The sequence below is a fragment of the Streptomyces cellostaticus genome (genome assembly GCF_001513965.1).
GTDB classification, from domain to species: domain Bacteria; phylum Actinomycetota; class Actinomycetes; order Streptomycetales; family Streptomycetaceae; genus Streptomyces; species Streptomyces cellostaticus.
In genome coordinates this window covers 298,640-352,938 of sequence record NZ_KQ948017.1, presented here as the reverse complement: position 1 = coordinate 352,938, position 54,299 = coordinate 298,640, and the positions used below count along the sequence as shown (strand labels likewise).

45 protein-coding genes and 4 pseudogenes are annotated in these 54,299 nt (G+C 72.2%); 23 read left to right on the top strand and 26 right to left on the bottom strand.

Annotated features, from left to right (window positions below):
- A partial coding sequence (locus AQI88_RS08710) for an ATP-binding protein (protein ID WP_244184092.1) occupies nt 1-1,574 on the bottom strand: 1,574 nt, incomplete at its 3' end.
- A 481-nt stretch (nt 1,575-2,055) separates the two neighbouring features.
- On the opposite strand from AQI88_RS08710, the gene AQI88_RS08705 reads away from it, so the two are divergent.
- Complete coding sequence (locus AQI88_RS08705) at nt 2,056-2,964, top strand: hypothetical protein (protein ID WP_066994520.1); 909 nt, start codon at nt 2,056-2,058, stop codon at nt 2,962-2,964.
- A gap of 76 nt (nt 2,965-3,040) precedes the next feature.
- A complete protein-coding gene (locus AQI88_RS08700; RefSeq protein ID WP_066994517.1) occupies nt 3,041-6,415 on the top strand; it encodes a pyruvate carboxylase in 3,375 nt (1,124 codons plus the stop codon).
- Nucleotides 6,416-6,508: 93 nt separating this feature from the next.
- Here AQI88_RS08700 and AQI88_RS08695 read toward each other — a convergent pair whose 3' ends face one another.
- From AQI88_RS08695 to AQI88_RS08670, 6 genes and pseudogenes are all read right to left on the bottom strand, one after another.
- A complete protein-coding gene (locus AQI88_RS08695) occupies nt 6,509-7,504 on the bottom strand; it encodes an SMP-30/gluconolactonase/LRE family protein (RefSeq protein WP_066994515.1) in 996 nt (331 codons plus the stop codon).
- A gap of 172 nt (nt 7,505-7,676) precedes the next feature.
- Nucleotides 7,677-8,132, bottom strand: coding sequence for a hypothetical protein (locus AQI88_RS08690; protein ID WP_066994512.1), 456 nt, complete (start codon nt 8,130-8,132; stop codon nt 7,677-7,679).
- 95 nt (nt 8,133-8,227) lie between these two features.
- Nucleotides 8,228-9,004 carry a polysaccharide lyase family 7 protein gene (locus AQI88_RS08685; protein WP_066994508.1) on the bottom strand — a complete coding sequence of 259 codons (777 nt, stop codon included), beginning with the start codon at nt 9,002-9,004 and terminating at the stop codon, nt 8,228-8,230.
- A 111-nt stretch (nt 9,005-9,115) separates the two neighbouring features.
- Complete coding sequence (locus AQI88_RS08680; RefSeq protein ID WP_066994505.1) at nt 9,116-10,324, bottom strand: chitinase; 1,209 nt, start codon at nt 10,322-10,324, stop codon at nt 9,116-9,118.
- 137 nt (nt 10,325-10,461) lie between these two features.
- Nucleotides 10,462-12,618: pseudogene (locus AQI88_RS08675) on the bottom strand (glycoside hydrolase family 31 protein); the annotation flags it as partial.
- A gap of 682 nt (nt 12,619-13,300) precedes the next feature.
- Nucleotides 13,301-13,678, bottom strand: a complete 378-nt coding sequence (locus tag AQI88_RS08670; RefSeq protein WP_066995047.1) for a PaaI family thioesterase — start codon at nt 13,676-13,678, stop codon at nt 13,301-13,303.
- Nucleotides 13,679-14,486: 808 nt separating this feature from the next.
- On the opposite strand from AQI88_RS08670, the gene AQI88_RS08665 reads away from it, so the two are divergent.
- Together AQI88_RS08665 and AQI88_RS08660 are read left to right on the top strand one after the other, a co-directional pair.
- The gene (locus AQI88_RS08665; RefSeq protein ID WP_066994499.1) at nt 14,487-15,611 is read left to right on the top strand and encodes a GNAT family N-acetyltransferase; all 1,125 of its coding nucleotides are present in this window, start codon (nt 14,487-14,489) and stop codon (nt 15,609-15,611) included.
- Between the two features lie 136 nt (nt 15,612-15,747).
- Nucleotides 15,748-18,390 (top strand): beta propeller repeat protein, encoded by a 2,643-nt coding sequence (locus AQI88_RS08660; protein WP_107118514.1) that lies wholly within the window; start codon nt 15,748-15,750, stop codon nt 18,388-18,390.
- A 45-nt stretch (nt 18,391-18,435) separates the two neighbouring features.
- Here the strand turns inward: AQI88_RS08660 and AQI88_RS47550 are convergent, their stop codons facing one another.
- The 6 genes from AQI88_RS47550 to AQI88_RS08630 are packed head-to-tail and all read right to left on the bottom strand — an operon-like array spanning nt 18,436 to nt 24,026.
- Nucleotides 18,436-18,936 (bottom strand): hypothetical protein, encoded by a 501-nt coding sequence (locus AQI88_RS47550; protein ID WP_244184091.1) that lies wholly within the window; start codon nt 18,934-18,936, stop codon nt 18,436-18,438.
- Nucleotides 18,937-18,983: 47 nt separating this feature from the next.
- Nucleotides 18,984-19,736 (bottom strand): ABC transporter ATP-binding protein, encoded by a 753-nt coding sequence (locus AQI88_RS08650; protein WP_066994487.1) that lies wholly within the window; start codon nt 19,734-19,736, stop codon nt 18,984-18,986.
- A 3-nt stretch (nt 19,737-19,739) separates the two neighbouring features.
- Nucleotides 19,740-21,344, bottom strand: a complete 1,605-nt coding sequence (gene mdlC, locus AQI88_RS08645) for a benzoylformate decarboxylase (RefSeq protein WP_079057466.1) — start codon at nt 21,342-21,344, stop codon at nt 19,740-19,742.
- Nucleotides 21,341-22,264 carry an ABC transporter permease gene (locus AQI88_RS08640; RefSeq protein ID WP_079057486.1) on the bottom strand — a complete coding sequence of 308 codons (924 nt, stop codon included), beginning with the start codon at nt 22,262-22,264 and terminating at the stop codon, nt 21,341-21,343. The genes mdlC and AQI88_RS08640 overlap by 4 nt, the downstream gene beginning before the upstream one ends.
- Before the next feature lie 50 nt (nt 22,265-22,314).
- A complete protein-coding gene (locus AQI88_RS08635; RefSeq protein ID WP_066994484.1) occupies nt 22,315-23,127 on the bottom strand; it encodes an ABC transporter permease in 813 nt (270 codons plus the stop codon).
- Nucleotides 23,124-24,026, bottom strand: coding sequence for an ABC transporter substrate-binding protein (locus AQI88_RS08630; RefSeq protein ID WP_079057465.1), 903 nt, complete (start codon nt 24,024-24,026; stop codon nt 23,124-23,126). Before AQI88_RS08630 ends, AQI88_RS08635 begins: the two co-directional genes overlap by 4 nt.
- Nucleotides 24,027-24,165: 139 nt before the next feature.
- On the opposite strand from AQI88_RS08630, the pseudogene AQI88_RS44890 reads away from it, so the two are divergent.
- The 5 genes and pseudogenes from AQI88_RS44890 to AQI88_RS08605 all read left to right on the top strand — a co-directional run.
- A pseudogene (locus AQI88_RS44890) lies at nt 24,166-24,240 on the top strand (short-chain dehydrogenase); the annotation flags it as partial.
- A gap of 319 nt (nt 24,241-24,559) precedes the next feature.
- Nucleotides 24,560-25,741, top strand: a complete 1,182-nt coding sequence (locus AQI88_RS08620; RefSeq protein WP_066994474.1) for an FAD-dependent oxidoreductase — start codon at nt 24,560-24,562, stop codon at nt 25,739-25,741.
- Nucleotides 25,742-25,856: 115 nt separating this feature from the next.
- Nucleotides 25,857-27,668 carry an RICIN domain-containing protein gene (locus AQI88_RS08615; RefSeq protein ID WP_317932714.1) on the top strand — a complete coding sequence of 604 codons (1,812 nt, stop codon included), beginning with the start codon at nt 25,857-25,859 and terminating at the stop codon, nt 27,666-27,668.
- A 47-nt stretch (nt 27,669-27,715) separates the two neighbouring features.
- A complete protein-coding gene (locus AQI88_RS08610) occupies nt 27,716-28,531 on the top strand; it encodes an inositol monophosphatase family protein (protein ID WP_066994471.1) in 816 nt (271 codons plus the stop codon).
- 97 nt (nt 28,532-28,628) lie between these two features.
- Nucleotides 28,629-29,291 (top strand): hypothetical protein, encoded by a 663-nt coding sequence (locus AQI88_RS08605; RefSeq protein WP_066994469.1) that lies wholly within the window; start codon nt 28,629-28,631, stop codon nt 29,289-29,291.
- Nucleotides 29,292-29,303: 12 nt separating this feature from the next.
- On the opposite strand, the gene AQI88_RS08600 is transcribed toward AQI88_RS08605, so the two are convergent.
- Nucleotides 29,304-30,497, bottom strand: a complete 1,194-nt coding sequence (locus AQI88_RS08600) for an acyltransferase family protein (protein WP_066994466.1) — start codon at nt 30,495-30,497, stop codon at nt 29,304-29,306.
- Nucleotides 30,498-30,774: 277 nt separating this feature from the next.
- Nucleotides 30,775-31,470: a TetR/AcrR family transcriptional regulator C-terminal domain-containing protein gene (locus AQI88_RS08595; RefSeq protein WP_066994463.1), complete on the bottom strand. Its 696-nt coding sequence runs from the start codon at nt 31,468-31,470 to the stop codon at nt 30,775-30,777.
- A 107-nt stretch (nt 31,471-31,577) separates the two neighbouring features.
- Between AQI88_RS08595 and AQI88_RS08590 the strand changes: the two genes are divergently transcribed.
- The 5 genes from AQI88_RS08590 (at nt 31,578) to katG (ending at nt 37,672) form a co-directional block, all read left to right on the top strand.
- Nucleotides 31,578-32,954, top strand: a complete 1,377-nt coding sequence (locus tag AQI88_RS08590; protein WP_066994460.1) for a serine hydrolase domain-containing protein — start codon at nt 31,578-31,580, stop codon at nt 32,952-32,954.
- Between the two features lie 52 nt (nt 32,955-33,006).
- Nucleotides 33,007-33,486, top strand: a complete 480-nt coding sequence (locus AQI88_RS08585) for a GNAT family N-acetyltransferase (RefSeq protein WP_066995033.1) — start codon at nt 33,007-33,009, stop codon at nt 33,484-33,486.
- Between the two features lie 125 nt (nt 33,487-33,611).
- Entirely contained in the window at nt 33,612-34,778 is a 1,167-nt protein-coding gene (locus AQI88_RS08580) for an abortive phage infection protein (protein WP_066994457.1), read from the top strand.
- 234 nt (nt 34,779-35,012) lie between these two features.
- Entirely contained in the window at nt 35,013-35,456 is a 444-nt protein-coding gene (locus tag AQI88_RS08575) for a Fur family transcriptional regulator (RefSeq protein WP_066994454.1), read from the top strand.
- A 26-nt stretch (nt 35,457-35,482) separates the two neighbouring features.
- Nucleotides 35,483-37,672 (top strand): catalase/peroxidase HPI, encoded by a 2,190-nt coding sequence (gene katG, locus AQI88_RS08570; RefSeq protein WP_066994451.1) that lies wholly within the window; start codon nt 35,483-35,485, stop codon nt 37,670-37,672.
- A 103-nt stretch (nt 37,673-37,775) separates the two neighbouring features.
- On the opposite strand, the gene AQI88_RS08565 is transcribed toward katG, so the two are convergent.
- The 4 genes from AQI88_RS08565 to AQI88_RS08550 all read right to left on the bottom strand — a co-directional run bounded on the left by AQI88_RS08565 (nt 37,776) and on the right by AQI88_RS08550 (nt 40,280).
- Nucleotides 37,776-37,991 (bottom strand): hypothetical protein, encoded by a 216-nt coding sequence (locus tag AQI88_RS08565; protein ID WP_066994448.1) that lies wholly within the window; start codon nt 37,989-37,991, stop codon nt 37,776-37,778.
- Nucleotides 37,992-38,204: 213 nt separating this feature from the next.
- The gene (locus AQI88_RS08560) at nt 38,205-38,906 is read right to left on the bottom strand and encodes a response regulator (RefSeq protein WP_066994446.1); all 702 of its coding nucleotides are present in this window, start codon (nt 38,904-38,906) and stop codon (nt 38,205-38,207) included.
- 122 nt (nt 38,907-39,028) lie between these two features.
- Nucleotides 39,029-39,709 carry a CBS domain-containing protein gene (locus tag AQI88_RS08555; RefSeq protein ID WP_066994443.1) on the bottom strand — a complete coding sequence of 227 codons (681 nt, stop codon included), beginning with the start codon at nt 39,707-39,709 and terminating at the stop codon, nt 39,029-39,031.
- A 169-nt stretch (nt 39,710-39,878) separates the two neighbouring features.
- Nucleotides 39,879-40,280 (bottom strand): STAS domain-containing protein, encoded by a 402-nt coding sequence (locus tag AQI88_RS08550; protein ID WP_079057463.1) that lies wholly within the window; start codon nt 40,278-40,280, stop codon nt 39,879-39,881.
- A gap of 246 nt (nt 40,281-40,526) precedes the next feature.
- Here AQI88_RS08550 and AQI88_RS08545 point away from each other — a divergent pair, with 246 nt between their 5' ends.
- A complete protein-coding gene (locus AQI88_RS08545) occupies nt 40,527-41,594 on the top strand; it encodes a zinc-dependent alcohol dehydrogenase family protein (RefSeq protein ID WP_066994441.1) in 1,068 nt (355 codons plus the stop codon).
- A gap of 98 nt (nt 41,595-41,692) precedes the next feature.
- Here the strand turns inward: AQI88_RS08545 and AQI88_RS08540 are convergent, their stop codons facing one another.
- On the bottom strand, nt 41,693-42,154 hold the full coding sequence (locus AQI88_RS08540; RefSeq protein WP_066994438.1) for a pyridoxamine 5'-phosphate oxidase family protein: 462 nt from the start codon (nt 42,152-42,154) through the stop codon (nt 41,693-41,695).
- A gap of 275 nt (nt 42,155-42,429) precedes the next feature.
- Between AQI88_RS08540 and AQI88_RS08535 the strand changes: the two genes are divergently transcribed.
- The 3 genes from AQI88_RS08535 to AQI88_RS08525 all read left to right on the top strand — a co-directional run bounded on the left by AQI88_RS08535 (nt 42,430) and on the right by AQI88_RS08525 (nt 45,638).
- Nucleotides 42,430-44,148 carry a sensor histidine kinase gene (locus AQI88_RS08535; protein ID WP_244184089.1) on the top strand — a complete coding sequence of 573 codons (1,719 nt, stop codon included), beginning with the start codon at nt 42,430-42,432 and terminating at the stop codon, nt 44,146-44,148.
- 150 nt (nt 44,149-44,298) lie between these two features.
- Complete coding sequence (locus AQI88_RS08530; protein WP_066995027.1) at nt 44,299-45,000, top strand: CBS domain-containing protein; 702 nt, start codon at nt 44,299-44,301, stop codon at nt 44,998-45,000.
- Nucleotides 45,001-45,035: 35 nt separating this feature from the next.
- Nucleotides 45,036-45,638 carry an Rv1733c family protein gene (locus AQI88_RS08525; protein ID WP_066994433.1) on the top strand — a complete coding sequence of 201 codons (603 nt, stop codon included), beginning with the start codon at nt 45,036-45,038 and terminating at the stop codon, nt 45,636-45,638.
- Between the two features lie 80 nt (nt 45,639-45,718).
- Here the strand turns inward: AQI88_RS08525 and AQI88_RS08520 are convergent, their stop codons facing one another.
- Nucleotides 45,719-46,417: a CBS domain-containing protein gene (locus AQI88_RS08520; RefSeq protein WP_066994430.1), complete on the bottom strand. Its 699-nt coding sequence runs from the start codon at nt 46,415-46,417 to the stop codon at nt 45,719-45,721.
- Complete coding sequence (locus AQI88_RS08515; protein ID WP_066994427.1) at nt 46,414-46,872, bottom strand: Crp/Fnr family transcriptional regulator; 459 nt, start codon at nt 46,870-46,872, stop codon at nt 46,414-46,416. Before AQI88_RS08515 ends, AQI88_RS08520 begins: the two co-directional genes overlap by 4 nt.
- A 252-nt stretch (nt 46,873-47,124) precedes the next feature.
- On the opposite strand from AQI88_RS08515, the gene AQI88_RS08510 reads away from it, so the two are divergent.
- Complete coding sequence (locus AQI88_RS08510) at nt 47,125-47,640, top strand: CBS domain-containing protein (protein ID WP_066994424.1); 516 nt, start codon at nt 47,125-47,127, stop codon at nt 47,638-47,640.
- A gap of 75 nt (nt 47,641-47,715) precedes the next feature.
- Here AQI88_RS08510 and AQI88_RS08505 read toward each other — a convergent pair whose 3' ends face one another.
- Both AQI88_RS08505 and AQI88_RS08500 read right to left on the bottom strand, forming a co-directional pair.
- Nucleotides 47,716-48,651: a serine hydrolase gene (locus AQI88_RS08505; protein ID WP_066994422.1), complete on the bottom strand. Its 936-nt coding sequence runs from the start codon at nt 48,649-48,651 to the stop codon at nt 47,716-47,718.
- Nucleotides 48,648-49,637 carry a LysR family transcriptional regulator gene (locus AQI88_RS08500; RefSeq protein ID WP_066994419.1) on the bottom strand — a complete coding sequence of 330 codons (990 nt, stop codon included), beginning with the start codon at nt 49,635-49,637 and terminating at the stop codon, nt 48,648-48,650. Before AQI88_RS08500 ends, AQI88_RS08505 begins: the two co-directional genes overlap by 4 nt.
- A 22-nt stretch (nt 49,638-49,659) precedes the next feature.
- Here AQI88_RS08500 and AQI88_RS48765 point away from each other — a divergent pair.
- The 3 genes and pseudogenes from AQI88_RS48765 to AQI88_RS08490 all read left to right on the top strand — a co-directional run.
- A pseudogene (locus AQI88_RS48765) lies at nt 49,660-50,001 on the top strand (hypothetical protein); the annotation flags it as partial.
- A 64-nt stretch (nt 50,002-50,065) separates the two neighbouring features.
- The gene (gene bla / locus AQI88_RS08495) at nt 50,066-50,689 is read left to right on the top strand and encodes a class A beta-lactamase (protein WP_317932735.1); all 624 of its coding nucleotides are present in this window, start codon (nt 50,066-50,068) and stop codon (nt 50,687-50,689) included.
- A 243-nt stretch (nt 50,690-50,932) separates the two neighbouring features.
- The gene (locus tag AQI88_RS08490) at nt 50,933-52,120 is read left to right on the top strand and encodes a right-handed parallel beta-helix repeat-containing protein (protein ID WP_066994416.1); all 1,188 of its coding nucleotides are present in this window, start codon (nt 50,933-50,935) and stop codon (nt 52,118-52,120) included.
- A gap of 23 nt (nt 52,121-52,143) precedes the next feature.
- Here the strand turns inward: AQI88_RS08490 and AQI88_RS08485 are convergent, their stop codons facing one another.
- Both AQI88_RS08485 and AQI88_RS45850 read right to left on the bottom strand, forming a co-directional pair.
- The gene (locus tag AQI88_RS08485) at nt 52,144-52,866 is read right to left on the bottom strand and encodes a hypothetical protein (RefSeq protein ID WP_244184088.1); all 723 of its coding nucleotides are present in this window, start codon (nt 52,864-52,866) and stop codon (nt 52,144-52,146) included.
- Nucleotides 52,867-52,939: 73 nt separating this feature from the next.
- Nucleotides 52,940-53,034, bottom strand: a pseudogene (locus AQI88_RS45850).
- Nucleotides 53,035-53,192: 158 nt separating this feature from the next.
- Between AQI88_RS45850 and AQI88_RS08480 the strand changes: the two are divergent.
- Nucleotides 53,193-54,062: a universal stress protein gene (locus AQI88_RS08480; protein ID WP_066994410.1), complete on the top strand. Its 870-nt coding sequence runs from the start codon at nt 53,193-53,195 to the stop codon at nt 54,060-54,062.
- The last annotated feature ends 237 nt before the right edge of the window (nt 54,063-54,299 follow it).

Here is a 54,299-nt window from a genome sequence, read left to right as displayed (position 1 = left end):
GTGGTGGCTTGTGGGCTGTCGGTCGGGTGGTGGTGTGGTGTGGTGTCGTGGGGAGTTGGGGCCGGGCGGTTGTCCGGTGTGGTGGCTTGTGGGGTGTCCGCCGGGTGGCTGTGCGGTGTTGTGGGCCGCGGAGGGTCGTCGGGGGCGGTGTGCGGCGCGTTGGCCTGGGGGGAGGCGGTTGAGTCGTGGGCGTCCGGGTTGGTGGGGCGGACGGCCTGGCGGAAGGTGCTGAAGCGGGCGGCGGGGGTCGTGGCGTCGTCGGCGGGGGGCGCGGGCCGGGGCCGTTCGGCCTCGGCGAGCGTACGGCCCCGGCGTCGCCGCGGCAGCCCGGCCGGACCCTCGCCCTGCGCAGGCGCGGGGAACTCGTGGACCGGAGCGGGGTCCGTGACCGCCGGCTCGGCGGGCTTCCCGGCATCGGGATGCGCGCCCGCTGCCGTCGGCCACGCTGCTGCGGGGCTGGTGAGGATGTCCTGCGGGATGAGCATCAGCACGCCCGTGCCACCGCGCGCCGACGGCCGGAAGGACACCTTCAGACCGTGCTTGCGGGCCAGTCGCCCCACCACGGCGAGCCCGAGCCGGGTGCCGGTCAGACCGCCCAGCTCGAAGACGTCACCGGACACCGCCCGCTCGGCGCGGCGCAGCTGCACGTCCCCCATCACCAGACCGCTGTCCTCCACGGACACGATGACACCGGCCGGTACCTCCTCCACATACACGTGGACCTCGGCCGTCGGGGGCGAGAAGTTCGCCGCGTTGTCGAGGAGTTCGGCGAGCGCGTGCATCACCCCCTCGGCCGCGTGTCCGGCGACGGCGGCCTCGCTCACGGAGTGCACCCGCACCCGCCGGTAGCCGGAGATCCGGCCCATCGCGCCGCGCAGGACGGACTCCATCCCGATGGGCCGTGCCCACCGGCGGCCCGAACGCGCCCCGGTCAGTACGGCGACGGAGTCGGCGAGCCGCCCGGCCTGGGCCGTGCGATGGTCCAGGTGAAGGAGGTCGGCGAGGACGTCCTCGTCGCCGTGCCGGTCCTCCATGTCCCGCAGATCGGCGAGGGTGGCCGTGGCGAGGGCCTGCAGACGGGCGGCGGCGTTCGACATCGCGGAGAGCGCCGCGGCCCGCTCGCGCCGGACCCGGTTCAACTCCTCGGCCAGCTGCGTGTGTTCGCTGCGCAGCCGGTCGAGTTCCCGTGCGCCCTCCTGGGCGAGCCGTGTCCGTTCGGCCGTGAACTCCTTCTGCTGCTCGGCCAGTTCGTCGATGAGCCGCTGCTGCTCCTGACGCGTCTCCTCCGCCGTGCGGGCCTGCTGCTGCAGAAGCCGGCCGATGTCCCGGGTGACGCTCTCCAGTCTGCGGCGGGTGGCGCGCGCGCAGCCCAGGGCGTGCGCCGCCGTGGCCGCGGCCGCGCAGAGCACGACCGCGGCCGTGCCCGCGCCCCAGGCGAGCGGAGCGCGCACGGAGTCCGGCGCGGCCAAGACGGCCGCGAGGACCACGAGCGCCGACAGCACACCGGTCACGGCGAGGGCGGAAACGAACGTACGGAAGGAAGGTCGGTCGCCGGGGTGCGTGGGCGCGGTCATCGGTCCGGTCTGGTCCTCGCGGCAGAAAGGGCGAGCAGGGGCGGGTGCACGGGATGACGCTTCGAGGGTGAACCGGCCGTCACTATACGAGAGTTGGTGATCGCATTTGAGAGGTTCCGGTGTTGTTCCATGGAGTGGACCGTCGTACCTGCGCGTTGGCCGTGAACCGGGCGCCTCGGGAGTGTACGGACAGACACCCCCGTTGGGGGACGGTTCCGAAGCTGCCCGGGTTGCCTTCCGTGCACCGGTTTCTTCTCACGGCGCCGCAGGTTGCGGGGATCTTGACGACCGGCCCCCGGCTCGCTGAACTGAGAGCTCTGCCCAGGACGGACCGACCCGGGCGGAATCGTACATTTGCGCGATAGTGGCTGAAAACGGGTGGAAGACCATAAAATTCCTCGCGCGGCCGGAACGCCGGTAGCGGGGCCAAGGGGGCGATGCAGGTGGCGGGGGACCCGGAGGCGATGGGCTGCCGTGTCTCATGAGGGCCGACCGGAGCAGTGACGACCGCAAGGGGTGGATCCGCTCCGTGCTCGCCCGTCTCGCCCGGTTCACCGGGCGCACGCTGCGGGCGGAGTGGTACGCCATCGTCGTCGACCCGATACGCCGGCTCGCGCGACGCGGACTGTCCGGGCTGGTGCTGGCGTTCGTCGCCGCGTTCGGCGTCATCTTCTTCCACGACCTCGCCCAGCACCCGACCGGAGCGCTGTGGGTGACGAGGCTCGGCGGCGTCAAGGCCGACGTGCCGCTGTGGCTCTCCCTGCTGCGCACCCCGGTGTCGCTGTACGTCCCGGCGCTCGACCTGCCGGTGTGGGCGGGCATCACTCAGCTGTTCCTCGCCTTCGCGCTCGCCGAACTGGCCCTCGGCCGGCGCCGGACGCTGGCGATCGCCTACATCACCACCCTGGCCGGCACCCTCACCGCACGCGTGATGATCGCGCTCGGCCCCGGCTGGTGGGGGTTAGGACTGCCGCCCGAGTGCGGCAAGGTGCTGGACACCGGACCGTCCGCGGCGGTCGTGGGTCTGTTCACCTATCTCGCCGTCGTCCGGCGCGCGCCCGTGGTGTTCACCCTGACCGGCGGCTCGATGGTGTGGGAATCGATCGCCGTCCCGAACCTCGCCGGCCGGGAGCACCTGATCGCCGTGGGCACGGCGGTCGTGCTGGGACTCCTGCACGGCCGCAGGGAGCGGCTGAGGTCCTTCGTACGGTCCCTGCGCGCGCCGCGGCACCCCGAGCCCGCACCACCGCGGCCGGAATCCGTACCCGCACCCGTACGCACCGAGAGCCCCAGCCCCTCCGGTGCCCTGCCCGGCAGCCCGGCCCCTGGCATGTCCGCACCACGTCAATGTGACGCTTTTCGCACTTCGACCCGGGCGGGCACCCCCTAATGTTGCCGCGACGTACGGCAGGGCATGGCTGACACCATGGTGTTCGTCGCCGCCAGGCAGCTGAAGGGAATCCAGGATGTTCCGCAAGGTGCTGGTCGCCAACCGTGGAGAGATCGCGATTCGCGCGTTCCGGGCGGGCTATGAACTCGGTGCGCGCACGGTCGCCGTGTTCCCGCACGAGGACCGTAACTCGCTGCACCGGCTGAAGGCCGACGAGGCGTACGAGATCGGGGAACCGGGGCATCCCGTGCGGGCCTATCTCTCCGTCGAGGAGATCGTGGGCGCCGCACGCCGGGCGGGCGCCGACGCCGTCTACCCCGGCTACGGCTTCCTGTCCGAGAACCCCGAACTCGCCCGCGCCTGCGAGGAGGCGGGCATCACCTTCGTCGGCCCGGGCGCGCAGACGCTGGAGCTGACCGGCAACAAGGCCCGCGCGGTCGCCGCGGCCCGGGCGGCGGGCGTGCCCGTGCTGGGCTCTTCCGCGCCCTCCAACGACGTCGACGAACTCGTCCGTGCCGCCGAGGAGATCGGCTTCCCGGTGTTCGTGAAGGCGGTCGCGGGCGGCGGCGGGCGCGGCATGCGCCGCGTGGAGGACCCCGCCCAGCTGCGCGAGTCCATCGAGGCGGCCTCCCGCGAGGCCGCGTCCGCGTTCGGCGACCCGACCGTCTTCCTGGAGAAGGCCGTCGTGGACCCGCGCCACATCGAGGTGCAGATCCTCGCCGACGGCGAGGGCAACGTGATCCACCTCTTCGAGCGGGACTGCTCGGTGCAGCGCCGCCACCAGAAGGTCATCGAGCTGGCGCCCGCACCCAACCTCGACCCGGAGCTCAGGGACCGTATCTGCGACGACGCGGTGCGCTTCGCCCGCGAGATCGGCTACCGCAACGCGGGCACCGTCGAGTTCCTCCTCGACCGGGACGGCAACCACGTCTTCATCGAGATGAACCCGCGCATCCAGGTCGAGCACACGGTGACCGAGGAGGTCACCGACGTCGACCTGGTCCAGGCCCAGCTGCGCATCGCCTCCGGCGAGAGCCTCGCCGACCTCGGACTGTCCCAGGAGACGGTCACCCTGCGCGGTGCCGCTCTTCAGTGCCGTATCACCACCGAGGACCCGGCCAACGGCTTCCGCCCGGACACCGGCCGGATCAGCGCCTACCGCTCGCCGGGCGGCTCCGGCATCCGGCTCGACGGCGGCACCACCCACGCGGGTACGGAGATCAGCGCGCACTTCGACTCGATGCTGGTCAAGCTCACCTGCCGGGGACGGGACTTCAAGGCCGCCATCGGGCGCGCCCGGCGTGCCGTCGCCGAGTTCCGCATCAGGGGTGTGGCCACCAACATCCCCTTCCTCCAGGCCGTCCTGGACGACCCCGACTTCCAGGCGGGGCGGGTCACCACCTCCTTCATCGAGCAGCGCCCGCACCTGCTCACCGCCCGCCACTCCGCCGACCGCGGCACCAAGCTGCTCACCTACCTCGCCGACGTCACCGTCAACAAGCCGCACGGCGAGCGCCCCGACCTGCTCGACCCGGTCACCAAGCTGCCGCTGCTCGCGGCCGGCGAGCCCCCGGCCGGCTCGCGGCAGCGGCTGGTCGACCTCGGCCCCGAGGGCTTCGCCCGGCACCTGCGCGAGTCTCCGACCATCGGCGTCACCGACACCACGTTCCGCGACGCGCACCAGTCGCTGCTCGCCACCCGGGTCCGCACCAAGGACCTGCTCGCCGTCGCCCCGGTCGTCGCCCGCACCCTGCCCGAGCTGCTGTCCCTGGAGTGCTGGGGCGGCGCGACGTACGACGTCGCCCTGCGCTTCCTCGCCGAGGACCCGTGGGAGCGGCTGGCCGCCCTGCGCGAGGCCGTACCCAACATCTGCCTCCAGATGCTGCTGCGCGGCCGCAACACCGTCGGCTACACCCCGTACCCGACCGAGGTCACCGACGCCTTCGTGCAGGAGGCCGCCGCCACCGGCATCGACATCTTCCGTGTCTTCGACGCCCTGAACGACGTCGGCCAGATGCGGCCCGCCATCGACGCCGTACGCGAGACCGGCACCGCGATCGCCGAGGTCGCCCTCTGCTACACCGCCGACCTCAACGACCCGGCCGAGCGGCTCTACACCCTCGACTACTACCTGCGCCTCGCCGAGCAGATCGTCGAGGCCGGCGCCCACGTCCTCGCCGTCAAGGACATGGCCGGACTGCTGCGCGCCCCGGCCGCCGCCAAGCTCGTCTCCGCGCTGCGCCGCGAGTTCGACCTGCCGGTGCATCTGCACACGCACGACACGGCGGGCGGCCAGCTCGCCACCTACCTCGCCGCGATCCAGGCGGGCGCCGACGCGGTGGACGGCGCGGTGGCCTCCATGGCCGGTACGACCTCGCAGCCGTCGCTGTCGGCGCTGGTCGCCGCGACCGACCACTCCGAGCGGCCCACCGGACTCGACCTCCAGGCGGTCGGCGACCTGGAGCCGTACTGGGAGGGCGTCCGCAGGATCTACGCCCCGTTCGAGGCGGGCCTCGCCTCCCCGACCGGGCGTGTCTACCACCACGAGATCCCCGGCGGTCAGCTGTCCAACCTGCGCACCCAGGCCGTCGCCCTCGGCCTCGGTGACCGTTTCGAGGACATCGAGGCGATGTACGCCGCCGCCGACCGCATCCTGGGCCGCCTGGTGAAGGTGACCCCCTCGTCCAAGGTGGTCGGTGATCTCGCCCTGCACCTGGTCGGCGCCGGAGTCTCCCCGGCGGACTTCGAGGCCACCCCCGACCGGTTCGACATCCCGGACTCGGTCATCGGCTTCCTGCGCGGCGAGCTGGGCACCCCGCCCGGCGGCTGGCCCGAGCCGTTCCGCACCAAGGCCCTTCAGGGCCGCGGCGAGGCCAAGCCCGCCCCCGAGCTGTCCACAGAGGACCGCGACGGGCTCGCGAAGGACACCCGGGCGACGCTCAACCGGCTGCTGTTCCCCGGCCCGACCCGCGAGTTCGACACGCACCGCCAGTCGTTCGGCGACACCAGCGTCCTGGACAGCAAGGCCTTCTTCTACGGCCTGCGGCCCGCCAAGGAGTACGCGGTCGACCTGGAGCCCGGTGTCCGGCTGCTGATCGAGCTGCAGGCGGTCGGCGAGGCCGACGAGCGCGGTATGCGCACCGTGATGTCCTCGCTCAACGGTCAGCTGCGGCCGATCCAGGTCCGTGACCGGGCGGCGGCCTCGGACGTGCCGGTGACGGAGAAGGCCGACCGGGCCAACCCGGGCCATGTGGCGGCGCCTTTCGCCGGTGTGGTGACGCTCGCGGTCGCCGAGGGCGACGAGGTCGCGGCCGGCGCGACCGTGGCCACCATCGAGGCGATGAAGATGGAGGCCACGATCACCGCGCCGAAGGCGGGGCGGGTGTCCCGGCTGGCCATCAACCGGATCCAGCAGGTGGAGGGCGGTGACCTGCTGGTCGAGATCGCCTGAGTCGGCCGCTCGGCCGGCGGGGGTCGAGGGGGGCAGAGCCGAGCGCGCCCCACCTCGACCGGCCGGTCCCCGGTGAGCTGCGCCGGCATCCGGCTAGAGGCGGCCGAACACGTAGCGCATGCGGGCGAGGAGCAGGTTCGGGTCCTTCCGGGTGACGAAAGCGCCGCTGGGCAGGTAGAGGGTGCGGCCGAGTACGGCCACCGAGGTCGGGTTGGACAGCCCGTTCTTCCGGGTCAGCACCACCGTGTGGGTGCCGTCCCGGTGCACCAGCACGACCTGGCTGGAGCTGTTCAGCGCGGCCAGCACGCTGCTCCCCTGCCCGGGGAAGGCGAAGTCGTCGATGCCGGCCAGTCCCGTGGCCCGTGTCTCGACGGGGCCCGCGGAGCCGTCCGGGCGGAGCGGGAAGCGCAGCAGCGTCCCGCGGTCGGAGTTGGACACCCATACCGCGTCGCGGTGCACCTTGATGCCGTTGGCGCCGTAGCCGGAGCCGGGCGGCACCTGGAGCGGCCGGAGTTCCGTGCCCTGCGCCCAGGCCGTGGCCTTGCCGCCCGGCAGCGGGACGCGCCAGATGGTGCCGAGCGCCGAGTCGGCGGCGTAGAGCATGCCGTGGTGCTCGTCGAGGGCCAGGCCGTTGGGCAGTCCGTTCGACGGCAGCTCGGCGATCCGCACCGGCGCGCCGCCGGCGCCGGGGATGCGCCAGATGCCGGTCTCGTGCGTGCCGGTCGCGTAGTTGACGTACAGCGTGCCGTCGTGGGTGCGGACGATGCCGGTGACGGCGGCGCTGTGCACGAGGGGTGTCTCCGCCTTCGCCACGGCCGGCAGGGTGGCGAGGATCCGGACCCTGCCGTCGCGGGTCTTCCCGTCGGCGGTGACATGGGCGACCTGCCGGGCGAAGGCGAAGGTGAGGTCGGCGGAGCCGTCGCGTTCCAGTGCGATGTTCTCGGGCGTCTGCCCGGCGGCCAGGCCGAAGTGGGCGACGATGCGCGATTCCGTGACGAGCGGCTCGTGGCCGGTGGCGGGCGCCGCCGCGATCAGGCCGAGCGCGAGCGCGGCCGTGGCGGCTCGGGCCAGGCGGGGGAGTCGGGGCATGTGACCTCTCTTCGTACGGCGCACGGGGCGCCGGCGTGCGGGGCCACACAAAGATGACGGTGCCCTGGTCACCGGCCCGGGGAGCAGGGCCGCGGGGTCGCCCGCGCGGCCCACGACATGGGGCCGCACGCGGCGCGCCGGAGTGACGGGCCAGGCCGCGGGGCGGGGGCGGTCAGTCCCAGAGCGGGTAGGTCACGACCTGTTGGAAGCCGTCCGGCCGGGCGCCCTGGTAGGTGAGGATCATCCGGGTGTAGTGCTGGACGTCCGGGTCCTTCTTCCACGGCTGCGGACGGTCCAGGCGTACGGTCACCCGGTACGAGTGGAAGGTGCCCGCCGCGCAGTACGGCTTGCAGTCGTTGACCGCGTTCACGCCCACGGCGGTCGCCGCGTTCGGACCCCACTGCGACCAGTGGAGTCCGAGGAGGCGGCTGTTGCCGTCGCCGCAGGCCAGGATGAAGTCGGCCGGGCGGACGTCGCGGTGCCACAGGCAGTCGACCAGCACCGGCCGCGGGAGATCGGCCTTCGGGGCCGTGGCATCCGGCGGGCTGGCCGAGGCCGTGGTCATGGCCGCGGTGAGCAGGGCTCCCGCCGCGAGGGTGACCGCCGTTCCCACCAGTGATGCGCGCATGGTCGCTCCCACCCGTTGTGCCGTGTCCCACAGCGTGCACCTCGACGCTACGACCGTCCGCCCGGTTGCACCAATCGCGCAGGTCGCGCCGCGTGTCAGCCGTGCGAGACGGTGAGCTTGTAGAAGGCGACCCGGGCGCCGTTCGTGGTGCTGTCCGAGGAGGACTGGTTGTAGGAACCCGCCTTGAAGTACTGCTTGTACGGCGAGAACGACGACGGGATGGCGTAGTGGGTGGTGGTGCCGTTGACGGTCAGGTCGATGGTGTTCCCGCCGGAGACGGCGATGGTGTAGCTCCATGTCCTGCCGACCGGCACATGGCCCACGGTGTGCGGGGTCTGGCCGCCGGACGGCGAGTTCTCGGTGCCGAGCACGATGTCGCCGTTCGCGTGCTGGTACAGCTCCAGCAGCGGTTTGGTGGACGAGCCGCCGGAGCCCAGGTGGATCTGGCCCACGCAGACGTTCTTGGTCACCGAGACCACCCGCAGGGTCGCGCTCATCCGGTGCGAGCCGCCGAGCGCCCAGTCGGCGGGGCTGCCGTTCCGGTTCATCTCCCGCAGCTCGGAGCGGGCGTAGTTCGAGTTCGGCGTGGTCACGCCCTTCTCGGGCGCCCAGAAGGTCATCGCGCCGTCACGGGTGTCGGTGTAGAAGTAGGCGTCCTGGTAGCCGTTCGCGCCCTGGAGCCGGGACGAGGGGATCGTGGTCGGGGAGCCGGGCGAGCCGACGGGCTCCTGGAGCTGCCAGATCGACAGGTCGAAGTTGCCGCCGGGCGCGACATGCGGATCGGCCGCATCGGCGCTGCCGCCGCCGAGGACGCTGAGGGTGAGGGCGAGGCCCGCGGCGGTCGCGGCCGCGAGGAGCCGGGGACGGGTCATGTGGGGGGTCCTTCCGCCAGAAGGATGCGTTCAGCATGATGAACGCTGAACGCATCCTTGGTCATCGGTGACCCGTGAAGCTAGAGGTCTGAACCAGACACGTCAAGAGGTTCAGCAGGCGCCCTCGTCCTGCCACGGACCCCACTCGGCGGCGCCGGGCACCTCGTTCTGGGTCCACCACTTGGCCTTCCAGTTGTGCTGGTGGTACGAGACCTCGTTCCCGGACGTGTACACCGCCGTCGGACTCCAGGCCGTCTTGCAGGACGTGGGGGTCGGTGTCGGACTGGGGGTGGGGGTGTTGGTCGGCGGGGTGACCCCGGCGAACTGCACCGAGTATGTGGCGAAGTCCCAGGAGTTCTGGGTCACGCTGGAGCAGGTGCCCGAGGTGCGGCCGCCGTTGTCGGCCGGTGTGCACTGGCGGTCGCGGTTCAGGGACCAGAACGTGAACCGGTCCATGTGGTGACTGGTGGCGTAGTCCAGCACGGTCCGGAAGTCGGCCTGGGTGAAGTACTCGCCGGTGTCGCTGCGGCCGTTCATGCCGGAGAAGCCCTCGTGGGCGTAGGCGGTCGCCTGGTCCCAGCCGAACGTGGACTGCAGGATCGAGTTGAAGTTGGTCAGCGCGCCGGTCTGGCTCGCCGCACCGTTGAAGCCGCCGTCGAACGGCATGATGGAGAAGTTGTTCGGGGTGAACCCCTGGGACTTGGCCTCCAGCAGCATCTGCTTGCCGAACCAGCCGGTGCCGTCCGCGGTACCGGCCGTGGTCACGGAGACGTACAGGCCCGGGTTGTTCTGCTGCAGGATCTTCGCGGCGCCGATCTCGTTCTTGATCGCTGCGCTGTTCTCGTACTCCGGCTCCTCCAGGTCGAAGTCGATGGCGTGCAGTCCGTACTTGGTGATGACCTGCTGGTACGCCGCCGCCGTGGAGGCCGCGTCCGAGCAGCTCTGCCCGAGCTTGGTGCCGCCGTACCCGCCGATGGAGACGGAGACGTCACCGCCCTTGGCGCGGATGGTGTCGATGGCCGACCGGACGGCCGTGTCGGAGGAGACCGGTGCCGTGCCGCCCCAGGTCGGGGAGCAGCCACCGCCGTCGGGCGCGAGGATGAAGGCCAGCTGGAAGGCCTTGAGGCCGGTGGCGTCCATGATGGCCGCCGGGTCCGGCGGGTCGTTGTCCAGCGGCATCAGGTAGGGGGCTGCGGCGTACCACCGGTTGTCCAGCGCGGTGGTCGCCCCCGAGGCGTTGCCCGCGACGAGCGCGGTCGTGCCCGCGGCGGCCAGTCCGACGACGGCCGCCGCACCCAGACATGCGCGAAGACGTCTCACTGCGTGCCTCCAGAGGGGTGGGGTGGGGAGGGGGCCCCAGCCTCCGGGAGCTGTTGCGGTCACGTCAATGGGTTGGTCTAGTCCAAAAAGCTCTTTGGACTAGACCATACGTGTTCTTTACTCGATGCTCCTCATGTGAGGCGAAGGGTGAAGCCGCGGCCGAGCGGCAGGCTCGGTGTGCGGATGGTGGTCACCTGGCTGTCGCTGTCGAACGACCAGGCGGAGTCCGGCAGTTGCCGCCCGTCGAGGAACACGTGGCCGGGCGCGGTGTCACCGTGCACCGTGAACCGGTACGACCGCGCATCCGCCTTGCCCGTGTAGTCGCCGTTGCTCGCGCCGACCGAGACGGTCGTCGCCCCGGCACCGGCATGCACCGACACCCGCTGGGTGGCTGCCGCGCCCTTGGCGAAGTCGCGTGTCACGCCGTCGTCCTCGTAGAGCGTGTAGCGGCTGGTGCCGTGTGCCGACGGGTACACGTCCCAGTCCAGCTCGTGCCGGTCGCGGGTCTGCCAACTCGTCGTGCCCTTGGGCCACATGGGGACGATCGCGCCCTCACGCACGAACAGCGGCAGCGTGTCCAGCGGGGCGTGGTAGCCGTTCAGGGTGGTGGGGCCCTGGTAGGTGCGGCCGGTCCAGTAGTCGGTCCAGGTGCCCTTGGGCAGGTAGATGCCGTCACGGGTGTCGGAGTCCTGGTACACCGGGGCGACGAGGAAGTCGGGGCCGGACAGGAACTCGTACTTGGCCTGCGCGCCCAGCGTGCCGGCATCCTCCGGGTACTCCAGCCAGAGCGGGCGCACCGCGCCCACGCCCGTCTTCGCCGCCTCGGCCGACAGGGTGTACATGTACGGCAGCAGTCGTTCCTTCAGCTGAAGGTACTTGCGGTTGATGGTGGTGTACGGCTCCCCGTCCCGCCACGGCTGCTGGTCGGCGGGCTTGCCGGTGGTGAGGTCACTCGCCCAGCCGTCCATGGTCATGATGGCCGGCAGGAACGCCTTCCACTGCAGGTCGCGCGCGTACATCTTGGCGTCGTGGCGGTAGATGCTGCCGACGTCACCGGTGTTGTACGCGATGCCGGACATCGTCGCCCCGGCGTACGTGGGGATCTGCCAGCGGATGTAGTCCCAGGACAGCTTCTGGTCGCCGCTCCACAGGACTCCGCAGCGCTGGGCACCCGCCCAGGACACGGGCAGCCACACGAACCCGCGCGCGTCGCTGTTGTCCTCGATCCCCGCCTTGGCCGCGTCGCACGCGTCCAGCGCGAACTTGTAGCCGTTGCCGACCCAGGCCACGTCCAGCTTGGCCACCCGCTGGCCGGCCTTGACCTGGTCGGCGAGCTTTTCGATGCCGTCCTGGGTCCACAGGCCCAGCTGAGCGTGGTGGTCCTGCAGGCCCTGGGCCGTCTGTGCCAGGTTCTCGTACCCGCAGCCGTAGCCGTCGTTGACCAGCATCCAGCCGAGCGGCATCTGGTTCTCGGTGTAGCCGTCGGCGATCTTCAGCGCGTCCAGGGTGTGCCGCTCGCCCCGGTTGGCGTTGTGCAGATAGCAGTCCGAGTCGCCGGGTTCGAGGCCGTAGACCGGCGGCATGAAGGGCCTGCCCGCCAACTTCGTGTACGCGCCGATGACGTGCTTGGCGTCACCGAGGAAGTAGTAGGCGTCCAGGCGCCGTTCCTGCTGGCCGGTGGTGACCGGCGAGCCGAAGGTGTACACGCCCGGCGCGAAGGTGTTGCGGAAGACGCCGTAGCCCGCGCTGGAGAGGTAGAACGGCTGGGAGTTGTTGTAGCCGCCCTCGTTCCAGTCGAAGCTGTTGGCCACGTACATCGTCTGCCCGCGGTGCGAGAAGCTGCCGTTCTGCTCGCCGCCGCCGAAGAACTGCTCGTCCGCACCCCGCTCAAGGCTCTGCCGCATCCCGCCGGTGGACCAGCGCAGCGGCTTGTCCTCCTGCCAGATCCGGGTCCGGTTGTCGGGTCGGTACAGCCCGAACCGCAGCGGCTTCTTGTACACACGCAGCACGGCCTCGGAGGAGCGGATGCCGTAGTAGTCGCCCGCGTCGAAGGACGAGGTGTGCCGCTGGAGGGCGGGCTGCCTGCGCACGATGGCCGTACCCGCCGGATCGCTGAGCGAGCCCGACGGGTCGGCCTGGAGGCGGAGTTGACCTCCCGTCAGGAAGTCCGCGCGGGCCGTGAGCGAGCCCGCCCCGATCGTGTAGCTGCCGTCGCCGCCCGAGAAGGACGTGAGATCGCCGGCGTCGGTGGTCGCGGGCAGGTACGCGGTGCCCGTGAAGGAGTTGTCGTGCACGTCGTAGGGCACGACCAGGACGTGGTACGTCCCCGACGCGCGCGGGATCACCGTGGCCTCGGGGTCGGCGGTGCCGGCGCTGGAGGCCACCTGCTTGCCGTGGTCGTCGTAGACGTACAGGTCGAAGTCGTCGGAGGGCTTCTCCCACTTGATCGACAGGGGTACGCCGCCCTCGGGGTTGTCGTCCCAGTAGCCGTCCGGCACCGAGACGGTCAGGTCGAAGCGGTCGCAGACCTTGTTGTCGGGGTCGGCGGCGGCGCCGGGGCAGCTCTCGGTGCCGCCGCCGGTGCCCTTGGCGTAGACCGGGCTCTGCCAGCCGACGCTGCTGTGAGCGGGGTCGAGCGCGGCGCCGGCGGCTTGCGCGGCGGCCGCGGCGGGTGCCGGGGCGGCGAGCACGGCCTGGGCCAGGATGGCCGCCAGCCCCAGCGGAACCCAGGACGGCCACGGCACACGGTGTCGGAGTCTTCGCACGGCGGAACAGCTCCCATCGCACCATCGCGGACTGATCTGTTCTTGCACTTTCTGCGCGGAAGCGCTCGAAACGAGCTCCAATCGAGCAACTTCAAGCACGAAGCCTCGGGGTTGACGCAGGTTCATGTCAATACGGCGGTGCGGATCACGGCCGGGCACGACGAAGGCCGGCCCCTGCGGATGCCGGGGCCGGCCTTCGTGTCGGTGCGGCTCAGTCGGTGTTCTTCCGGAGCACGATCTGGGTCTGCGTGGTCTGGCCGACCAGCCGGTCCCGGTCGTCGCGCAGATCGGTCTGCACCACCATGAGGGTGCCGCCGAGATGCAGGGGGCGGGCCGTGGCGTGGACGCGCCCGGCGGTGACCGCCCGCAGGAAGTTGGTCTTGGACTCCACCGTCGAGGTACCGGCGGCCCCCTCGGGCAGATTGAGGTAGGCGCACACGGCGCCCACGCTGTCCGCCAGCGCCATCAGCGCCCCGCCGTGCAGGGCACCGCCCGCCGTGCAGATGTCCGGGGACCAGCCCAGACTGCCGACGGTGCGCTCGGCCGTGGCCTCGCGCAGCTCGATGCCGAGACCGGCGGCGAAGGGCATGGTGGCCAGCAGATCACCGGGTTGCTCTGGGGAGGACAAGGCGTACCGCCTTTCGTAGGTGCCGTGGTGCTCCGGACGCTGATCCACTCTGGTGCCGCCGGGCCGTGCGCACCAGACCCTGCTCGGACGGCTGCCGGAGCATGGCGTTCGCGAACGGCTCGGGAAATCCTCTCGATCGGCGGATCGTCGGTCCAATTCCGCGACGGGCCGGCCGGTGTCGGCGGGGTGCCCGCGTGGGCGAAGTGGTCGGCGCCCGAGATGAACGCGCCGGGGACGGCGGTCGCGGTGTCGATGCCGGACCGGATCAGCTCGCGGGCGTAACCGACCCCCGGCGCGTCCCTCGCAGCCTTCGTGGCCAAGTGTGGCGCCAGGAGCGGCGGGCAGCCGCCAGGAGGCTGGAGCTGCCGATCCGCACCAGCAGGCTCTCGTCCCGTTCCCGCAGGCGGGGCGGTGCGGCCCGGATGAGGAAGCGGGCGCATCACGCAGGCCCGGCTGAGGGGAGCAGCCCGGCCGGAAGAGCGGGACAATCACGCAATCCGTCCTGACTCGTCACCGATGTCCGCAGACCCATGGCGGATCATCCGTCGCCTGAGGCACCCTTGACAGTGTGCGTACGGTTTCGCGACGTTTGGGCATCGGCGCACGGAGGGGATCCGTAGACATCGGCAGAAATGGCAGGACGCGCCCGGCGCGTCATGGGGGGAGCGGTCGCCCATGCGATCCATGAGCCATGATCCACACGCCGCACCGGCCTGTGCCGCAGGCGGCCCATCGCTCGCGGAGCCGGCGGAAGGGCGGGAGGGCTGACGTGGAGATCACCATCCACAGACCCGGCGACCTGACCTCCGCACTGCGCGGAGCCTGGCACCGGGCGATGGACGAGTCGCCCGAATACGCCAACCCGTTCCTGGCACCGGAGTTCACGATCGGGGTCGGCCGCCACCGCGGCGGCACGCGGGTGGCGGTGCTGCGCGAGGGCGGGGAACCGGTCGGCTTCCTCCCGTACGAGCGGGGGCCCTTCGGCACCGGCCGGGCCATCGGACTCGGGCTGTCCGACTGCCAGGGGCTCGTGCACCGGCCCGGAGTCACCTGGGACGCCGGGGAACTGCTGCGCGCCTGCGGGCTCAGCATCTTCGAGTTCGACCATCTCGTCCAGGAACAGCGGCCGTTCGCCCCGTACGTCACCGGCACCTTCGCCTCACCGGTGATCGATGTGAAGCCCGGCGACGGCGACTACGCGCAGTGGCTGCGCGGCGCCTACCCGGGACTGGCCAAGACGACCCTGAAGAAGGAGCGCCGCCTCGGGCGGGACATCGGCGAGGTGCGGTTCGTGTTCGACGAGCGCGATCCCCAGGCCCTGCGCACGCTCATGCGGTGGAAGTCCGCCCAGTACCGCCGGACGGGACGCATGGACCGCTTCTCGCGGCCCTGGATCGTCGACCTGGTGGACCACCTCTTCCACGTCCGTGAGGAGCACTTCACCGGCGTGCTGTCCGTGCTCTACGCCGGCGACCGTCCGGTCGCGGCCCACTTCGGTCCCCGCTCCAGCACGGTCCTGGCCGCCTGGTTCACCGCGTACGACCCCGAACTCCACTACTACTCACCGGGGTTGATGATGCACCTGAGGACGGCCGAGGCGGCCGCCCGACACGGGGTGACCCTGGTCGACCTGGGGCGCGGCGACAAGGAGTACAAGGACTGGCTCAAGACCCGTGAACTGCGGGTCTGCGAGGGCTTCGCCGCCCGCCCGCACCCCGTGGCCCTGGCCCAACGCCTGTGGCGCCGGCCGGTACGCGGCCTGCGCAACACGGTCCTGGCCCATCCCCGGCTGCGCGAGCCCGCCGACCGGCTGCTGAAGACGGTGGGCCACCTGCGCACCCAGGACCGGACGGCCGACGCCGCATCGCCCACGGGCGGCCCTCGCTCGGACTGACCCCCGGAACATCGCGGGCCGGACGGGCAGTTACTGGCAGGTACTCGTCAAATGCGCGTCAAGTGGCGGACGTTTTCCTGTGCGTGTGGTCGGGTCTCCTGCGTCGGCAGTGTCGATGCCCGTCCGGGAGGTTCTGGTGCCTGTGCCCACCCGCAGAAGACGGTGGTTCACCGTCTGTGCGCTCACCGCGTCCGCCGCGCTCGTCGCGATACCCCCGTCCGCCGCCTCCGGTCACGGCGGCGCCGTCCCCTTCGGAGTCCGTACGCTCGACCGGCTCGCCAAGGAGCGCCAGAAGTCGGTGGGCGTCATCTCCCCGCATCTGCGGGCCGATGACGACGACGGCAACGAGGCGGACGAGATCGCCGAGGGAGCCGATCAGTACGCCGAGGCCCGCACCTCACCCGGTGTCGTCGCACCGGGTGCGTACGGCGCCGCCTGGAGCAGCCTTCAGAAGCTCCCGGAGACCGGCGGCAGCTGGCGCCACATCACCGGTCTGCCGTACAACTCCGACGACCCGCGCTACCGCGACATCGACTCCAACTCCAGCGGCGGATCGGGCAACGTCACCGGCCGCATGGCCGCGCTCGCGGCCGACGACGACGGCTACGTCTACGCGGGCAGCGCCGGCGGCGGAGTGTGGCGCTCACGCACCGGAGGCGGCCACTGGCAGCCCATCAGCGACCGGCTGCCGGCCCAGTCCACCGGCGCCCTCGCCGTCGACGGAGCGGGACGGCTGTGGCTGGGCACCGGCGAGGCCACCACCAACGCGGACGCCTACCTCGGCAGCGGTGTCTACGTCCTGGCCCACCCGCACCACGGCACCTTCTCCCCGCGCCGCCGGGTCGGCAGCACCGAGCTGGAGAGCACCACCATCCACGAACTGCGCTTCGGCGGGGGCAAGGTGTGGGCGGCCACCAGCAAAGGCGTGTGGAGCCACTCCATGAAGCGGCTGAGCGGCCCCTGGACGCTGGAGTTCGCCCCCAACCCCGACTATCTGCCGGGCGGTTCCAAGGCGGGCGACCCGGCCGCCCCGTACAAGAACATCGCCAACGACATCGCCATCGACCCCAAGGACCCGTCCAAGGTGGTCCTGGCCGTCGGCTGGCGCAGCGGCGACGACTACAACGGCTTCTACACCGAGACCGGCGGTACCTGGACGCGGATCACCGGCGGCCTCGGTGACCTCCCCGCCGACGCCGACAACATCGGCAACGTCACCTTCGCCCGCTCCGCCGACGGCTCCCGCTACTACGCCATCGACCAGTCGCCCGAGCAGCTGAACACCAACCCGGACAGCGGCCTGGAGGGCATCTTCGTCTCCAAGTCCGGCTCGCCGGCCGGCCCCTGGACGAAGATCGCCGACTACAAGGGCCTGGCCGCCGACAACTCGGCGCTGACCACAGCCGGTTACATGCCGGGCGTCCAGGCCTGGTACAACCAGTTCCTCGCCGTCGACCCGAGCGACCCGCAGCACGTGTACGCCGGTCTCGAGGAGGTCTACGAGACCAAGGACGGCGGCACCACCTGGTCCACGGTCGGCCCGTACTGGAACTTCCCCTTCTCCTGCTGGCGCATCGACCCCGCCCGGCAGACCGGCGACTGTCACCAGACCACCCACTCCGACCAGCACGGCGTGGCGATCGGCCGCTACCAGGGCAGGAGCTGGGTGTACGTCGGCAACGACGGAGGCGTCTACAAGCGCCCCGCCGGCGGCTCCCAGGACGCCTCCGGCCACGCCACCGACTGGACGTCCCTCAACGACGGCACCATCGACACCCTCCAGTACTACTCCGTCGGCATCGGCAGGGACCTCGACCACGGCGGCCTGTCCGTCACCGGCGGCCTGCAGGACAACGGCCAGTCCGTGCTGCGCAGCAACGACAAGGTGATGGGCTCCGACTTCGGCGGCGACGGCGGCGACACCCTCACCGACCCCGCCAACGGCTGCGACATCGCTGAGGAGTACGTCTACCTCGCGGTTCAGATCACCCAGAACTGTGCTGTCAACGACGGCAGTTGGGCCACGGACCCGAGCAAGGTCACGTCGTACAACGTCGCGCCGGCCGACAACGCCACCAGCGAGGCCCGCTTCATCGCCCCGCTCGCCGCCGACGCGAAGGACAGCGGCACCTGGATCGCCGGCGGCCGCCACATCTGGGTGCAGAACCACGGCTACGCCATCCGCAGCGGCTCGGAGTGGACCAGCGTGCACGACTTCGGCGCCGGCCGGGTCGCGACCGCCGTCGCGGCCTCCGGCGGGAAGATCTACGCCGCCTGGTGCGGCCCGTGCAACAACCAGGGCTTCGCCCGTGGCATCGCCGTCGGCAACGCGGACGGCACCGGCTGGCACGACATCACCTTGCCGGCGGACGGGACCGTGCCCAACCGCTACCTGAGCGGCTTCGCCATCGACCCGAAGAACGCCGACCACGTCTTCCTCGCGGTCAACGGCTTCTCCCGGCACTGGACCGAGGGCCCGGGCGCGGGCGTCGGCCATGTCTTCGAGTCCACGGACGGCGGCACCACCTGGACGGACATCTCGGCGAACCTCCCCGACGTGCCGACCGACTCCGCGCTGGTGACGGCCGACGGCGGCCTCGCCGTCGCCACCGACCTCGGCGTCGTCCACCGGGCGCCGGGCCACACCAAGTGGCAGCGCGTCGGGCGCCTCCCGGCCGTCGCCGTGCTCCAGCTGAAGACGAGCCCGGACGGCGGCACGCTGTACGCGGCCACCCACGGCCGGGGCATCCACGCCATCAGGCTGCGCGACCTCGACTGACCGGCCCGCAGGGCCGAGGAACGGGTGACCCCGGCAGCCGCGGGGTCACCCGTTCTGCGGATACGGCACCACGCTCACCTCCAGCGTGAACACGCCCCGCGCGGCACCCGCCACATCCGGTGCCTTGGCTTCCAGCGTGATCTCGGCCGTACCGCCCCGGGTGCCCGCGCACCGCAGGGTCGCGTGGGCGGTGCCGTCACCGTCCAGGCGCCATCCGGACGGCAGCACGAGGGCGGGGGCGGAACTGAGCGCGCCCGCCCACCGCTTGTCGTCCACGCGCGGCCGCAGCACGAGCGTCACCACGGTCCCGGGCCGCACGCACAGCCGCCGCCGGACCGGATCACCGGGCGAGACGATGACCTCCGCATGCCCGGCGGCGCACGTGCCCGCCGACGCGGAGGCCGTGGCCGCGGTGGGGGACGCAGCCGGGTGCGACGGCTGCGGCGAGCGGCTCCCGGACGACCTGGCCCCTGAGCCTGTCGACGCCCCGCAGCCCGCCAGCACGACGACCGCGGCCACCACGCAACCACCGGCCCACCACCGCATGCCCGCACCTCCCGGCCTCCGGGTACGGCTCCCAGGATGCCCCGGCCTCACTCGCCGTGCCGCACCGCCCGTCCCACCTCCGTGCGCAGCGCCACGAAACCGGGCAGGCCCCGCGTGCCGATCTGGTCGCGCTCGCCGGGCAGGTCGACCGCCAGATCCCGGACGACACGAGAGCCGGGGCCGTGGGAGAGGACGACGACGCGGTCGCCGACGTAGACGCTCTCGTCGATGTCGTGGGTGACGAACACGATGGTCGTGCCGTCGGCGCGGTGCACTTCGAGGAGCAGGTCCTCCAGGTCCTCGCGGGTACGGGCGTCCAGGGAGCCGAACGGCTCGTCCATGAGCAGCAGGGAGGGCCGGCAGACCAGCGCGCGGGCGATGGCGACGCGCTGCTGCATTCCGCCCGAGAGCTGCCGGGGATGCCGGCGGGCCACCCCGGACAGGCCGACGCGTTCGAGGATGGCCTCGGCCTCGGCGTGCCGGGCCGCCCGTCGAAGGCCCCGGCGCCGCAGGGGCAGGGCCACGTTGTCGCGGACGGTGAGCCAGGGCAGCAGCGAGCGGCCGTACTCCTGGAAGACGACCGCGAGCCGCTCGGGTACGCCGGTCACCGGAGTGCCGTCGACCGTGATCGTGCCCTCGTGCGCGGGCAGCAGCCCGGCGATGGTGCGCAGGAGCGTGGACTTGCCACAGCCGGACGGACCGACGACGCACAGCAGCTGGCCATCGGGCACGGTCAGGCTGATGCCGTCCAGCACGGGGTGGTCGCCGTAGCGCTGGCGCACGGAGTCGAGACGCAGCATCCCTCACCCGGCCCAGGGCTCGTACAGGGCGCCCGCGCTGCCGGTCACCCGCAGCTGGAGCAGGAACGGGCCCGCGTCGTCGCCCAGGCCCAGAGCGTGGTCGAGAGCGGCCGGCAGTTCGTCGGGGCGCTCGGCGCGGGCCGCGGGGCAGCCGAAGGACTGCGCGAGGCCCGTGAAGTCGATGCCCTCGATGTCCGTACCGGGAACGTGCGCGATACCGATCCGGCGGCCCAGCGCGCGGACGGCCCCGTACCCGCCGTTGTCGAGGAGCACGTAGGTGACGGGTGCCGCGTACCGGGCCGCGCTCCACAGGGCCTGCACGGAGTAGAGCGCCGAGCCGTCGCCGACCACGCACACCACCCGGTGGCCGTCGGCGAGCGCCCGGCCGACCGCGAGGGGCAGGCCCCAGCCGAGCGCTCCGCTGCCCGTGGTGAGGAAGCCGCCGCTCAGGTCCACCGGCACGCGCGCGTGCAGGGCGTCACGATGACTGGGGGCCTCCTCGACGAGCACCCGGTCGCGCGGCAGCCGGGCGTGCAGCAGATCGAAGAACAGCTCCGGGGTGAGAGGCCCCTGCGCGCAAGCCGCCGGGGGTGCGGGGCGGGGCGGCGGCGGGTCGCGGTCCGCTTCCTTCACCAGCTCGGCGAGCCGGGCCAGCGCGGGCCCCAGCGTCGTCACGATGCTGGTGCCGGTGGGCAGCCAGGCGGCCTGCCCCGGATCGCAGTCCAGGTGGAACAGCTCGGTGCCCGGCGCAAGCGGCGGCCCGCCGTCCGCCACGTGGTACGTGAACACCGGTGCGCCGAGGGCCACCACCACGTCGTACGGCGCCAGGCGTGCGGCCAGCGGGCCGGCGACCGGTGGCAGGAAGCCCTGGAACAGCGGGTGCGACTCCGGGAACCCGGAGCGGCCGGACAGGGGGCTGATCCAGACCCCGGCCCGGAGCCGCTCGGCCAGCGCCCGGACCTCGTCCAGCGCGTCCTCGTCGTCCACGCCGGGGCCGACCACCAGGGCTGGGCGGGCTGAGGCGTCGAGCCGGGCGGCGAGGCCGGCGAGGACCTCCGGGCGGGCCGTGAACGCGGAGTGCACCATGCGGGGCGCGACCGCCTCGGCGGGCCGGTCCCAGTCGTCCTCGGGCACGGAGACGAAGACCGGGCCGCGCGGATGCGTCATCGCGATCCGGTACGCCTCGGCGAGCACGGCCGGCACGTCCTCGGCCCGCTCCGGCTGGCGGGCGTACTTCACGTACGGACGCGGGAACAGGGCCGGGTCGTCGGCGCCGAGGAACGGCCGCAGCTGGATCAGCGCGCGTGCCTGCTGGCCCGCCACGATCACCAGGGGCACCCGGTCGCGGAAAGCGTTGAAGACGGCGCCGAGCGCATGCCCCACTCCGCCGGCCGAGTGCAGACTGACGAAAGCCGCGCGCCGGGTGCCGAGGGCGTGTCCGGCCGCCATACCCACGGCGGTGGACTCCTGGAGCCCGAGCACATAGGTGAAGTCGTCCGGCCAGTCACGGACCATGCGCAGCTCCGTGGAACCCGGGTTGCCGAAGACCGTCGTCATGCCGGTGTCCCGCAGGAACCGGACGACCGCGTCGCGCACCGTTGCCGTCACGAGGACCTCCCCGGTCCGATGAGCCGCCTCTCGACCGCCAGCAGGCCGGTGTTGAGGAGAAAACCGAGGACGCCGAGCAGCATCAGCGCGGACCACACGGTGAGCAGGTCGGACCGGGTCTGGGCGTCGGTGAGCGTGAAGCCGATGCCGTCGGCGGTCCCCGGCAGCAGCTCCGAGAAGACCATCAGGATCAGGGACAGCGACAGGCTCAGCCTGAGGCCCGCGAAGATCCGGGGCAGCGCGGACGGCAGCACGAGGAACCACAGCCGCTCGGGCCCCGTCAGCCGCAGCACCGCGGCCACCTCCAGCCGCAGCGGGTCCGTGGCCCGGGCGCCCTCGGCCGAGTTGACCAGCACCGGCCATAGGGCGCTGAACGCGATCGACGCCACCTGCATGGGCGTACCGAAGTCGAGGACGACGACGAACACCGGCACCAGGGCGGGCGGCGGAACGGCCCGCGCGAACTGGAGCACCGGGTTGCACAGCGCGTACGCCCGCCGGGAGCGGCCCACCGCGATTCCGAGGGCGATCCCGGCGACGGCGGCGAGCACGAATCCCGCCGCCATCCGCCCGAGGCTGGGCAGGATGGTGTCGACGGCCGCCCGGGTGAGGAACAGGTGGCCGAGAGGCCCGGAGAACCACAGGCCGTGGGCGTGGCGGGCGATACGCAGCGGGGGCGGGAAGTACACGCTGCCGTGCGCACGGGCGGCCGCCTCCCAGCCGACGACGGCGGCCAGAAGCACCGACCAGCGCAGCAGCAGGGGGACGGCGGCACGGGCCGGGCGGGAACGGGAGCGGGAGTTCTGCACAGCAGGGGCAGGGCACGTGCGGGAGCCGTCAGAGGCGAGGGCCTTGCCGGGGCGGGAGCCATCAGGGGTGCGGGCCTGCCCGGTGCGGGACTCGTCAGGGGTCCGGGACATGTGTGTGCGGGAGCCCTCCGGAGTACGGTGCGCCCGGCGCCGGTCCGCCGTCATGTGCGGGCCTCCTGCCGCTCCGGCCCCGGCTGCCGCCGCGCGGGCGGGGTTTCGTGGGCCCAGCGGAACAGCCGCCGTTCGGCCCCGACCAGTACGCCGTTGATCACCAGCCCCAGGGTGCCCGCCCACACGACGCCCGCGAGGACGTCCCGGGTGCCGTCCGTGGCCGTCTCGGCCTGGGCGATGAAGATGCCGAGCCCCTGGCCGAACCCGGACAGGATCTCCGAGGCGACGGCCAGGATCAGCGCGACCGCGGCGGAGATCCGCACCCCGGCGGCGATGAACGGTGCGGTGCCGGGCAGTTCCACCCGCAGCAGCACCGCGAGGCGCCCGAAGCCGAAGGTACGCAGCGTGTCCTTGGCGAGGGGATCGGTCTCGGCGAGGCCGTAGACGGTGTTGAACAGCACCGGCCACAGGGACGCGTACGCGATCAGCGTCACCTCCGCCGTGGTTCCCGATCCGAGCAGCAGCGACACCAGCGGGATCAACGCGACGGACGGCAACGGCCGCAGGAACTCGACGATCGCGCGCAGGGCGGCGTCGAGGAGCGGCACCGCGCCCAGCAGCAGCCCCAGCGGTACGGCGATCGCGCAGGCGAGGCCGAGGCCCAGCGCCCAGGCCCGCAGCGTGGCCCCGACGCCGTCGAGGAAGGCCCGGTCGCCCGCCAGTTGCGCGGCCCGGGCGAGGACGTCGGAGGCGGGCGGCAGATAGCTGCGCCGCACGAGCCCGGCCCGGGAGACCGCCTCGCAGGCGCCGAAGGCCAGCACCGCGCCGAGGACGCCGAGCAGCAGCTCCTGACGTCGCGTCATGGGGCCAGCAACGGCGCCGGGTCGAGGTTCTTCTTCAGCAGGCCCTGTTCGCGCATGAGGCGGACGAGACGGCGCAGTTGCGCGGCGTCGGCGGTCACCGGATACGTGGGCAGGTGGATCGACCTGGCCTGGTCCGCGGTGACCTTGGTGTACTTCGGCAGCTCCGTGCGTACGGCCCGCGGATCCTCAGCGGCGATCTTCGAGGCCGCCTCGACGGCACGCCGGAAGCCCGCCGCCGCCTTCGGGTACTTCTGCGTGAAGGCCCGCGTGGTCACGTATCCGCTGGCGGACAGGCCCAGGGCCGGCCCCGAGCCGGCGTCCAGCAGCACCCGGGCGCCCAGCTCGCCCTGGATCGCAGTGTCGAAGGGCTCGACCGCGTGGACGGCGTCCACCTGGTCCCGCTCCAGGGCGGGACCCATCTGCGGGAAGAGGATCTGCCGGTAGACGGGCCGGCCGGCGCCCTGGGCGTCGAGGATCGCGTTCAGGGTCAGCGACTGGATGTTGTTGAGGACGGCGACGGCGACCTTCTTGCCCGCGAGGTCGGCCGGCGTCCTGATCGCCGAGTCCTTGGACACGAGGACGTCCATCATGTGCGGGGCGATCCGGACGCCCTCGGCGAGGATGCGCAGGTCCAGGGTGCCCTTCTCGTACGCCTGGAGGTAGGTGACGTAGTTGGCGCTCGCGATCACGTTCACCTGGCCTTTGATCAGCGCGGGCAGCGCCTGGATGCTCTGTTGTACGGGCCGGATGTCGACGTCCAGGCCCTCCTTGGCGAACAGCCCGCGGTCCCGGGCGAGATAGAGGGCGGCCGAGTCGGTGAGCGGCAGTGCCGCCACGGTCAGCTTCTGCCGCCCGCCGTCGGTGGCGGAGCCCCCGCCGTCCTGGCAGCCCGCGACCATGAGTGCGACGACGGCGGTGAACGCCGCGAACCTGGTCCGTCCCGATCGTGATCGACATAACGCCATAGGGGCATACCTACCCCGGAATTGTCATGATCGCTACATGCTAGCAACCGGTTTCGTCACCCGGAGTCCGGGCGCCCGCGGCGCCGCCAAGGTCTACGCCACCGCCCGTGACCCGCACACCATCACCCACCCCGACGCCGTACCGCTGACCTGCGTGCGCCTGGAGCTGCGGCCCCGCGGCACCGACGTCACCGGGCTGCACCTCAGGGCTGCGCTGACAAGGGCGCCCTGTCCGGGGACGTAGCCGCCATGCACGAGCGGCTCGCCGCGTGGCAGGCCGGCCAAGGATCCTGCCGGGCCGAGGGGACAGCACCGGCCCGGCAGGATCCGGTGGGGAACCGGACACGCGCCGCCCCGCCGCACCCCCGGGCCTGTCCGGTTCTCGGCCCCCGGCACTCTCCGCGAACCCGGCGCTGCCCTTAGATGGATGCAGCCCACATGGTCGGCGGGAGCGGAGTGTGACACGGATGGCTGCGACGAGCGTCATGGTGGTCGGCGGCGGAATCGCGGGCACGGCGGCAGCGCTGGGCCTGGACAAGGCGGGTTTCGGCGTCACGGTCTTCGAGTCGCATCCCGACGCGGCCGAAGATCTCGGCGCCTTCCTGACCCTGGCGAGCAACGGCATGCGCGCCCTCGCCCAGCTCGACGCCACGGACGCCGTCACGGCCATCGGTTTTCCGCTGACTTCGCTGCGCCTGCTCGACAGCCGGGGCGCCGAGCTGACACAGGCACCGCTGGGCGAGGCGGACGACCCGGCCCTGCGCTTCCGCTGTCTGCGCCGCGGCGAGCTGAACTCGGCCCTGCAGGCGGAGGCCGCCCGGCGCGGCATTTGCGTGCACCATGGCACCCGGCTGGTGTCCGTGGCGGGCGGCCCCGACGGCGTCACCGCGCACTTCTCCGACGGAGGCACCGCCACCGCGGACCTCCTCGTCGGCGCGGACGGCCTGAACTCGACCGTGCGCCGGCTCGTCCTCGGGTCCGCGGTGCAGCCCCGGTATGCGGGCCAGCGCGTCTTCTACGGCTACACGGACGGCGCCCCCGTGACCGACGGCACCGGCGTCATCACCATGGTGCGCGGCAGCGAAGCCGCCTTCGGCTACGCGCCCTCGCCCACGGGGCAGACGTACTGGTTCGCCCGCATCGCAGGCGACCCGCTGCCCGCCGACGGGCCAGCCTACCGCACGGCCACCGACCGGCGCGACGAGCTGCTCCGCCTCCTGCGCAAGGACCCCACCCCCGCCGGCGACATCGTCGCGGCCTGCGCCGACCGCATCATGGTCACCAACGTCACCGAGATGCCGCTCGGCACCGCCTGGCACGCGGGCCGCATCCTCCTCGTCGGCGACGCGGCCCATGTGGCCTCCCCGGCCACCGGGCAGGGAGCCTCGATGGCGCTGGAGGACGCCGTCGTCCTCGCCAAGTCCCTGCGGGACGCCCCCGATCCGCACACCGCGTTCGCCATGTACGAGCAGTACCGCCGCCCGCGCGTGGAGCACAACATCACCGTCAGCGGCGGCATCTCCCGCGGCACCCACACCCCTTCGCGCACCGCCGCCACAAATCCCGGCGCCCGGTCCGAAGACGACGCGCTGATCAGCCAACTGGCCTGGGACGTCCCCCTGTCCGCCGTCGCCGAGGCCACGGGCTGAGCCGCGCGCGCCGCCGCGAAAGTGCAAGAGCCGGAGCAGGGGAGTCCATTGCCGGGGGAAACCGCCGGGCCGGATCGTTCGGGTGCAACCGGCCCTTCGGCAACAAGGAGCACCCGTGCGACTCTTGAGCAGAGCAGGCGGCGTCATGGCCGCGGCCGTCGCCCTGGCCCTGGGCGGCGGCACCGCGGCCCCGGCCACCGCCCTCTTTCCGGCCACCGAGGCGACGTACCGCGTGACCGTGGGCACTCCCGTACCGTTCACCCACCCCACGGACACCCCCGCCACCCCGTACCTCGACCGGGACGGCACCTTCCACTACCAGCAGTCCGCCGCCCTCTACGGCGCCAAGGACCCGCGGACCTGGGACTTCTACACCGGCAAGGATTTCGACAGCGCCACCTTCGACAAGGCGCTGAGCAAGGCCGTCAACCCCGCCAACGCCGACGACCGCAACGACGACACCACCTGGCGGTGCAACCACAGCCCGACCGGACGCGAGGCGACGTACCCACCCGCCGGCTCGGGCTACGCCCAGAAGAACTACTGCGACCTGTCGGGCGTGTGGGTCGACCCCGACACCGGTGACTGGTACGGCCTGGTGCACAACGAGTTCACCCCGCAGCCCTTCGGTGACGGACTGCACTACGACGCCATCGACTACGCCCTCTCCACCGACCGGGGCCACACCTGGACCATCAAGGACCACGTCCTCACCTCCCCGTACAGCACCGAGCGCGGGGACACGACGGCCTTCCCGCACCAGACGTACTCCTACGGCGACGGCGACCAGCGCCTCTTCGTCGACACCGCCTCCGGCTACTTCTACGTCTACTACGGCTCCCGGATCGTGGAGAAGAACGGCGGCTGGAAGGCGTTCCACGAACACGTGGCCCGCGCGCCGATCTCCGCGAAGATGGCGCCCGGTTCCTGGCGCAAGTGGTATGACGGCTCCTGGTCCCAGCCCGGCACCGGCGGCCGGGAGAGCAACATCGTGCCCGTCGACGCGGACCACCCCACCGGCTACACCCCCGTCTCCGGCGAGTACGACCCGGCCAACACCGGCACCGCCGCCGAGCAGATCGCGGCCGGCAAGATGCCCCCGACCTCGCCGCTGTTCGTCATGAACATCGCCTACGACGCCTACCTCGGCCTGTACATCGGCGAACCGCAGGCCGTCGACCAGAGCGGCGGCTCACCGCAGTACTTCTACGCCACCGACGACCTGGCCGCCCAGAAGTGGCACCTCATCGGCGACACCGGCGGCTACACGAACGCCTCCTGGTACCGCTGGTTCCTCGACCGCGCCAACCGGACCGGCTCCACCGTCGTCGGCAAGACCTTCCGTTCGTACTGCTCCTTCGGCTGCTCCCACGACGCCTCCGGCGAATACGTCGACGTCACCATCGACTCCGCCCGGCCCGCAGCGCCGCCGGTGGACACCGGCCGCCGCTACCGCATCGCCGCCGGCACGGGCCGCGTCCTCGCCCAGGCCTCCGGCGGCTCCACCACGACCTCCGTCGCCGCCCCCACCGGCTCGGCCCGGGAGTCCTGGATCTTCGCCCCCACGGGCGACGGCGCCTTCACCCTCGCCAACGCCGCCGACGGACGCCTGCTGGGTGTCGACTCCGCTTCCCGCGCCGGCCGGGCGTGGGGCGCCCGGCCCACCGTCACCGCGGCCCCGGCCGTCGGGCCCGCGGTCGGCCAGCAATGGTTCCTGGTCCGCAGCGCCTCGGGCGACGGCACCTACCGTCTCGTCAACCGCTACAGCGGCCTCGTACTCGCCCTGTCCGGGTCCCAGGCCCGCCGCGCAGAGACCACTCCGGCGCGCAACTGGACCGACATGAGCGGCAGTTCGGTCGGCGGCGGCCGCACCGCGGCCGAGCAGACCCTGTCCCTCACCCCGACCGGGCAGGCCCGCAGGCCGTAGCAGACCCGCGCCCGCCGTCCGTGCGGGCCCGGACCTATCCTGGCTGCATGCTGATCAACAACGGGGAGTCCGACGCCCAACTGGCCCTGAGGGCGGCCCAGGCAGGCGCGGACGTGGTACGCGCCATGTACGGGGGATCCCTCGCCCGCTTCGAGAAGTCCGCCGGTGACTTCGCGACGGCGGCCGACCTCGCGGCGGAGAAGGCCATTCTCGAGGTGCTGCGCAGCGCGCGGCCCGACGACGCCGTGACGGGGGAGGAGAGCGGCAGCACCGGCGCCGAAGCGGCACCGCGCCGCTGGCTGGTCGACCCGCTGTGCGGCACCCTCAACTACGCGGTGCGGAACATGCTGGTGGGGGTGAACGTGGCCCTGCGGGTGGGCGACGAGATCACGGCGGCCGCGACGGCCGACCCGTTCAGCGGCGAGGGGTTCTGGACCGACGGGCACCGGGCCCGGGTCCGACACGACGGCACGGACGAGGAGTTGGCGCCTTCGCCGGACTCGCGGCTGGTGGACGTCAACCTCGACCCGCCCTTCCCCAACGCCCCCGGATTCCAGGCGGTCAAGCTCATGGCCGACCCCGGCTTCGGGCAGCGGTTCCGGCCCCGGGTGGTCTCCACGACTCTCGCGGTCGCCTGGGTGGCCGCCGGCCGCCGCGCCGCGTACGTCACCGACGGCGACCTGCGCGACAGCGTGCACTTCTCGGCCGGGATCGCCCTGTGCCGGGCCGCCGGCTGCACGGTGACCGGCATCGACGGCCGGCCCGTGCACACCGGTGCGGGCGGGCTGATCGCGGCTGCCGACGCGGAGACGCACGCGGCGTTGCTGGCGATGGCCGAGGACCAGATGCGGCAGCAGGCCTAGCCCCTCGAGCAGGGGTCGGCGTGCGGCTGCTCGGCACCCCTGGCCAGGGTGAGCGCCGACCCGGGACCCGGGTCTTTTCCACGGGGGAACGATCTTCGTGAACGCCCTTGTGTTCCATGTGACGACGGCTGCACTGATGGTGCTGATGTTCAAGAGCGGCGTGCTCCTGATCGGCGAGGACACGCTGCGCCGTCGGCCGGTGCCCTGGGCGGCGGTCGCCCTCACGGCCGTGGCGATCGGCGCAGTGCTGCTGCAGGTGAGCCGGCCGGGTGCGATGGACGCCCTGGAGGGCGATCCCCGCAGAACGGGTTGGTGGCGCGTGGTCACCTCGGTCTTCATGCAGAACGGCGGGTTCCTCGGCGGTGCCTGGAACATCGTGACGCCGGCCGCCGTCGCCGCGCCGGCCCAGTGGTTCTGGGGCGGTCCGCTCATGCCGGCCCTGTTCGCCGGCGGCATCCTGCTGCCGGAGCGGATCGACGCCCTGTTCGGCGAGACGTCCCACAGCACCGATCCGCGCAATTTCGCGGGCAGTTCGGGCGCGACCTACTTCCTCGCCGCCACCCTCACCGCAGCCCTGCTCCTCACCGTCACGGACACCAGGATCCGCCTGCCGGCGGCGGTCACGCCCGTGGCCGGGCTCGCGATGTGGCTGGCCCAGGACAACGGGCACGGCCTGGTCAGCTGCTACGGCTTCCTCCTCGGCTGTGCCGCCCTGCCGCTGGCCCGCTGCCTGCCCCGCCCGGTGTCCTCGGCCCCGTAGAAACCGACCGGCTCAGTCGCGCGCCGGGGCCGGCGCCTCCCGGTTGGAGGGCACCGGCTCCGGCTGCTGTTCGGAACCGCCGCCGGTCCGGCGGCGGCGCAGCAGCAGGCGTCTCGCCGGGCGTTCCACCGCCTCGTACAGCACCCAGGACAGACCCAGGGACAAGCTGAAGGCGACGGCGGTGACCGCCGCGCCCGTCAGTACGCCGAACTGCGGCTTGGTGCCCAGCAGGTTCGTGCCCGCGCGCAGGACCAGCAGGTGGACCATGTAGAAGGCGAACGACAGTTCCCCCAGGCGCACGAGCCGCCGATGCCGCCACAGGGACGGCAGTCCGTGCAGGTCCGCGACGGCTGCCGCCGGGATGAGCACAGTGAACCCGGCGAGGGTGCAGACCGTGGCGGAGTATCCGGGCGTGACCTGCGGGACCAGGAAGTAGCCGATGATCGCCAGGGCCAGCGACGCCTCCAGTCCGGGCCCGCGCCACCGGCCGAGCACCACCAGCCGGGCCGTGACGGCGCCGAGGACGAACTCGGGCAGGCGGGCGGCGGGGAAGGAGTAGACCGACTGGGTCATCCAGTGATGGGCGTCCGCCCACGCCAGCACCAGTACCGCCGCGACCGACACGCCGCCCAGCGCGGTGGAACCCCGGGCGCCGAGCCGGCGCAGCAGCAGGATCAGCAGCGGGAAGGAGGCGTAGAAGAACGCCTCGCACGCCAGCGACCAGCTGACCGGGTTCAGCGTCTGCCACCACGGGCGCCACCAGGAGTGCAGCAGCAGGACGTTGGCCACGGTCTGCTTGGGTGTCGGGTTCCCCTGGTGGGCCAGCGTGTACGTCATGAGGAGCGCGACGACCAGGGTGACCAGGTGCACCGGGTAGACCCGCGCGATGCGCCGGCGCCAGAAGGCGAGCGCGCGGTCCCGTGGCCGCGCGGACCAGGTCAGCACGAAGCCGGACAGCACGAAGAAGAACGACACTCCCGTGGCACCGGCCCCGAATCCCCAGAACACGATCCGCCCGGCGCCACCTCCGAAGTAGCCGAAGTTGTTGACGTGCAGTCCGAACACCAGCAGGGCCGCCATCCATCGCAGTCCGGTGAGGGACGGCAGGGAGGGCAGCGCCGCTGACGGGGAGGATCTCCCCGAGGCAGCGGTTGTGCCGGTTTGTGCGGGCGGCGTCCGGTTCGTCCGGGTCGTCGCCGTTGTCATCCAATCACCTGCCGCAGGAAGTTCGCGTGGGGCATGAAGGGGAACGATGCCCGTTCGGCCCCTGTCCATCACTTCGCATTGCAAACATCACACTGCTGCCGAACGACGCCGCCCCCGGTATGCCACGGACGGTCCGACTGTATGCACCCGTACGAGTGAGAGAGCCGGTTGACTCACCGGGCCGGCCGTGGATCCTGGCGAACGAGGCCCTGACGGCGTGCCGGTCGCGGGTGGCGACGAACTCCTCCGGCCGCAGCGCGTACAGCTCACCCGGCCCTCACGCGTCGCGGCCACGGCCCTCGGCGGCGAGCAGGGTCTCGAAGCCGTCGAGGATGCTGCCGAGGCCGAAGGTGAACGTGCTCTCCGGTGCCGCGGCGTAGTCCGTGGCGGCGGTCGTGCCGAGGCGGGCGCGCAGGTGCGGGAAGCGCATCGCGATCTCGCCGGCCTGTGCCATGGCGGCGGCCAGCTGCTGTTCCGCGTCGCCGCCGCCTCTGCTCAGGCGGCGGGTCAGGGAGACCTGCGCGGCGGAGCCCAGGGCGCTGCCGAGGACGAAGACGAACACCGTGGCGGCTGCCCGGTCGGCGTCGGCGGGAGCGAAGCCGGCCCGCTCGTAGAGGGCGAGGGTGTGGTCGTCGTAGCGGGATTTGCCGGGGCCGTACAGGAGATGGCTGCCGAACGCCTGGCCGAACCAGGGGTGCCGCAGCAGCATCGTGTGCATGCCGGTGGCCGCGGCGACGGCGGCCGTCCGCCAGTCGGTGGCATCGGGATCGGGCAGCTCGACCTCGACCCAGATCGCGTCCCCGGCGAGCCTGACCAGTTCGTCCTTGGTCTTGATGTGCCAGTAGATCGCCGTGGCGGCGGCGCCGAGCCGTTTGCCCAGGCTGCGCATGTTGAGGCCGTCCAGTCCGGCCTCGTCCAGCAGCTCGATGGCGGCACGGACGATCTGGTCTGGGGTCAGCGTGTTTCGCGGCATGGCCGGAAGTCTAGGTGAACTTAGTTCAAGTGGTCTCTTGCACTTAGTTCAGGAAGTCGTTTAACGTCTCCTGTACTTAGTTCAAGAGAGGCGAGGGGGAGACCAGGATGTCGCAGGAGACGCTGTCGGACTTCGTGGCGGCCACGGCCAAGGAGTTCGGCATACCCGGTGTGTCCGTGGGGGTGCTGCTGGACGGCAGGGAGGAGTACGTCTCCCATGGCGTGACCAGCCTCGATCACCCGATGCCGGTCAGCGAGCGGACGCTGTTCCCGGTGGCCTCCGTCACCAAGACCGTCACCGCGACCGCCCTCATGCGCCTGGCGGCCGAGGGCAGGGTGGATCTGAGCGCGCCGGTGCGCCGGTACGTCCCCGAGCTGAGGCTGGCCGACGAGGAGGCCGCCGCCCGGATCACCGTGCTGAACCTGCTCAACCACACCGCCGGGCTGGACTGGAACCTGATTGACCCCGATGAGGACGATCCCTCCCTGGCCGCCTTCGTGGCGAAGATGGCCACGCTGGAGATGATCGCCCCGCCCGGCACCCGCGCCTCGTACAGCCAGGCCGGGTACAACCTCGCCGGCCGCGTGATCGAGAAGGTCACGGGCCTGGCGTTCGAGCAGGCCGTGGCCTCGCTGGTGCTGGAGCCGCTCGGCCTGTCCGACACCGTCTTCGACCTGGACGACGTCATGGTCCGGCCGTTCGCCGTGGGGTACAACCGCGACGAGGACGGGGCCTGGCGGACCGCGCGGCCGTGGAAGGCGTCCAAGGCGGGCGCGCGCGGCAACAACCCGGGCGGTGGCATGGTGTCCTCGGCCGGGGACCTGCTGCGCTGGGCCCGGTTCCACCTCGGCACCGGAGGCAGCGTGCTGCCGGCCGAGGCGCTGCGGCGCATGCGGACGCAGACGGTCGAACTGCACGGCAGCACGCTCGGGGACGGCTTCGGCATCTGCTGGTTCCTGCGCGAGGTGGACGGCGTCCGCACGATCGGGCACGGCGGCTCGGGCAACGGCCAGTTCGCCGAACTGCTCCTCGTGCCGGAGCGCGACTTCGCCGTCGTCTCGCTGGCCAACGCGGGCCCGGACGGCTACCGGTTCAACCAGGCCGTCGCCCGCTGGGCCCTCGAGTACCACCTCGGCGTGGTGGAGCGGGACCCGGAGCCGGTCCCGTACGACGCGGCGCGGGCCCGGACGGTCGCCGGCCGGTACGAGAACGACGCGATGAACCTGGACATCGCCACCGACGGGTCCCGGATCACGCTCGCGGTCGGGATCAAGCCGGAGATCCGTCAGGCATCGGCCACCGAGATGCCCCCGGACTACCCGGCGGCCGCCATGGGCTTCCTGCCCGGTGACGGACAGGAGTACATCATCACCGAGGGCGGCCTCGCGGGGCAGCGCGGCTTCTTCAGCTTCGACCACGACGGCACCGTCATCGGCGTCGACCTGGCCGGACGGCTCTTCGGCCGCGTGCGGGACGGGTCCTGAGGGGGGACCGGGCGGTGGACAGGCGGCGGGTCCGCCGCGAGCATCCATGATCATGAGTGAGCTTGTGCGCGTGCGGCCTGCCGAACCCGGTGACTACGATCGCATCATCCCTGTGGTGGACGAATGGTGGGAGCGGCCGATCCGTTCCGTGCTGCCCCGGCTGTTCCTCGACCACTTCCATCGCACGAGCCTGATCGCCGAGGACGGCGTCGGGCTCGCCGGGTTCCTGATAGGAGTGTTGTCTCCGTCGGCGCCCGACACCGCGTACATCCACTTCGTCGCAGTGGCGCCGCGGGCCCGCCAGGAAGGGCTGGCCCGCCGCCTCTACCAGCGGTTCTTCGAACTGGCCGCGGCCGAACACCGCACCCAGGTGAAGGCGATCACCTCGCCGCAGAACCAGCGCTCCATCGCCTTCCACACCGCGCTGGGGTTCACGGTCACGGGTCCCGTCCGCGACTACGACGGCCCGGGCGTCGACCGCATGGTCTTCCGGCTCCCGCTTCCGCACCAGCCGGGTCCGGCGCCGTCCTGACGCCCGGCGTCGGGCCGGCCCCGCGGCCGGCCGCGACTTTCGCCGCCCGATCCGCTCCCTTCGGCTGCGCGTCGTAGACCATCGGGGGACGGCGCGGGCCAGGCCGGTGCCGCCAGGGTGACCGTATGCAGAAGACCCACGACCGTACGCAGAAGACCAACGGGATCAACCGCGAGAGCGGAGGGATCGACCGCGCACAGTTCCTGGCCGGGATGGCGTCCGCCGGGCTCGCCGCGGCGCTGCTGCCCGCGGGCACGGCCTGGGCGGCCGGGCCCCGGCACGGACTGCACCACCGAGGTGTGGTCTACACCGTCGGCGAGGGCGAGACACCGGCCACCGGCTTCCGTACGGCCCGGATGCGCGGGGACATCCGGGCGATCCGCGACGAACTGCACGCCGACACCGTGGACGTCACCGGCGACGGTGTGGAGCGGCTGACGGCCACCGCCGCCGAGGCCGCGGAGCGCGGCCTGCACATCTGGCTCCAGCCGACCCTCGGTGACGTCCCCGAACGGGACATCCTGGAACACCTCGCCGAGACCGGCCGCTTCGCGGAACGGCTGCGCCGGCAGGGCGCGAGCGTCGACTTCAGTGTGGGCTGCGAGTTCTGGCTGTTCGTGCCGGGCATCGTCCCGGGCGACACGGTCCTCGAACGCGTCCAGAACCTGCTGGACGGCAAGGTCGACCCCGTCAGGATGCAGCGCCGCCTGGACCGCTTCACGGCCAGGGCGGCGGCGGTCGGCCGCTCCGTCTTCCGCGGCCGGCTCAGCTACGCGGCCGCCCAGGACGACCGGGTCGACTGGCGGCTCTTCGACATCGTCGGCATCGACTACTACGCGTACTTCCCCCGCCGCGGCGACTACGTACGGGAGCTGCGCCGCCACCTGCGCTGGGGCAAGCCGCTGGCGATCACCGAGTTCGGCACCTGTGCCTACGTCGGTGCCCCCGAGACCCGCGGCATGGGCTGGAACGTCGTCGACCACGACAAGCACCCCGAGGAGATCAAGGGCGACCTGGTCCGCAGCGAACGCACCCAGGCCGCCTACCTCATGCAGCTCCTCGACGTGTTCTCCTCGATGAACCTGTACGCGGCCATGGCGTTCGAGTTCGTCACCCCCGACGCTCCGCACCGCCCCGGGGATCCCCGCCACGACCTCGACTTGGCGAGCTACGCCATCACCAGGACCGTCGAGGACCGCCCGTACGACCCCGCCTCCGGCTGGCACCGGGAACCCAAGGAGGCCTTCCGCGCCCTGGCCCGGCGGTACGCGAGGGACGCGTGCCGCCGCTGACCCACCGGCCCCGGAGCCCCCCCGCTCACCCCTTCGGAGGATCCCCCGGCCCGGCGCGCGGCAGGGCGGCACGGACGGCTCCATGATGCGTCCGTGCCCGCGCGCGCCCCGGCCCGTTCACCTGCCCTGCCGGGCCGAGCGACGCACGGGCGAACACCGGCCGACGACACGAGGCCAGAATTGCATCATTCGTTTTCTTGAATCTCTCGTGTTTGTGAGGGTAGATTCGCTCTCATGACCGCATCCCGGACTCCGACCACCGCCGAAGAGCTGCGCGGTGTGGGCCTGCGGGTGACGGCCGCCCGCGTCGCGCTGCTCGAAACCGTCCGGCACGGCGATCACCTCGATGTCGAGACGATCGCGTCCGGCGTACGTGACCGCGTGGGCCACATCTCCGTCCAGGCCGTCTACGAGGCGCTCCACGCGCTCACCGCGGCCGGACTCGTACGCCGTATCGAACCGCCCGGCAGCCCGGCCCGGTTCGAGGGACGCGTCGGGGACAACCACCACCATCTCGTGTGCCGGTCCTGTGGCGTCGTCGTCGACGTCGACTGCGCGGTCGGCCACGCCCCCTGTCTGACCGCGGCCGACGACCGCGGCTTCTCGATCGACGAGGCCGAGGTCATCTACTGGGGCCTGTGCCCCGACTGTTCCAGCGCCGCTACCGCAGCATCCTGAACCCCTCAGTTCGGAAGGATTCCCCCATGTCCGAGAACACCCCTGCCGAGGCGAAGTGCCCGGTCGCACACGACCGTGCCGCGCACCCGACCCAGGGCGGCGGGAACCGCCAGTGGTGGCCGGAGCGGCTCAACCTGAAGATCCTTGCCAAGAACCCGGCCGTGGCGAACCCGCTCGGTGAGGAGTTCGACTACGCCGAGGCGTTCAAGGCCCTCGACCTGGCCGCCGTCAAACAGGACATCGCCGAGGTGCTGACCACCTCGCAGGACTGGTGGCCGGCCGACTTCGGCAACTACGGCCCGCTGATGATCCGGATGGCCTGGCACAGCGCCGGCACCTACCGCATCAGCGACGGCCGCGGCGGCGCCGGCGCCGGTCAGCAGCGCTTCGCCCCGCTCAACAGCTGGCCGGACAACGGCAACCTCGACAAGGCCCGCCGTCTGCTGTGGCCCGTGAAGAAGAAGTACGGCCAGAGCATCTCCTGGGCCGACCTGATGATCCTCACCGGCAACGTGGCGCTGGAGCAGATGGGCTTCGAGACCTTCGGCTTCGGCGGCGGCCGCGCCGACGTCTGGGAGGCCGAGGAGGACGTCTACTGGGGTCCCGAGAGCGTCTGGCTCGACGACAAGCGCTACACCGGCGAGCGCGACCTGGAGAACCCGCTCGGCGCCGTCCAGATGGGTCTCATCTACGTCAACCCCGAGGGCCCCAACGGCAACCCGGACCCGATCGCCGCGGCCCGCGACATCCGTGAGACGTTCCGCCGCATGGCGATGAACGACGAGGAGACCGTCGCCCTCATCGCCGGTGGCCACACCTTCGGCAAGACCCACGGCGCGGGCCCGGCGGAGAACGTCGGCGCCGAGCCCGAGGCCGCCTCGATGGAGGAGCAGGGCCTGGGCTGGAAGAGCACCTACGGCACGGGCGTGGGCAAGGACGCCATCACCAGCGGCCTCGAGGTCACCTGGACCACCACCCCGACCCAGTGGAGCAACGGGTTCTTCAAGAACCTCTTCGAGTACGAGTACGAGCTCACCCAGAGCCCGGCCGGTGCCCACCAGTGGGTGGCGAAGGACGCCCCGGAGATCGTCCCGGACGCCTTCGACTCGTCGAAGAAGCACCGCCCGATGATGCTCACCACCGACCTGTCGCTGCGCTTCGACCCGGTCTACGAGCAGATCTCGCGCCGCTTCTACGAGAACCCCGACCAGTTCGCGGACGCCTTCGCCCGCGCCTGGTTCAAGCTGACCCACCGTGACATGGGCCCGAAGTCGCTGTACCTCGGCCCGGAGGTCCCCGAGGAGACCCTGCTGTGGCAGGACCCGCTGCCGCAGGCCGAGGGTGAGGCCGTCGACGCGGCCGACATCGCGGCCCTCAAGGCCAAGCTCCTCGACTCGGGCCTGACCGTCTCGCAGCTGGTGTCCACCGCGTGGGCGTCCGCCTCCACCTTCCGCGGCAGCGACAAGCGCGGCGGCGCCAACGGCGCCCGCATCCGCCTGGAGCCGCAGCGCAGCTGGGAGGCCAACGACCCCGACCAGCTGCGGCACGTCCTGAACGTCCTCGAGGGCGTCCAGTCGGAGTTCAACTCCGGTGCCAGGAAGGTCTCCCTGGCCGACCTCATCGTCCTCGGCGGTGCCGCCGCGATCGAGAAGGCCGCGGCGGACGCCGGCTTCGACGTGGAGGTCCCCTTCACGCCGGGCCGCGTGGACGCGACCGAGGAGCACACGGACGCCGAGTCGTTCGCCGCGCTGGAGCCGACCTGGGACGGCTTCCGCAACTACGTCGGCAAGGGCACCCGCCTCCCGGCCGAGTACCTGCTGCTCGACAAGGCGAACCTGCTCACCCTGAGCGCCCCCGAGACGACGGCCCTCGTCGGCGGCCTGCGCGTCCTGGGCGCCAACACCGGCCAGTCCGCGCACGGCGTCTTCACCGACACCCCGGGCACGCTGACCAACGACTTCTTCGTCAACCTGCTCGACCTGGGTACGACCTGGAAGTCCACCTCCGAGGACCAGCACACCTTCGAGGGCCGCGACGCCGCCACGGGCGAGCTGAAGTGGACCGGCACCCGTGCCGACCTCGTCTTCGGCTCCAACTCCGAGCTGCGCGCTCTCGCCGAGGTCTACGCGAGCGACGACGCGAAGGAGAAGTTCGTGAACGACTTCGTCGCGGCGTGGGTCAAGGTGTCGAACCTGGACCGTTTCGACCTGGTCTGATCAACCCCCTGAAGGCGTCCGGGCCGCCCCTCACGGGGCGGGCCGGACGCCTTCCGCGTGCACCGGTCAGGGCGGCCACGCAACCGCATCCTTGCCCCCGGCCTCAGCCGAACAGGCTCCGCACCCGGATCGTCTCGACGCGCCGCCAGGTGCCGCCGGGCAGCAGGACCCAGTCGCCGGCCGTACCGCGGCCGCTCCACTGCGGCGGACCGCCGGCCGTCGCCCGCGGTGCGGGGACCCGCGTCGCGCCGTGCGCCGGCAGCCGGTCGCCGCCGCGGGCGCGCCCGCCCCGCCGCCGGGCCCGGGCACGCCTGCTCACGGCCCCACCCGTCCGCGGCCTTCCCGCGTGGTCGCACTCCGGCCGGTGAACCGCCGTGCGTCGCCCGTGCGCCCCTGCATGATCACTCACTCCTCGACCGTCCTGGCCTTCCTCAAGCATGAACCCCGAACGCGCTGCGCGCGGTGGCAGCCCCCCCGGCCGCGGTCGTGCGCGCCGAGCAGACGTTTGAGCCGTCGTCCGACCTCCCCGTCCTCACGGCGACGGGCGTGGCCCGGTGTCCCACTGGTCCAGATGGGACGCGAGGACGGCCGCCTGGACGCGGCGCTGGACGCCCAGCTTGGCCAGGAGGCGTGAGATGTGGTTCTTGACGGTCTTCTCCGACAGATACAGCTCCTTGCCGATCTCGCGGTTGGTCAGGCCCTCGCCGATGAGCGCCAGGATGTCCCGTTCCCGGGGCGACAGGCTCGACAGCTCCGGCGGCAGCGCAGAAGCCCCACCCGGGTCGGCCCGCAGGGAGTGCATGAGGCGGGCCGTCGTCGCGGGGTCCAGCATCGACTGCCCCGAGGCGACCGTGCGCACCGCCGACACCAGGTCGGAGCCCTTGATCTGCTTCAGGACATAGCCGGCGGCACCGGCCATGATCGCGTCCAGCAGGGCTTCCTCGTCGTCGAACGAGGTCAGCATCAGACACGCCAGCCCGGGCATCCGGCTGCGCAGTTCCCGGCAGACCGAGATGCCGTCGCCGTCCGGCAACCGTACGTCGAGCACGGCGACATGCGGCCGTAGGGCGGGCCCGCGGGCGAGTGCGTGCTGGGCGGTGTCGGCGTCACCCACCACCGCGATGTCCGGTTCCGCGCCGAGCAGGTCGGCCAGGCCGCGCCGTACGACCTCGTGGTCGTCCAGCAGGAACACCCGGATCGGATCCTGCTCCGTGAAGGTGCGTGTCTCGGCCATGACGACCTCTCGTTACCCGGTCCCGGACAGCCCGTCGGGCCGCCCACGAGGCCGATCATCACGTGCCGCCGCCGGATGCACCAGGGCCGACCGGCCCCACTCACCGTGCGGACTTACCGCCCTCACGGGCCGAGCCGCTCGGCCGCCTGCCGTGCCTCGCCGGCGTGCGACAGATCGACATGGACGTCCACCACCCCTTCGACGGCCCGCACCAGGCGCGCGGCCACCGGGACCAGGGAGGTGTCGCGGACCCGGCCGACCAGCGTCACGACCCCGTCGTGCACCTCCACCTGGATGGCCGAGGCCGGCAGCGGGAAGAGGTGCGCCACGACCTCGCGCCGGACCTGCTCGGCGATCTCCTCGTCCCCGCGCAGGAACACCTTGAGCAGGTCGCAGCGGCTGACGACGCCCTGCAGCAGGCCGAGCTCGTCCACCACCGGCAGCCGCTTGACCCCGGCGCGCGCCATGAGGCGCGCGGCCTCGCCGAGCGTCGCGCGCGGCGAGACCGTGAGCGCGGGCGAGGACATCAGGTCCTCGGCGGTGCGCGCTTCGGCCTTCGCCGGATCGGCGCGGCGGCGCAGCCGGACGCATTCCTCGTCGGGGGCGTCCCGGCCCTCCTCCTTGGACAGCAGGTCGGCCTCGGAGACCACACCGACCACCCGGCCCTCGCCTTCCAGCACGGGGAGGGCGCCGACCCGCCAGTCCTGCATCAGCTGCACGATCTCCTTGAGGCCGGCTCGCGGGCCGACGGCGACGACCGTGTGGGTCATGACGTCGCTGACGATGTGCGGGCTGCCGTACATGATGACTCCGTGGGCTCTTCGCGGCTGGTCCCGTCCCCTTCCAGCGTCTGCCGGTGCGGAGCGCCGGGACAGGGGCCGCCCGGCCCTTCGCGCGGGCCGTTCGGCTTCCTGGAGTGCGCTTTGCGCCCACGCACGGCGCCGGAAGCCCTCGGCGCCGCGACACCCCGGGCTAGCCGGTGCCGTCGGTACCGGGCCCGGAGGCCCGCGGGAGCTGTGGAAGCACCTCGAAGACGCCCGACAGGCCCGTGGCGCGCAATATCAGCAGCAAGCCCGCGCTGTCGGCGACCAGCCGCAGCCGGCCCCGCCGGGACAGCACCCGCTTGCGGGTCCGGCACAGCACGCCGAGCCCCGTGCAGTCGATGAAGGAGACCGGCCGCAGATCGAGCACCAGGTCGGGGCGCGGGTGCGCGGTCAGCTCGTCGAGCCGCTGCGCCAGTGCGGTCGCGGTCAGCAGGTCGATCTCGCCGTGCAGGGGCACGACGGTCGCCTCACCCGGTGCGCAGTCCGTCGTGGACCCTGCCGGCCACGCGGGGTCTTCGTCCACGGGCCCCGTCAGGTGGTTCTCGTACATGGCAGGAGCCAACCCGGATCCGGGAACGCGCAGTAGGGCCGTTCGGCCCCTGTCCCGGGACCGTTCGGGGCACGCCGGCCCCTGTCGCCGGAGCCGGCCGGGCACCGTCCGGCCGGGCGGCAGGGGCCGGACGGCCCAAGCGGAACCGCTCTCCCACCGGAGAAGCTGAACCTGCGGGGCGACTGCGGCACCGTGCCGGGAACCACGGGTCTCGCGACGGACCGACCGAAGAGGGTGAGGAGCGCGATGAAAGGCTTCGTCTTCCACGGCCCCGGAGAGTCCTCCTGGCAGGACGTCCCGGACCCGGCCGTCAAGGAGCCCACCGACGCGATCGTGCAGGTCGGGGTCGTCACGATCTGCGGGACGGACCTGCACATCCTCAAGGGCGACGTGCCCGAGGTGCGCCCGGGAACGGTCCTGGGCCACGAGGCCGTCGGCGAGATCGTCGAGGTGGGCAGCGACGTGCGCACCGTGCGGCCCGGGGACCGGGTCCTGGTCTCCTGCATCACCTCCTGCGGAAGGTGCCGCTTCTGCCGGGAGCGCAGCTACGGCCAGTGCCGGGGCGGCGGAGGCTGGATCCTCGGCCACCTGATCGACGGCACCCAGGCCGAGTACGTCCGCGTGCCCTGTACCGACCTGTCCGTCCATCCGCTGCCCGGTACGGTCCGCAGCGAGGACGCCGTGCTGCTCGCGGACATCTTCCCGACCGCCTACGAGGTGGGTGTCCTCAACGGGCACGTACGCCCCGGCGACACCGTCGCCGTCGTCGGTGCCGGCCCCATCGGGCTCGCCGCGATCGCCACGGCCCGCCTGTTCTCGCCCGAGCGGATCATCGCGGTGGACCTGGCACCGGCCCGGCTGGAGGCGGCCCGGCGGCTCGGCGCCGACGCGGTGGCCGACGTCCATGAGGCGCCCCGGCAGCTGGTGGACGACCTGACCGACGGGCTCGGCGCGGACGTGGTGATCGAGGCGGTCGGCGTCCCGGAAAGCTTCGAGCTGTGCACCCGCATGGTCCGCCCGGGCGGACACGTGGCCAACATCGGTGTCCACGGCAAGCCTGCCACGCTGCACCTCGAAGACCTGTGGATCAAGGACGTGACCATCACGACCGGGCTGGTGGACACGTACTCCACGCCGACCCTGCTGCGGATGGCCGCCGCCGGGCGGCTGCCGACCGGTCAACTGGTCACCCACATCTTTCCGCTGAACCACATGGCGGAGGCCTACGACGTCTTCTCCGGGGCCGCCGAGACCGGCGCGCTCAAGGTGGTCCTCGGCGGCGAGCAGCACGAAGTGGCAGTCCCCGCGGCCTGACGGCCTGACGACCTGACGAGAGACGAGAGTGGCGTGACGGAGATCCGATCAGGGTGGGGGACCATCGACCGGATCAGAGCGGGGGACCATCGCGACGGTCAGCCGTCCTTGCCGCGGCGCCCCGTCCCGGACTCGGTGAGGAGCACCCCGGTGACCAGATCGGGGCGGATGCGTACCGCGTGGTCCATGCCCTGGTGCGGCGCCCAGGGATGCAGCAGCCCCCGGATTCGGGCCAGTTCGCCGGGGTCGGTGACCAGGCGGGCGTAGCCCGTCACCACCACGCTCCAGCCGAGGTGGGTGTCCGGGTCGATGGCGTCGGCCTCGTAGGCGACGACGACACCGGTGCCGTCGGCCTGTTGGGCCTGGGAGGTCAGCGCGGCGGCCTCGTGGGTGCGGATGACGATGTCGCCGCCGTCCAGGACGTGGTTGACCGGGCGGACGGTGGGCAGGGCCTGCCGGGTGAAGACGATCCTGCCCAGGGACACGCTGCCCAGCAGCCGCAGCGCCTCGGCACGGTCGAGCTCGATGCGCCGGTGCGTCGGACGGTCGTTACGGATCATGGCAGGCTTCTTCGACGGGTAAGGGCGGAGCGACACCGCGGGGGATCGGTGCCGCTCCTGTTCCCACTGTGGCGCACGACAGTGCTTCCACTCCAGTGCCGTTCGGCCCTGATACGGGGTCGTACGTCCCTCGGCACGTACCGGAAGCGGACCAGCACGCCACCCCGGCTCTGCGGTCTCGGCAGGGGTCCGTATCGTGCCGCGCCGTGGACCGATACCGTGGCATATGACCCCACCGGTTCCGAGCCATGCGCCGATGGAAGCGGGAGAACGTGGTGACCGGCACAGAGGAGCCCCGCGTACAGCTGCCGCAGCTGCGGCTGGACGAGCTGCTGGAGGAGTTGCAGGCCCGGCTCGACGCGGCCCGTGGCACCCGGGACCGGGTGCACAGCCTGCTGGAGGCGGTCCTCTCCGTCGGCCGGGAACTGGACCTGGAACAGGCCCTGCACTCCATCGTGGACGCGGCCGCGGCCCTCGTGGACGCCGAATACGCCGCCCTCGGAGTCATCGGACCCGACGGCAAGACCCTGTCGGGCTTCCACACCGTCGGCTTCACCGAGGAGCAGATCGCCGGGATCGGCCCCTACCCGCAGGGCCACGGCATCCTCGGCGAGCTGATCCGGCATCCGGAGCCGCTGCGGCTGGCGAAACTCTCCCGGCATCCGGCCTCGTACGGCTTCCCGCCGGGCCATCCGCCGATGAACAGCTTCCTCGGCGTTCCGATCCGGGTACGCGACCAGGTCTTCGGCAATCTGTACCTGACCGAGAAGCGGGGCGGGGCGCAGTTCGACGAGGAGGACGAGTCGGTACTCGCCACGCTGGCCGTGGCGGCCGGTGTGGCCATCGACAACGCCCGCCTGTACGAGGAGTCCCGGCTGCGCGAGCGCTGGCTGCGGGCGAACGCGGAGATCACCCACAGCCTGATGTCCGGCAGCGAACGCGCCGAGGCCCTGGACCTGATCGCCGAACGGGCCCGGGAGATCTCGGACGCGGCCCTGGCCGCGGTCGCGATGCCCCTGGAGGGCAGCGGTTCGCTCAGCGTGGAGATCGCCGTCGGAGTGGACGCGGAGGCACACCGGGGGCTCGTGCTGCCCCTGCGGCGGAGCCTGATGGGGCTTGCCTTCTGTGCCGCCGCCCCGGTCACCAGCGACGACGTCGCCCACGACGAGCGGGTCTCGCCCGAACCCCCGCGCTTCGGCGGCCTCGGCCCCGCCGTGGCCGTCCCCATCGGCACCGGTGAAGGCGGCGTCCGCGGAGTCGTCCTGCTGGCACGCGAGGACGGACGGCCGGTGTTCTCGGCCAAGGAGACCCAGATGCTCGTGGGGTTCGCCGCGCAGGCCGCGATCGCGATGGAGCTGGCCGAGCGCCGGCACGACGCCGAGCAGATCGCACTGCTCAAGGACCGCGACCGGATCGCCCGGGACCTGCACGACGTGGCCATTCAGCGGCTGTTCGCCACCGGCATGACCCTGCAGAGCGCGGGCCGCTTCATCGAGCACCCGGAGGCCGCCGAACGCGTGCTGCGCGCCGTGGACGACCTGGACGAGACCATCAAGATCATCAGGTCGGCCATCTTCGGGCTGCGGGCACGCGAGGGAGCCGTCGGCAGCGGGCTGCGGGCCCGGGTCGTCCTGGTGGCCGGCGAGGCGGCTCCGGTGCTGGGCTTCAGCCCCGCCGTGCGCATGGAGGGCCTGGTCGACACCGAGGTGCCGCGCGACATCGCCGACCACGTCGTGGCCGTACTCTCCGAGGCCCTCACCAACATCGCCCGGCACGCCCACGCCGACCGGGCCGACGTGCTGCTGACGACCGACGGCAGCGAGGTGCGCCTGAAGGTCGCGGACAACGGTGTGGGCATCCCGCCCGACGGCCGGCGCAGCGGGCTGCGGAACATGGCCGAGCGGGCGGAACAACTGGGCGGACGGCTGGAGGTGTCCCGCTCCGACGGTGGCGGCGCCACGCTCACCTGGTGGGTGCCGCTGCCCGCGAAGTAGGGGCCGCGGCAGGGCCGGGACCTGGGCCGCCACGGCCGCCGGTGCCGCCGTCGGGGCCCGGAGCCGGGCCACTCGGCCCATGCGCCGAACGAGTTCTGGGCCGCAGGCTGAGGGTGTCCCGTGACGGCACCCGAACCCTTGGAGGACGCCATGGAGAGCACTGCGATCGTCGTCGAGGACGTGATGACCCGCAGGGTCGTCGCCCTGCGCACCGGTGCCGCCTTCAAGGACATCGTGAAGACCATGCGCGAGTGGAGGGTCAGCGCCTTCCCGGTGCTCGACGCCGACGGACGCGTCGTGGGTGTCGTCTCCGAGGCCGATCTGCTGGCCAAGGAGGAGTTCCGCGAGGCAGACCCCGACCGGAACGGGCAGGCCCGGCCTCCCGTCGGCATCTCGAGGGCGGACGCGGTGACCGCGGCGGAGCTGATGACCGCGCCGGCCGTCACCGTCGCGCCGGACGCCTCCCTCGCGCACGCCGCCCGCGTCATGGCCCGCCACCAGGTCAAGCGGCTGCCGGTCGTCGGTCACGACGGCACCCTGAAGGGCATCGTCAGCCGCTCCGACCTGCTGAAGGTCTTCCTGCGGGACGACGCGGACATCGCCGAGGAGGTCCGGCGCGACGTCGTCGCAAGGCTCTTCGGCACCCACGCGGCGGCCGTGCGGATCGAGGTGCACGATGGTGTCGTGACGCTTACGGGCCGGGTCCGCGAAACGGCTCTGGTGCCGGTCGCCGCCCGCCTCGCCCGAGCCGTGGCCGGCGTGGTGGACGTGCGGTGCGCCCTGTCCGGTCCGCCCCGTCACCCGGACCTCGACCCGGACCTTCCGGACGCCGAGCGGACCCGAATGTCCTGACGGGCGGCCGCCGGCAGCGAGAGGAGGCGGCGACCATGACACGGACACCTCCCACGACGGTGGCACGGGTGCGGCTGTGGCGGTGGCGGCCCAACACCCTCAAGCGGCACAGCGACGTCTTCGAGGCCTGGATCGTGCTGGTCACATGGATCCTCGCCCTGGCGGTCGGAGCGCTCGCGGGCCAGGCGGCGGCCCACTCCATGGACTCGGCGCTCTCCGCGCGGCGGGCCCAGGTACACGCCGTGTCCGCCGTCCTCACCGACGGCGCCGCGAAGGCTCCGCCCGCCGCCGGCGGATACGACGACGGCCGGGTGTGGGCCACCGTGCGTTGGACGACCGCGGACGGTGTCGTGCACACGGACCGGGCGAAGGTCTACCCGGGCGCCCCGGCGGGCAGCCCGGTCACGGTGTGGACGGACGGCACGGGCCGGATCGTCTCCGCGCCCACCACCCCGACGGAGGGCATGCTGCAGACGGTCCTCGCCGGTGTCCTCGTGGCGCAGGTCGCGGGCACGGCCGTCTGGGCCTCGGGCTGGCTGGTCCGCACCCGGCTGGTCCGGCGGCGGCTGGCCGAATGGGACGAGGAATGGAAGCGGGTCGGGCCCGAGTGGCGGAACCTGAGCGGGGGCAGGGGCTGATCACCGGCGAGGGAGGCGGCTGAGCCGGGCCCGGCCTCGGCAACGGCCTGACACCGTCACTCGACAACGGCCTGACACCCTCACTCCGCCTCGGCCGCGGTGAGCCGGCAGTCCACGCCCACCACGCCCTCGACGCCCTGGACCATGCGGACCGCCGGCGGAATCGACGCGGCGTCCCGGACCCGTCCGGTCAGCGTCGCGACGCCCTCGCGGACCATGATGTGCACGGGCTCGACCGGGGCCGGGAAGAGGACGTCGAGGACGTCACGGCGGATCTCGTCGGCGAGGTCGTCGTCCGGGCGCAGGAACACCTTGAGCAGGTCTCCGCGGCTCACGACACCTTCGAGCAGGCCCTCGGCGTTCACCACCGGCAGCCGTTTGACGTGCCGCAGGGCCATGATGCGGGCGGCCTCGGCGAGCGTGGCGTCGGCGTGCACGGTGACGGCCGGCGCGTTCATCAGCTCCTGCGCGGTCACCGCCCCGGCCTTGGCCAGGCCGGACAGCCGCCGCGGCTGCGTGAACCGGTCCGGATCGCTGTCCCGGAACTCCTCCTTGGGCAGCAGATCGGCCTCGGACACCACCCCGATCACCCGGCCGTCGCCCGCCAGCACGGGAAGTGCGCTGACCTTCCACTGCTCCATGCGTTCGACCATGTCCTTGAACAGAGCCCTGCGGCCCACCGCGACGACGGCGCGCGTCATCACCTCACTCACCCGGTGCGGGCTGCCGGGCACACTCTCCTCCCCGGAACGCCGGCGCGGCCCCGACACGGCGGTCATGCCGGACCGCCACTGCCGTAGGGGGCGTAGAGATCGAGCAGCCGGACCCGGGAGGCGTGCAGCCGCTGGGCGACCACCCGTCCGACCCAGACCGCGACGGCCCGCCCGAACTCGGCGTCCTCGGCGCACATCGTCCGCACGGCCCCGGCGTCGAACTCCCAGGCCCGCACCGGGCTCATCGCCTCGGCGCCCAGGTGCCAGATGTGCGGCGCGAAGTGCCAGGACCAGCCGAGCAGTTCGCCGGATCCGAGCGACTCGATGACGGCCGGACGGCGGCCGGGCACATGCAGGTCGAGGGCGACGGTCCCGGTGCGGACGATCCAGAAGCGGTCGGCGCGCCGGCCTTCCTCGAACAGGCGGGTCCCGGCCTCGAAGGAGACCTCGCGGGCGAGGCGCATCAGCCGTTCGCGGTACGCAGGCTCAAGAGCCGTGGTCATGGTGGTGGCGGAGGTCATCGCACCGGCTCCCTTCGTGGCGGGTGCTCCCAGCGTGCCCGCGCCCTCGCCCCGGCACCACGGGCCGCCCGGGCCCCCTCGGGGGTCTTTCGGCCCACGCGCGCGAGGGCGCCGTAACCGTCATGAGGGCCCAATGGCCCCCCGCCTTGGCCTCACCGGCTCAAGACGCGCTCCACGGCCCGGACGACCGTGGAGAGACAGGCACCTCGGACTGGTGCGACCACGATGCGGGCTGAGCGGGAGGAGGCAGTCGTGGAGGAGAAGCTTTCGGTGGGCGCCCTGATGAACGAGGCGCCGTACTCGATCAGCGAGGACGAGACGCTGCTGATGGCCTGGGAGGTCATGGAACGGTCCGGGCAGCGCCATCTGCCGGTGGTCCGTCCGGACGGCTGCTGTGCCGGTGTGCTCGACGGCGCCGAGCTGGCCGTCGCCTGTGCGGCTCCCGCAGTGGCACTGTCCCGCCGGCGGGTGCGCGACCTCGTGTACGGGCGTCGCACGGTCACGGTCCATCCGGAGGAGTCGACGCTCCGCGCGGCGGCCGTGATGACGGAGGAGCACATGGACGCGCTGCCGGTCACCGACGCGCACGGGCGACTGACCGGCCTGCTCACCGCGCGGGACTACGTCGCCGCCGCCGCGGGCCTGCACCGGCGCTCCCGACCGGCACAGGAGGCGCCCCACCCGCCTCACCCGCCCCACATGCGTGCCACGCTGTCCGGGCTGCCGCCTCGTGGCAGGGACCGGGAACGCGGCATTCCCATCCCGTAGGGGAGACCGGCCGGCTCCGGGGTGCTCCGCGGCCGCGTACGCACCGGTGTGGTGCCCCCCGGATGCCGTGCCTCCTCAGCCGCGCAGCGCCTCGAACGCCTGCCGCGCGCCGTTCCCGATCGCGAAGTCGATGTCCGGTGCCAGGCCCGCCCGCCGGTCCGCGCGGGTGAGCGCCGCCATGGCCACCCGGTCTCCGGAGTCCGCCTCCACCACGCCGATCTCGTGCCGCAGGTGCAGGAACGTGCCCGTCTTGCCGCTCCACCGCAGGGAGTCCGCACGCAGTTCACCGGCCAGCCGCTGGGTGAAGACCTGAAGGCCCATCAGCCGGCGCAGCTCGGCCGTCGCCCGCGGATGGGAGATCTCGTCCCGCCACACCCGCTGCAACAGGCCCACGAGCGCCTCGGCCGAGCCGAGGTTGGCGTGGGCCGGGTCCAGGGTCTCGATGGTGTGCCGTCCCGCACGCTCGTCGCGGACCGCCAGTTCCAGGGCGAGGGAGAAGTCGTTGCCCGCGGCACCGGCGGCGCATTCGTACATGTGGTTCATCCGGTGCCGCACCCGTATGCCTTCGCAACCCCACGCACGCAGGCGTGCATCGACGTCCGCCACCGGCACCAGATCGAACAGCGCGTCGGCGGCGGCGTTGTCGCTCACCGACAGCATCAGCAGGAGCAGGTCGCCGACGGCCACGGTGGCCGGATGCCGGAACGCCGCCAGCCCGGTGGGTCCGACGCTGCTCGTGGCAGGGTCGAGCGTCACCGGGCGTGCCGGGTCGAGGTCCCCGGCCGCGATCCGGTCCAGTACGGCCAGAGCGAGCGGCACCTTCACCACCGAGGCCAGCGGCAGCGACTCCTCGACGTCGAAGCCGAGTTGCTCGCCCGAGTCGATGTTGCGGGCGAGGAACGAGCCGCGGACCCCGAGGGCCGCCCAGTCCCGTGCGATCGCCTCGGCGACGTCGAGGAGGGCGCCGTCACCGGCGACACAGGCCGGGCGGTGGGCCGCTTCCGCGCTCATCCGCGTGCCGCCAGCCGCGCCGGGACGTCCTCGCCCGCGGCGCCGGGCCGCCGAGGATCCGCCACGGCGCTCGCGGCGCCGGCTGCTCCCGCCAGCGCTGCGACCAGCCAGTCGGGCACGTCCACCGCGCCCCGCTGACGCCGTGTCCCCTGCACGTCGTACCCCCGGTGCAGCGAGGCATCGGCCAGCGGCGCCCAACCCGCCCCGTGCTGCCGCGCGAACGGCTCGGCACACAGCAGCATCGACCGGCCGGCCAGGGTCTCGGCGAGCGCGGTGGCCGCCGGTCCGGCCGACCGGATCAGCCCTTCCGGCAGCCCGGATCGAGCGGCGCTACGCACCAACCTGTCGTACGCGTACGGCACTTCGTCCTCCGTCAGGATCAGCAGTGGCAGTGCGGCGGGGAGCCCACCGCCGGTGGCCCGGCTCCGGCGCGGCCGCAGATCCTCCAGGTGCACCGCGCGCCGCCGGCTTCCGCGCGTCGGCTCCGGCCCGTCGGACGGCGGCGCCGACGCCAGGCCGAGCGGTACCCGGAGCGCCGCGTGCTCCGGAGCGGTACGCACCAGCGCGTAGGCGAGCGAACCGTCGGCCAGCCCGGCCACCCGTTCCTCCGGCGGCAGTTCGCGTACGCCGAGTGTGATCCCGCGTTCGGCACCGGCCCGGATCACGCGCGCCAGCGCCGCCGGAGCGCAGTCCGCGGGCACCCCGACGGCCCGCACCTGCGCCTGCCGGGCCGACCGGGCGGCCTGCCCCAGCCGCTCGGCCCGGTCCAGCACGTCCTGCGCGTACGGAAGCAGCAGCATGCCGAACTCGGTCGTCGTGACCTGCCGCCGCGACCGGTCGAACAGCAGGCCCCCGAAGTGCGCCTCCAGTGTCTTGATACGGCGGCTGAGGAGCGGCTGGGCGATCCCGAGCCGCTCTGCCGCGCGCGAGAAGCTCGACTCGTCGACGGTCGCGACGTACGCCTCCAGGTGCGCGAGGAGATCCATCCAGAAGTCATATCAATAAGTTATGGCGCCTTCAAAGTTCACTCTTGGACATGAGTGGAGTCCTGCTGTTTCGCTGTCCCCGTCGAAGATCCACCAAGCCGACGACGGACGACCAGGGAGAACTCCGCACATGACCAGTGCCACACCGCTGCCGCGCCGCCGCCTGTTCAAGGCCGGTCTCGCCCTCACCACCGCCGCCGCCATCGCCCCCGTCACGGCGGCGCCGGCCGCGTCGGCGGCCCAGGGCCCCGAAGCGGCGGACCCGCACACCGAGTTGAGCGATCTGGAACAGCGCTACGACGCGCGTCTTGGCGTGTACGCCCGGAACGTGCGCAGCGGTCGGACCGTGGCGTACCGCGCGGGGGAGCGATTCGCGATGTGCTCGACCTTCAAGGCGTTCGCGGCCGCGGCCGTTCTGCGTGACTGCGGTGACTGCGCACCGCTGGACAAGGTCATCCACTACCCCGCCGAGGGACATCCTGGCGAACTCGCAGAAGACCGAGGAGCACCTCGCCACCGGCATGTCGGTGGGCGACCTGTGCGCGGCCGCGATCCAGTACAGCGACAACGCGGCCGGCAACCTCCTGCTGCGCCAGATCGGCGGGCCGGAGGGCCTCACCCGGTTCTTCCGGTCCCTCGGCGACCCGGTGAGCCGGCTCGACCGGTGGGAGACCGACCTGAACACCGCCGTCCCCGGCGACGTGCGCGACACCACGACCGCAGAGGCCATCGGCCGCAGCTTCGAGCGGCTGACGCTGGGGCGGGCGCTGGAGGACACCGACCGTGCGCAGCTCGTCACCTGGCTGAAGGGCAACACCACCAGCACCCGACGCTTCGGCGCCGGGCTGCCGCAGGGCTGGGTCCTCGCCGACAAGACGGGTACCGGCGACTACGCGACCGCCCACGACATCGGCGTCGCCTGGACGACCCGGAACACCCCGGTCCTGCTGGCCGTGCTGTCCACCAGGCCGGCCAAGGACGCCCCCGTGGACGACGCGCTGATCGCCGAAGCGGCACGCGTGCTGGCGCGCACCCTCGCACCCGGCGAGTAAGTCCCGCGCGGGCCGTGTGCTGGTTCAAGTTCAGGTAACTGAATTCTGATCAAGTACAAGGCTATTGACGCGCTCATGGCACCTCCTTACGGTCGGAGAAAGCGCTTTCCGTAGCCGTGGTGCGCTGTCCGTCGGGCAGTCGTGTTCATGCACGCGAACCCACGGCACCGTCGCACCACGGCTTCCGGTCCACGGAACGCGGCACGCACCCGCCCAGCCGAACCGACACCCTGGAGACAGCCGATGCACCTCAGAGCAGCCATCGCATGCGCCAGCCTGATCGCCGGCACGCTCGCCCTGTCCGGCACCACGGCGCAGGCCGCTTCCGGCACCGCCGCCGCGGCCACCGTCCTGTACGTCTCCCCGAACGGCACCGACAGCGCGTCCGGCACCCAGTCGAACCCGACGACGCTCACCTCGGCGATCAGCCGTATCGCCGCCGGAGGCACGATCTACCTGCGCGGCGGCACCTACGCCTACGCGAACACCGTCACCATCCCGGCGGGCAGCAACGGCAGCTCCAGTGCCCGCACCACGCTGTCCGCCTACCCGGGCGAGACCCCGGTGCTGAACTTCGCCGCCCAGAGCGAGAGTTCGTCGAACCGCGGCATCCAGCTGAACGCCTCGTACTGGCGCATCTACGGCATCACCGTGGAACACGCCGGTGACAACGGGATCTACGTCGGCGGCAGCAACAATGTCATCGAGCGCACGGTGACGGCCTACAACCGGGACACGGGGCTGCAACTCGGCCGGATCTCCTCCAGTACCCCGAGCAGTCAGTGGCCGTCCAACAACCTGATCCTGAGCTCCGAGTCGCACGACAACGAGGACTCCGGCGGCGAGAACGCCGACGGTTTCGCCGCGAAGCTCACCACCGGCACCGGGAACGTCTTCCGGTACGACGTCTCCCACAACAACATCGACGACGGCTGGGACCTCTACACCAAGACCGACACGGGTGCCATCGGCCCGGTGACCATCGAGTACTCCCTCTCCTACAACAACGGCACCCTGAGCGACGGCACCCAGAACAAGAACGGCGACCGCAACGGCTACAAGCTCGGCGGCGACGCCCTCGCGGTCAACCACGTCGTCCGGCACGACATCGCCTACCGCAACGGCCACCACGGGTTCACCTACAACAGCAACCCCGGCAAGATGACGATCTCGAACAACGCGAGCATCGACAACACGGAGCGCAACTTCGCCTTCGACACCGGGACTTCGGTGTTCCGGACCAACACCTCGTGCCGGTTCTCCGTCAGCGGGTCGAACGACAAGACCGTCGGTGACGCCGACAGCTCCAACCAGTTCTGGTCCGGCACCAACGGCTCGCGGTGCTCCTCCTACTCCGGCGCCCTGGGCTGGTCCTTCGCCTCGGACGGCCACCTCGTGGTGACCTTCGCAGGCAAGGTCGTCACGCCGTAGACGACGATCGGCCCCTCGCGCGCTCAGCCGACCGTGTCTCCCGCCGCCACGGGGTGTGCCTCCAGCTCCGGAGCGGAGAGCAACTCGGCGATGAGCGCCGGGGATCCGCCGACGTAGGTGCTGACCAGGTCCACGTCACCGCCCAGGCACCAGGCACGGTCCTCGGGCCACCACAGGTCGGGCAGCTCGGCGAACTCGTCGAGGGACACCGGCGAGACGGCATCCGTCAGCGTCCCGGAGAGCAGCACCTCGTCCCTGCCGGGCGTCGCGAAAGAGGGGAACCGGTCGAAGTCCCAGCGCCCGTACCCGTTCCACAGACCGAACCAGCAGCGCTCGGGGGTCCGGGTGTGCCGGGCCAGCAGGGGGAGGAGGGCCCGGGCGACGGCGGGCGGAGTCGGACCCTCCGCCGGGTGCTCGTCCCACACGCCGGGCAGTCCGTACTCGGAGGCGTTGACGTAGTCGCGGTCCAGCCCGACAACCTCGTGCCACTGCGCGTCCGGCGTGAGCCGGCTCCCGTGGGCGGCGGCCACCGTCGACCAGCGCACCGGCAGCTCGTCCAGGGCCGCCGGGTGCAGGATCCTGGCGTAGGCCTCGAAGCCGGGTGCGGCGACGCCGGCCACCGTCCCGAAGGCGCCCGGGGTCGGTTCGCTGAGCCAGCGGGCCGGGGAGAGACCGGCGGTCCGGACGCGCAGACGGCCGTAGCAGTCCGGAGCGGGGTCCTGGCCGACCGTGCGGAAGTCGATCACCCGCACAGTCTGCCGTGTGCCGACGACCGGCGTCGAACGAGTTGCCGACGATCGACGGACGGCCCCTCACCTGCGGAGAGGGCAGGATTTGAACCTGCGTGGGCCTTGTGGGGCCCGACCTTGAGGCGTGCTCGCTGGTCCCCGATAAGCCACTCCGGGCACCTCTCCCTGTTCCCGGCTTCCGGTTTCCCGTGCCGTTCACCTGTATGAGAGTGGCAGGAGAGGCTGACGGGCCACTGACATGCCGCCGAGCCCGGGTGCGTGCGACGGTGGGCTTGTGTTCCCTGGCGGCACGAAGCGACAGCCGGCGAAAGGAGGTGAGCCCGATGACGGAGCTGCCCCTGGTCGTGGGCGTCGACGGATCCGGTTCCAGCCTGACGGCGCTCGACTGGGCGGTCGACGAGGCGGCCCGCCGCGGCCTGCCGCTACGGCTGGTGTACGCCTCCCTCTGGGAGCGTTACGAAGGCATCCTCCCGTCGGGCGGCCCGGCACCCTCCGAGCAGGTGATGGCCGAGCAGATCGTCATCTCGGCGGCGGAACGGGCCCGGCTGCGCCACCCCGAGGTGAGGACGGCCACCGACATCCTCCCTGAGGAGGCCGCGGAAGCCCTGGTGCGCGCCGGTGACACCGCCTTCGCCGTGGTGACGGGCGCGCGCGGCCGGGGCGGGCTGAGGGGACGGCTGCTCGGGTCGGTCGGGCCTGCCGTGGCCGCACGGGCCCACTGTCCGGTGATCGTCGTGCGCGGTGACCCGGCGGGGCTGTCCGGTACCCACGAGCGAATCCTGCTCGGTGCCGGTGAGCCGGACGCCGCCGGTGAAGCCGTCCGGTTCGCCTTCGCGGAGGCCGGTACCCGCGGCTGTGTCCTCGACGCCGTCCGCGCCTGGTCGGCGCACGGCTCTGCCGACCTCCTCCGGCTGGGCGGCGACGCCGCCGAAGGGCACGAGAAGCAGGCCGGTGCCGCGCTCGACGCCCTGCTGAGGGACCAGGCGGCCGGCCATCCCGAGGTCCGCGTGCGCCCGGCCACGGTGAAGGGCCCGCCCCGGAAGGTGCTCGTGGACCGCTCCGCCGCCGCCGATCTCGTCGTCATCGGGGCCCGGCGCCGGCCGGGCCACGCCGGACTCCCGCTGGGCCGTGTGGCGCACGCGCTGCTGCACCATGCCCACTGCCCGGTGGCGGTCGTGCCTCAGCGCACGTGAGGCGGTCTGCGAAGTCGACCGTGTGGACGACGCGTTGATTCCGGGCCGGAGCGTCGGGCGTCCTGGCACGGGGCAGGGCTCGCACCGTGAGTGACGGAGCGCGACGTCCCGGCCACCGGGGTCATGGGCCGTCGCATCGAGGTGTGGTGCAGCCCGCCCGCCCACCTCGGAAGTCCCGCCCGGCCCTCGCGGTTGCGTCGGTGTAGTGCTTCCATGGAAGTGGCGGAAAGTACGTCT

Excerpts from the sequence above, each read along its gene's own strand:
- AQI88_RS08635 (WP_066994484.1), bottom strand. The coding sequence starts at position 23,127 with ATGACGCGACGTCAGGAGCTGCTGCTCGGCGTCCTCGGCGCGGTGCTG.
- AQI88_RS08550 (WP_079057463.1), bottom strand. The coding sequence starts at position 40,280 with ATGTACGAGAACCACCTGACGGGGCCCGTGGACGAAGACCCCGCGTGG.
- AQI88_RS08490 (WP_066994416.1), top strand. The coding sequence starts at position 50,933 with ATGCACCTCAGAGCAGCCATCGCATGCGCCAGCCTGATCGCCGGCACG.
- AQI88_RS08560 (WP_066994446.1), bottom strand. The coding sequence starts at position 38,906 with ATGGCCGAGACACGCACCTTCACGGAGCAGGATCCGATCCGGGTGTTC.
- AQI88_RS08585 (WP_066995033.1), top strand. The coding sequence starts at position 33,007 with ATGAGTGAGCTTGTGCGCGTGCGGCCTGCCGAACCCGGTGACTACGAT.
- AQI88_RS08630 (WP_079057465.1), bottom strand. The coding sequence starts at position 24,026 with ATGGTCGCGGGCTGCCAGGACGGCGGGGGCTCCGCCACCGACGGCGGG.
- AQI88_RS08705 (WP_066994520.1), top strand. The coding sequence starts at position 2,056 with ATGAGGGCCGACCGGAGCAGTGACGACCGCAAGGGGTGGATCCGCTCC.
- AQI88_RS08670 (WP_066995047.1), bottom strand. The coding sequence starts at position 13,678 with ATGCCCTTCGCCGCCGGTCTCGGCATCGAGCTGCGCGAGGCCACGGCC.
- AQI88_RS08600 (WP_066994466.1), bottom strand. The coding sequence starts at position 30,497 with ATGACAACGGCGACGACCCGGACGAACCGGACGCCGCCCGCACAAACC.
- AQI88_RS08525 (WP_066994433.1), top strand. The coding sequence starts at position 45,036 with ATGACACGGACACCTCCCACGACGGTGGCACGGGTGCGGCTGTGGCGG.
- AQI88_RS08520 (WP_066994430.1), bottom strand. The coding sequence starts at position 46,417 with ATGACCGCCGTGTCGGGGCCGCGCCGGCGTTCCGGGGAGGAGAGTGTG.
- AQI88_RS08515 (WP_066994427.1), bottom strand. The coding sequence starts at position 46,872 with ATGACCTCCGCCACCACCATGACCACGGCTCTTGAGCCTGCGTACCGC.
- AQI88_RS08700 (WP_066994517.1), top strand. The coding sequence starts at position 3,041 with ATGTTCCGCAAGGTGCTGGTCGCCAACCGTGGAGAGATCGCGATTCGC.
- AQI88_RS08555 (WP_066994443.1), bottom strand. The coding sequence starts at position 39,709 with ATGTACGGCAGCCCGCACATCGTCAGCGACGTCATGACCCACACGGTC.
- AQI88_RS08610 (WP_066994471.1), top strand. The coding sequence starts at position 27,716 with ATGCTGATCAACAACGGGGAGTCCGACGCCCAACTGGCCCTGAGGGCG.
- AQI88_RS08545 (WP_066994441.1), top strand. The coding sequence starts at position 40,527 with ATGAAAGGCTTCGTCTTCCACGGCCCCGGAGAGTCCTCCTGGCAGGAC.
- AQI88_RS08580 (WP_066994457.1), top strand. The coding sequence starts at position 33,612 with ATGCAGAAGACCCACGACCGTACGCAGAAGACCAACGGGATCAACCGC.
- AQI88_RS08540 (WP_066994438.1), bottom strand. The coding sequence starts at position 42,154 with ATGATCCGTAACGACCGTCCGACGCACCGGCGCATCGAGCTCGACCGT.
- AQI88_RS08690 (WP_066994512.1), bottom strand. The coding sequence starts at position 8,132 with ATGCGCGCATCACTGGTGGGAACGGCGGTCACCCTCGCGGCGGGAGCC.
- AQI88_RS08590 (WP_066994460.1), top strand. The coding sequence starts at position 31,578 with ATGTCGCAGGAGACGCTGTCGGACTTCGTGGCGGCCACGGCCAAGGAG.
- AQI88_RS08530 (WP_066995027.1), top strand. The coding sequence starts at position 44,299 with ATGGAGAGCACTGCGATCGTCGTCGAGGACGTGATGACCCGCAGGGTC.
- AQI88_RS08685 (WP_066994508.1), bottom strand. The coding sequence starts at position 9,004 with ATGACCCGTCCCCGGCTCCTCGCGGCCGCGACCGCCGCGGGCCTCGCC.
- AQI88_RS08500 (WP_066994419.1), bottom strand. The coding sequence starts at position 49,637 with ATGGATCTCCTCGCGCACCTGGAGGCGTACGTCGCGACCGTCGACGAG.
- AQI88_RS08695 (WP_066994515.1), bottom strand. The coding sequence starts at position 7,504 with ATGCCCCGACTCCCCCGCCTGGCCCGAGCCGCCACGGCCGCGCTCGCG.
- AQI88_RS08650 (WP_066994487.1), bottom strand. The coding sequence starts at position 19,736 with ATGCTGCGTCTCGACTCCGTGCGCCAGCGCTACGGCGACCACCCCGTG.
- AQI88_RS08575 (WP_066994454.1), top strand. The coding sequence starts at position 35,013 with ATGACCGCATCCCGGACTCCGACCACCGCCGAAGAGCTGCGCGGTGTG.
- AQI88_RS08640 (WP_079057486.1), bottom strand. The coding sequence starts at position 22,264 with ATGTCCCGGACCCCTGACGAGTCCCGCACCGGGCAGGCCCGCACCCCT.
- AQI88_RS47550 (WP_244184091.1), bottom strand. The coding sequence starts at position 18,936 with ATGCGGTGGTGGGCCGGTGGTTGCGTGGTGGCCGCGGTCGTCGTGCTG.
- AQI88_RS08595 (WP_066994463.1), bottom strand. The coding sequence starts at position 31,470 with ATGCCGCGAAACACGCTGACCCCAGACCAGATCGTCCGTGCCGCCATC.
- AQI88_RS08505 (WP_066994422.1), bottom strand. The coding sequence starts at position 48,651 with ATGAGCGCGGAAGCGGCCCACCGCCCGGCCTGTGTCGCCGGTGACGGC.
- AQI88_RS08620 (WP_066994474.1), top strand. The coding sequence starts at position 24,560 with ATGGCTGCGACGAGCGTCATGGTGGTCGGCGGCGGAATCGCGGGCACG.
- AQI88_RS08480 (WP_066994410.1), top strand. The coding sequence starts at position 53,193 with ATGACGGAGCTGCCCCTGGTCGTGGGCGTCGACGGATCCGGTTCCAGC.
- katG (WP_066994451.1), top strand. The coding sequence starts at position 35,483 with ATGTCCGAGAACACCCCTGCCGAGGCGAAGTGCCCGGTCGCACACGAC.